The following is a 54,302-nucleotide window of genomic DNA, read 5'->3' on the forward strand; positions in this document are numbered from 1 at the left end:
TCTCTCGCATGCCGGCCAGCCAATGCGCCTGGAACCGTTCGCCATAATTCTTGATCACCACATTCGCCTTGTCGACGGCGCTGTCGGGATTGACGTCGATCAGCGACAGCAGTGTCTCGCCGAGCCTTGCGAGGTTCCATTGGCCGATGCCCGGCTGGTTGGCATAGGCATAACGCCCGTGCTGGTCGATCGACGAGAAGACGGTCGCCGGGTCATAGGTATCCATGAAGGCGCAGGGGCCGAAATCGATGGTCTCGCCGGAGACGGTCATATTGTCGGTATTCATCACGCCATGGATAAATCCGACATGCAGCCAGCGGGCGATCAACGCCGCCTGGCGCTCGGAGACCGCATCGAAAAGCGCGAGATAGGGGTTCTCGGCCTCTTTCAGCGCCGGATAATGCCGGTCGATCACATAGTCGGCCAGCGCCCGCACGCCGTCGGTGTCGCCCCTGGCCGCGAAATACTGGAAGGTGCCGACACGGATATGGCTGGCTGCGACGCGGGTGAAGACCGCCCCCGGCAGCACCTCTTCGCGATAGACCGGCTCGCCTGTCGTCACCGCCGCCAGCGCCCGCGTGGCGGGTATGTCGAGCGCAAACATCGCCTCGCTGATGATATATTCCCTGAGCACCGGCCCGATTGCCGCCCGGCCGTCGCCGCGACGCGAAAAAGGCGTCGGGCCCGCACCCTTCAGCTGGATGTCGTAGCGCTTGCCGTTGCGGTCGATCACCTCGCCGAGAAGGATCGCCCGCCCGTCGCCGAGCTGCGGCGAGAAGCCGCCGAACTGATGCCCGGCATAGGCCATGGCCAGCGGTTCGGCCCCTTCGGGCAGGAGATTGCCGGAAAAGATCGCCGCACCGTCGCGGCGCAGGGCCTCGACGTCAAGCCCGAGCTCGGCGGCGAGCGGCTCGTTCAGCTTGATCAGCCAGGGCTCCGCCACCGGCGTCGGCGCCTGCGGCGCAAAGAAGTGCTGAGGCAAGCCGACATAGCTGTTGTCGAACGGAAAGGCCGCACCGGGCCGGTTTGTCTGCAGGGCGGAGGTCATCACTCATAGGTAGGGCTGGGATGCATGCCGCGCAAGCCGGGAGATGAAGACCTTCACGAAGAGCGGACGAATGCAAGGAATCGTGATCTGCCTTTACCTCTCGTCAAAGCAGCTTTGCCATAAAGGACATAGCGCCGCCATGATCGCCGGCGTATAGCAAATCGTCTCCCCTTGGCCTTGCGCCATGTCATCTCCGCGGCCCAGCTGCTTCGTGTGCTCCGCCGCGCCACCGCGAGTGATTCCGGACGATGTCGGATCAGATTTACCAGGCGCCGATGGTTCGGCGCGCCGCGCCCAATTTCCGGGTGATCGCGATGATTGTCGCGAGTGCGATGCTGATGGAAAATATCGATGCGACCGTGCTGGCGACGGCGCTGCCCACCATGGCGCGCGATTTCGCCGTCAGCGCGCCGGCCATGTCGATCGCACTCACCTCCTATCTCCTGAGCCTGGCGATCTTCATTCCGGCAAGCGGCCGGATGGCCGACAGTTTCGGCTCGCGCACCGTCTTCCGCGCCGCCATCGCCGTCTTCGTCGCCGGCTCCATCCTTTGTGCGCTCGCGCCGACGCTGTCCTTCCTGGTGCTGGCGCGGCTGCTGCAGGGCATGGGTGGCGCGATGATGATGCCGGTCGGGCGCCTGGTGCTGATGCGCAGCGTCGACCGCAAGGATATGGTCAGCGCCATGTCATGGCTGCTGGTGCCGGCGCTGATCGGCCCGATCATCGGTCCGCCGCTCGGCGGCTTCATCGTCACCTATCTCGACTGGCGCTGGATCTTCTATATCAACGTGCCGGTCGGCATCATCGGCATGATCTTCGTCTCGATCTACATTGACGAGGTGAAGGGCAAGGCCAGCGGTCCCTTCGATACGATCGGCTTCATCCTCTCCGGAATCTCGCTCGGCTCGCTGCTCTTCGGCTTCGAAATGTCGAGCCATGAAGGCGAGGGCGCCTTCTCGATCTTCCTGATCGCCCTTGGCCTCATCTTCGGCATCGCCTATCTCAAGCATGCCCGCAAACACCCGTCGCCGATCATGGATTTCTCGCTGATGAAGGTGCCGAGCTTCGGCACGTCAGTCATCGCCGGTTCGTTGACGCGCATCACGCAAGGGGCGCAGCCCTTCCTGCTGCCGCTGCTTTTCCAGATCGGCTTCGGCCTGTCTGCCGCCGCGGCCGGCCAGATCGTCATCGCCACCGCGATCGGCGCGCTCGCCATGAAGCCGATGGCGAAGTTCGTCTTCAGCCGGCTGGGCTTCCGCCGCAGCCTCGTCCTCAACGGCATCTTCGGCACGATTGGCTATGGCCTCTGCGCCGCCTTCCGGCCGGACTGGCCGATGCCGCTGATCTTCGTCGTCCTGGTGCTCAGCGCCTTCTTCCTGTCGTTCCAGTTCACCGCCTATAACACCATTGCCTATGACGAGATCGACAAGGAGCGGATGAGCTCGGCCACCAGCTTCTACACCACCTTCCAGCAGCTGATGCTGTCGCTCGGCATCTGCATCGGCGCCTTGGCGCTGCACGGCTCCATGGCCCTGTCAGGCGCCGAAACGCCTGCTCTCGGCGATTTTTCGGCCGCATTCGTCGTCGTCACGATCATCTCGATCACCGCGACCTTCTGGAACCTGCGCTTCTCCCCGACCGCCGGCGAGGAGATCAGCGGCTACAAGGCCAAACCGTCGAAAGGCGCCGCCAAAGGCTGACGCCGGCTTTCCCTTCGTCAGAAGCCGACCGGCGCCCGCAGCCGCCTGCGTCGCGAGGACCGGCCCTCGCGCCAGTCCGCCTCAAGCCCATAGGTCACCTGGCCGTCGAAGCCGCCGAAGGCGAGATCGCTATCGCGCAGCGCCACCTCCACGGCCGCCTCAGGCTCGGGGCGCCTGTGCCGTCCCGTGATCGCAAGCCACAGATCGTGCCAGCCGTGCTCCCGTGTCACCACTCCCATCATCGTCCATCCAATCGTCATTCTCTCCTCCCTCTCAGGTCGTCACGCCGCCTGCGGCAGGCATGCCTCGCAGATCGCTGCAACATGGCGGTGGTCGGTGCCGCAGCAGCCGCCGAGCACGCGCACCGCGGGCATGCGGCCGAGCAGTTTGCGGTAGCGGCGGCCGAGATCTGCGGGATCGCCGGCATCCAGCGTCTCGCTATTGTCCAGCTGCTCGTGGCTCATGGTCGAGGCATTGGCGCGGATGCCGGAAATGCGCTTCACCCAGGCGCTTTCGGGATCGAGCGCGGCTTCGAAATGCGTCGGATGCGCGCAGTTGATCATGTAATAGGCCGGCGCCCCGCCGGTGGCCGCATCCGTCGTCTCGATGGCGTCCTGAATGCTGCGGCCCGTCACCAGCCGGCCATCCGTCTCCAGCGTGAAGGAGATGGCCGAGGGCATGCCGAGCGCCTGTGCCGCCCGCGCCACGCCGATCGCCTCGTCGATATTGGTCAGCGTAAAAGCGCTGACCATATCGGCCTCCGTGCCGGCGAAAGCCGCGATCTGGAAGGCGTGGTAGTCCTCCGCCTCGGCCGCATCCATGATGCCCGCCTTATAACCGTCACCGCGCGGGCCGATCGCGCCGCTGATGACGATCTGCTGCTCCGGCCGCTCATAGGCGCTGCGCAAGCCGACGAGCAGGTCGACGGCCTCCTCGTTGACCGCCTTCAAGGCTTCGCTGGTATAGCCGAGCTTCTGCCCCCAGTCCGGATTGGCCCGCCATGTGGCAGTGTCGAGCACGAAGCCTGTGCCGTGGCGCCGTGCGATATCGAGGTAGCGGCGATAGTAATTCCGCATGCGCTGCCGCCCCTCTTCGGAAGAAAGCAATATGAAGGCGGCAAAATGCGGAAGTTCGATCCCTTCGTGAAAGATCAACGTCGTTTCCATGCCGCCATCGGTAATGAAGGTGCCGCCTTTGAGTTGCGGCAAACCGTTTCTGTACTTTGCCATTGTGAAGTCTCTCCCTCGCAGCGCCAGAAACGGCTGCTGTCGATCAATGATGTTCTGACGCTTATTCGGCTGCCAAACTAGGCGACTTGAGGTATACTCCAGGCGGTTTTGGTTTTTGCCGATGGATATCAATTGCTTGCTTCACTCGATGCTGCCGGGGCGATGGCAGATCTGAATATGCGGCGCTGAAAACCGTACCGCCGGTACAGGAGCCAGGGCAGGAGGGGACATGCGAAAGGGCGAGGAAACGCGGACCCGCATCCTCGATGTGGCCGAAGCGGCGGTCTTGCAGAAGGGTTTCGGCGGCACCTCCATCGAGGAGCTGATCGCCGAGACCGGCATCACCAAGAGCGGCTTCTTCTATCATTTCCGGGACAAGAACGAGCTCGCCAAGGCGCTGCTCAACCGCTACATCGAAAATGACGAGCGCATCTACGATGAGATCTTCAGCCGCGCGCGCGATCTGGTCGACGATCCGCTGCAATCCTTCCTGCTCGGTCTGAAGCTGCTGTCCGAACTGCTCTCCGACCTGCCGAACGGCCATCCCGGCTGCCTCGTGGCGACCGTCTGCTACTACGAGCGGTTGTTCGACCGCGAGATACAGGAGACCAATCGGAATGCGGTGCTTGCATGGCGGCGCCGTTTCGGCCGCATGCTGCGGGAGATCATGGCCATCTATCCGCCGCGCGAACCCGTCAATGTCGACCAGCTCGCCGACATGGTGTCCTCCGTCCTGGAAGGCGGCATCGTCCTGTCGAAGACGCTGAAGGAGCCGAACACGCTGGCCGAACAGGTGCTGATGCTGCGCACCTTCGTGAAGATGCTCTTTCTGCCGGTGGTGGAAATGCCGAGGGCGTCGGGCGGTTCAACTTTTCTTGGAAGCGCAGAACCGCACTGACTTTTTGAGGCCCCTCAGTCCTTGCCTTCCAGCGCCGCTGCCAATTCGGCGAGCTTGCGCACGGTATTGAGATTGCGCGAGGTTGCGGGCTTCAGCGCCGACAGTTTCAGCTTCGAGCGGCCGGATCCATTGGGATAATGCACATAGATTTCCCGGCCGGCGAGCTTGGCCTCCTCGCCATCGGGCGCCACCATCTTTTCCAGCGCATCACCGGGTGCCTTTTCGGGCAGGAAGTGGACGAGCAGGAAGTTCGGCTTGGCCTCGGGAAAGGGGGCGTCGGCAGCGATCTTGTCGAGTTCTTTGCGGCTGCGCACCATCACCCCTGGCCGCTTGCCCATCTTTTTGCCGAGCGCTTCGTCGAGCCGCTCCTCCACCGTCTTTTCCGCCTCGTCCGAGCGGAAAAGCACGTTGCCGCTCTGGATGTAGGTCTTCACCTCGGTAAAGCCGAGGCCTTCGCAGACTGCCTTCAGCTCGGCCATCGGCAGAGAGCTGGTGCCGCCGACATTGACGGCGCGGAGTAGGGCGACATAGACGGGCATTTCTCTCTCCCTGGCCTCTGTGACGCCCCACCCAACCCTTACATCTTCCCCGCAACCTTGATCGCAAACGCATACTCGAAGGCGATCTCTTCCAGCCGCTGGAAGCGGCCCGAAGCGCCGCCATGGCCGGCGTCCATATTCGTCTTGAGCAGGATCGGCGCGTCGCCGGTCGTCTTATCGCGCAGCTTCGCCACCCATTTGGCCGGCTCCCAATAGGTGACGCGCGGGTCCGTCAGGCCGCCGAGCGCCAGAACCGGCGGGTAGGCTTTCGCACCGACATTGTCATAGGGCGAGTAGGAGGCGATCTGCTCGTATTCTTCCTTGCTGTCGATCGGGTTGCCCCATTCCGGCCACTCGGGCGGGGTGAGCGGCAGCGTATCGTCCAGCATGGTGTTGAGCACGTCGACGAAGGGAACGGCGGCAATGATGCCGGCGAACTTCTCCGGCGCCATATTGGCAACCGCGCCCATCAGCATGCCGCCGGCCGATCCGCCCTCGGCGATGATCTTCGCGTAAGAGGTGAACTTCTGTTGATTCAGATAATCGGCCGCGGCGACGAAGTCCTTGAAGGTATTCGTCTTCTTGTCCATCTTGCCGTCTTCGTACCAGGCAAACCCCTTGTCCTTGCCGCCGCGGATATGGGCGATGGCATAGACGAAGCCGCGGTCGGCGAGCGACAGGCAATTGGTGTTGAAGCCGGCCGGAATGGTGATGCCGTAGGCGCCGTAGCCGTAGAGAAGGCAGGGTGCCGTGCCGTCGAGGGGGGTATCCCGGCGATAGAGCAGGGTGACCGGCACCTTCTCGCCATCCCAGGCCGGGGCGAAGACGCGGCGGGTGATGTAGTCGTCGGGATTGTGGCCGGACGGCACCTCCTGCGTCTTCAACAGCGTGCGTTCGCGCGTCACCATGTTGTAGTCGTAGAGCTGCGACGGTGTCGTCATCGAGGAATAGGAGAAGCGGATGATATCCGTGTCGTATTCGGCTGCACCCTGCAGCCCCAGCGAATAGGCTTCCTCGGCAAAGGCGATCGCATGCTCCTCGCCGGTCGCCCGGTCGCGGATCATGATCTGCGGCAGCCCGTCCTTGCGCTCCAGCCAGAGGAGATGGCGGGCATAGGCCATGTGGCTGATGATGAGCGTGCCGGGCTTGTGCGGCACCACTTCGCGCCAGTTTTCCTTGCCCGGCTTAGCAACCGGCGCTTCCATGATCTTGAAATCCTTGGCGCCGCCGTCATTGGTCAGGATGTAGAAGACGTCGCCGCCCTCGGTCAGCGAATATTCGATGCCTTCCTCGCGCGCCGCCACCAGCTTCGGCTCGGCGGTCAGGTCCTTGGTCGACAGCAGCCGGTATTCGCTGGTCTCGTGGTCGTGAATGTCGACATAGATGAAATCGTCGAGCAGCGAGCCGCCGACGCCCATGAAGAAGCCGGCATCCGGCTCTTCATAGACCAGCCGGTCTTCCGACTGCGGCTGGCCGAGAATGTGGTGGAATACCTTCGACGGCCGGTGGTTCTCGTCCAGCGCCGAATAGAAGAAGCTCTTGCCGTCGGGCGCCCAGACGCCGCCGCCGCCGGTATTCTCGATCCGGTCGGCAAGGTCCTCGCCGGTTGCGAGATCGCGGACCTGCAGCGTGAAGAATTCCGAGCCCTTGTCGTCATAGCCCCAGATGCCGCGGCTGTGGTCGCTCGTATGGTCGAGACCGGCGAGGCGGAAATAGGCCTTGCCGGCGGCCTCCTTGTCGCCGTCGAGCAGCACGGTGCGGATCGTCTCGTCGGCGACATTGCCGTCGCGGGCGATGCGGAAATAGCGCGGCTGTTCGCCGCCGGTGACATAAAAGGTGCCGTAGGCATAGGCGCCGTCCTTCATCGGCACCGAGCTGTCGTCCTCCTTGATGCGGCCGCGCATTTCGGAAAACAGCACCTTCTGCAGCGGCTTGGTGTCTTCCATCGCTGCGTTCATATAGGCGTTTTCGGCTTCCAGATGCCGGCGGATCTCGGGGTCGAGGATCGACGGATCCTTGAACATCGCCTGCCAGTTGTCGGCGCGCAGCCAGGCATAATCGTCCGTGCGGGTAATGCCGTGGCGCATATCGGAGATCGGCTTCTTCGGTGCGGCAGGCGGTGTCGGCAGACTTTTGAAAACGGACAAGGAATGGCTCCGGTGGGAATGTCGGGTTGGCAAGAGATAGAGGCGCACCGGCCCCGGATCAAGCGGCAAGGATGCGCCAAGGGTCGAGGTGCCCTTCCACAGGCAAGGAGGGCGCTCTGCCCGCCTTGCCTTGATGTCACCACAATATTTAAGAAAGTCCGCTCTCGTTGCGCGAAATTTGCACGTGCCAAGCCTCCGGCAAGCCGTCGGTGGCAGGGTGAAGAATGGACAACAGTAAGGGATTTTCTCCACAATGCCGAAACGTCTGCTCCTGTTTGTATCCCTCGCAAGCCTTGCTGCCCCCGCCTTCGCCGTCGATCCCGCCATCAAGAAGCAGCTGGAAAAACTCGATCCCTCGACCCGGCTGGAACAGAGCTGCGACACCGAGGCGATGAGCCGCATCAACAAGGACAGCACCGGCTTCAAGCCCGACAAGGTCATCGCCTATACGTTCAAGGACCCGATCCCCGGCGACAATTCGCTGCAGGCGCCGGGCGCGGTCTTCCGCAGCAAGGGCGACTGGTATCATCTCTCCTACAATTGCATCACCGGTCCGCAGCATATCAACGTGCGCGAGCTCAACTACGAGATCGGCGAGAAGGTGCCGCGCGAGAAGTGGGACAAGTATTATCTTTACGATTGATGCGGCTCCGTCCGCCCAAACGGGTGCGGTGACATCCGGCCACATGGCGCCGGGCAAACCCAACCGTTAGAACTGCCGGATCGAATCGTAGAAATCCACAATATGAACCGCATCCTGCTCGCTTCGGCGTTCCTACTGGCCAACATGTCCGCGGCATTGGCGGATGAAGTGCCGCCAACGCTGCCTGCCGCCGTTGGACCGGCCTCGGCCGTAATCAGCCCGGCCCCGAAGGCGCCGGCGCCAAAGCTCGTCGAGCCGCATCTGCATATCGCCCGCTCCAATCTTGCCGGCCACGCCCGCATTGCGCTGACCTTTGATGCCTGCATGGGCCAGGCGGACGAGCGCATCCTGTCGACGCTGGTGCGGGAACGCATCCCGGCGACGATCTTCGTCACCGCCCGCTGGCTGAAGCGCAATCCCGCTGCCGTCGCCGTGTTCCTGCAGAATCCCGATCTCTTCGAACTCGAAAACCATGGCGAGAACCATATTCCGGCCGTCGACACGCCGACGCTGATCTATGGCATCGCTTCCGCCGGATCACCGCAGGCGGTGCGGCAGGAAGTTGAAGGCGGCGCTGCCGCCATGGTCGCGGCCGGCATTCCGGCGCCGCACTGGTTCCGCGGCTCGACCGCCAAATACGATCTTTCCGCCATCGGCGAGATCCGCGCCATGGGTTATCGCATTGCCGGTTATTCGGTGAACGGCGACGGCGGCTCGCTGCTGGGAGCCGCGATCACCGAAAGGCGCATCGCTTCGGCCAGGGATGGCGATGTCGTCATCTCCCACGTCAACCAGCCGACCCATGCGGCCGGCGAGGGGGTGGCCAAGGCGTTGGTCGATCTGAAGGCCAAGGGGACCGAGTTCGTCCGCCTCGAGGACGTCGAGGACACTGGCGACGACAAGACGACGGAGTGATTTTGCGGCTGAAGGTATGCCAGGGGGGCGCCCACGCCACGACAGTCAATATGAGACCTTACCTCAGCTCCTTGCCCACCCGCACCACATCCTCTCCAAAACGGCGCAAACCCGGTCCGTCCCTGTCGAGCGCGAAATCCTCGAACCAGTCGCGCTGCATGCCGGCCAGCATGGCGCCGATCATCTGCGCGGCGAGATAGGAAAAGGTGATGCCGTTGCCGCCGTAGCCATAGGCGGCGAACACATGCGGCGTCTCCGGCACCGGGCCGATCAGCGGCAGGCCGTCGACCGTCTCACCGAAGGTGCCGCTCCAGGCGTGTTCCACCCGCGTATCCGCCTTCGGCCACAGCCGCTTCATCTTCTCCCGGATCGCCGTGATCTTGGCCGGCAGCTTGCGGTCGCGCGTCTGCGCGTCGATCGTCTCGTCATCCTCGCCGCCGGCGACGATGCGATTGTCCGCGGTCGTCCGCATGTAGAGATAGGGGTGGCTGTCCTCCCAGATCAGCGCCCTGTCGCGCCAGAAATGTGCCGGGTCCTGCGGCACGGTGGCGAGCGCCCAGCTCGAACTCGACCGATGCAGCTTCGGCATGTCGAGGCCCGGCATCGAATAGCCGGTCGCCAGCACGACATGCCGCGTCTCGATCAGATGGCCTCCATCCGTCTCCATCGTGACGTGATCGCCTTCGCTGTGAAGTGCCGTCACGGAAGCGTTGACCAGCCGCGCGCCGCGCCGTATCGCCATCTCCAGCAGCGCCCAGGTGAGAAGCAACGGATCGCATTCCGCCGAGCCCGGCGAATAGATCGCGCCATCCCGGTCGAGTTCGAATTGGGTGAAGAGATCGGGATGTTCGAGATAGACGCCGGGCAGGCCGGCCCGGCGGCGAAGCTGGCGCTCCTCCAGGAGATTGCGTGCGCCTTCCTGATTGGCGGCGAGATAGAGCGTGTTGCGCGGCCGGAAGCCGCAGGCAATCCCATTGGTGGCGATCAGCTTGGAAAGGCCGGCCACCGCGGCACCGCTGCGGCGGTAGATGCCGGCCGCGCGCTCGAAGCCATAATAATCCTCGAGCTCGGTGAGCGTGCTGTCGATTTCCCATTGCAGCATCGCCGTGCTCGCCGCGGTGCTGCCGAAACCGGGCTGCTCCCGGTCGATGACAACAACGGAAAAACCGCGCGCCGTCAGATGTTCGGCAACCAATGCGCCGGTGATGCCGCCGCCGATCACCGCGACGTCGGTGGAAAAGCTCTGCGCGATCGGCCGCCATTCCGGTCGTATGCCGCTTTTCCCCCAGAGAGAACGGCCGCTGACCATCTGGTCGTGATCGGATTCGGCAAGATCGAGATCAGCTGCCACGAACGTCCCCCCGGTTGATCATTTCGGCAATTGCGGCTGCGGTTTTTCCTCGATCAGCAGTTCGTCGATAACAGTCATGACGATCAGCGACAGCGGCAGCGCCAGCATGGCGCCGACGGCACCCCACATCCATGTCCAGAACAGGATGGCGAGAAAAACGACGAAGGGATTGATTTCCAACCGCCGCCCCATCACTGCGGGAAAGATCAGGTTCTCCATGAGGAGATGCACCGTGAAGAAGGCCGCGGCCGGCATCAGGCCGATGAGAAAGCCATCATGGGTGAGGATGCCGGCGACCGCGACGGCAAGCGTCATCAGCGTGATGCCAAGGTAAGGGATGAAGCTCGAGAGGAAGGCGAAGAAGCCCCAGAGCACCGGGGCAGACAGCCCGCCGGCATAGGCGATAACGGTCATGACGACGCCGAGCCCGACATAGATCAGCGAGGCCGTCGCGAAATAGAAGCCGAGCACCTGCTCGACAGCGTTGATGACGCGGATGGCTGCCAGCCGTTGCGTGCGGGTGCGGAAGGTCATGATGATCGTTTTGCGTAGGTTGACCCGACCAGCGAGGAAGAACAGCAGCGCCGCAAAGAATATCATCCCCTGCACCAGCGCCGGCGTCAGGCTGCTCGTCACCACATGCAGCACGTTGCCAGTGTTTTCGAGCAGTGCACCGATCGACATCGACCCGCTTTCGAATGTCGCTGGCGTAATATGCAGCCATCTGATGCGCTCGAGATAAGGCATGACGCGGTTGATGGTTCGCTCGGCGAAGGCCGGGCCTTCATTGGCAAACGTCATCAGCGGGTCGGCGAGCGAGTTGATAAGCAGGAAGATCACCAGCGCCACGCCGCTCGACAGCATGAAGGCGTTGGCAAGCCGCGGCACGCCCATCTTGCTGAGCTTTTCCGCCGCCATGCCGAGGATCATGCCGACGACGACGGCGAGCGTGATCGGAATGAGGATGAGCGACATCAGGTAGACGGCGGCAAGGAAGAGAATGCCGAAGATGCCGATGATCGCCCAGGCCATGGTGACATCGAGCCCGTCCTTTTCCAGACGGTGCAGCGGCGGCGGCGGCAGCTCTTCCGCGGCTTCCTTCAGCGACTGTGCCCAGGCGCTGGTGTGGCGTTCGCCGATTGCGATCTTCTTTGCTTGTTTGCGGATGCCATTGGCGATGCCCATGCGGTGAGGTCCCCGAAGCCCCATTGCTTCCTCACGGAAACGCGCTGACAGGGTTCCGGTTCCGTGACGGGACTGACCATCCGATACGCTGCATGCCGCATGTCTTTGCGTCGACGGCATTGCTCCATGGCGCAAGCCTCTTCAACCGTTATGGCTGACCCGACGCGACCTGGAAATTATGCCGAAAGCGTCAGGCCGATGCCCCAGGGATCCTTGAGGAATACGCCGCCGTCGCGCTTCTCGCTCTTGATCTCCAGTGCATCGAGCTTGGAGACTGCCGCATCCAGCGTCGCCTTGTCATTGAAGCGGACCTTGTAGTCCGAAAGCCCGGTCATGTTGCCGGCGCGCGCCGTGGCGCCGCGGCTGTTCCAGATATTGGCGGCGAGATGGTGATGGTAGCCGCCGGTCGCAAAGAAGCTCGCGCCGGGATAACGCGCCATCAGCTTGAGGCCGAGAACGTCGTGGTAGAAGGCGTCGGCCTGCGGGATGTCGCCGACCTGCAGATGCAGGTGGCCGATCGCCGTCCCCGCAGCCATGCCGTCCCAGCGCTCATCTGGCGCACTGTTGTAGAGCGCCTGGAGGTCGAGGCGCAGCGTCGCCATCTCCACCATGCCATCCTGGTGGAACTTCCATTGTTCGTGCGGCCGGTCGGCATAGATCTCGATGCCATTGCCTTCGGGATCGGACAGATAGATCGCCTCGCTGACGAGATGATCCGAGGCGCCGTCGAGCACGACATTATTGTGTGCCGCATGGCGCAGCCAGCGTGCGAGTTCGACCCGGTTCGGCACCAGGAAGGCGGTGTGGAAAAGGCCGGCGGCATTGCGGGGCGCGATCGCAGCATCTTTTGCCGTGGTCAGCGTCAGCAACGGCAGATCGCCGACACCCAGCACTTCGCCGCTCGCCGTCTTCTCGATCACCTTCAGGCCGAGCATCGATTGATAGAAGCCGGACACCAGGCCGAGGTCGGTCACGACGAGATGCGACTGATCGATATAGGCAGGCCGCGTCAGCGCATAGGAAGTTTCGCTCGTCATGGATGACTCTCCTGGAGAATTGGCCCGTGAAAGGGAAGGCGTACCGGCTGTGGCGGCAAACACGCCGCCCGTGGCAAGCTCAAGGAAGTTTCGCCGGTTCATTCGTCTTTATCTCCCTGGCTGCCGTACTTGACCCCTATATGGCGCATTCCGATTGTTCACAGAAGACCCGTTTTTGACGATGAAGCGTTGAGCAGATGTTGACGATGGCTTGCGCCCACTTGATTGCGATCAATGCGCTCATATCTTCTTTAGAGGAAGCTTATATATCTCAGTCATGGAGGGAAGCCATGTACAGGAAGATCATCGTAGCGATCGCGCTCGGCGGTATCGAAAAGGGAGAAAAGATCCTCCGCAAGGCCGCGTCCTTGCTCGATGACGGCGGCGAGATCATCGCGCTTAACGTCATCGAAGATGTGCCGAGCTATGTCGCGATCGAACTGCCGGCCAATATGGTCGAGGACGCCATGCAGGACAGCCGCGACAAGCTGCAAGCGCTGCTCGCGACCACCGGCGTCACGGCAACCGTCGAGATCCGCAACGGTCCACCTGCCAAAGCCATCATCTCGACCGCCGAAAGCCACGGCGCCGATCTCATCATCGTCGCCTCGCACGTTCCGGACTTTTCCAACTACTTCATCGGCGCCACTGCCGATCGGGTCGTGCGCCATGCCAAATGCTCGGTGCTGGTCGACCGGCAGAAGATTTGATCCTGGGCCACTGCCTGTTCGGCGTGTCGTGCGTCGGCCGCAGTCCTTGTCCGCGTACCATCAAAGGCAGCGCAGACTGCCTGCCTGGCTGTCACGAAGATTTACCGCCGGTGCGCTTTGCCGCAGTTGCGCCTCCACCCGTTCGATGCGACGATTGCAACCGGGGTATGAAACGGATTGGCGTGCATGGCCGAGTTCAACGGCATTCGCTGGGCTTACGACAGATATGAACTGATCGCCGACGGTATCGTCCACGGCGTCGGTCTCGTGCTGGCGCTGATCGGCGCCACCGTCCTGATTTTCTACGCCACGGTCTGGAGCTCCTACGGCGCGCTCGCCGCCGCCTGGATCTATGGCGTCGGGCTGGTGCTGACGCTGGCCATTTCCTTTTCCTACAACGCCTGGCCGGTCTCGCGTACGAAATGGTACCTGCGCCGCTTCGACCATTCGGCGATCTTCCTGCTGATCGCCGCCACCTACACGCCCTTCCTCGAACGCGGCGCCGACGATCCACTGCTCCTCTTCATGCTGGTCGCGATCTGGCTGTTCGCCGCTATCGGCATTATCCTGAAATGCGTCTTTCCCGGGCGCTACGACCGCCTCGCCATCCTGCTTTATCTCGCCATGGGCTGGAGCGGCGTGCTGGTGGCCGGACCTGTCGCCGCGCGCATTCCCTCGGCCTCGATGCTGCTGATCGTCATCGGCGGCGTCATCTATTCGCTCGGCGTCATCTTCCATGTCTGGGAGAAGCTGCGCTTCCAGAACGCCATCTGGCACGGTTTCGTCGTCACCGCTGCGGCGGTGCATTATTCGGCCGTCTTCACCTGTTTCAGCCTGCCGGCGCCGGGTGTCTGAACGACGGCCGTTTACATCTGTCGGGGTCGGGCGTATGCCGCCTTGGCAGACAATGTGAACCTGAGCATCATGACAGACGCTGTCCTCCTCCGCGACGCCACCGAAGCCGATCTTTCCGCCATCCGCGATATCTACAATCACGCCGTCGAGCACACGACGGCAATCTGGAACGACACGCTGGTCGATCTTGAAAATCGGCTGGAATGGTTCAAGGCGCGCAAGGCGCGCGGCTTTCCCGTCATCGTTGCCGAGATGGCGGGCAAGGTCGCGGGTTACGCCTCCTATGGTGACTGGCGGGCCTTCGACGGTTACCGCCACACGGTGGAGCATTCCGTCTATGTCGACAAGGATTGCCGCGGTGCCGGCATCGGCGAGCGCCTGATGCGGGAACTGATCGCACGTGCCGCGGCCGCCAATATCCATGTGATGATCGCCGGCATCGAGGCTGAGAACACCGCCTCGATCAGGCTGCACGAAAAGCTCGGTTTCCGCATCGCCGGCAGATTTTCCGAGGTCGGCACCAAGTTCGGCCGCTGGCTGGACCTTACCTGCATGGAGCTTCGCTTGCCTCTGGAGTCGTCCGGCAACCCATTGTGAAGGGCGCTTGCCATCTTTTTATTGTAGTCTGAGCTGTGTAAGAAAGTGGAAGAAGCCTGCTTCGCCGGAGGCGGCTTCAGAATGTCACGGAGGTGAACAGTTCAATGGCAATGCACAGATCGTCGCTCGGTCTCCTTGCCCTCATTCTACTGGCATTTCCGCCGGTTGCAGCACGCGCCGCCGATTGCGGCAGCCTGGCATCGCCAAAGCTCGACTGGCAGGAATGCACCAAGAAGAACCTGATGCTGCAGGGCAGTGATCTCGAAGGCGCCAATCTCTTCGGCACCGATTTCTCGCTGACCGATCTCGCCGGCGCCAACGTCAAATCCGCCAATCTCGAGAAGGCGACCTTGGTGCGCGCCTCGCTCGAGGGCGCCCATGCCGAAGGCGCCAACTTCGCCAAGATCGAGGCCTATCGCGCCAGCTTCGCCAATATCATCGCCGAAGGCGCTTCCTTTGCCGGCGCCGAGTTGCAGCGGGCCAATTTCGCCGGCGCCCGGCTTGCCGGCGCAAGCTTCGAAAAGGCCGAACTCGGCCGCGCCGATTTCGACAAGGCCGTGCTGACGGGGACGAAATTCTCTTTCGCCAATCTCTCCCGCGCCGATCTCTCCGGCGCGGCCCTCGAAGGCCCGGCGATGTTCGAACGCGCCTTCATGTTCTTGACCCGCATCGAAGGTCTCGACCTCTCGGCCGCAACCGGGCTCGAACAGGCGCAGATCGACCTTGCCTGCGGCGATGCCTCGACCAAGCTGCCGGCCGGCCTCTCCGCCCCGACAAGCTGGCCCTGTCCCGCCGACCACGAGTGATGGGTCCTTACCGCTCTACGCCGCGTCCGTGATGTAGAGGTAGAATTCCATCATGCCGCCATCGGGGCTGCCTGTTTTGGCGAATGTTTCCCGCCTCCGGTGCACCCGCTCCGCAACGCGCCGCGAGGGAGTGTTGTCGGGCCTGACGATGGAGACGATGCGCGCAAGACTAAAGGTATCAAGCGCGTGGTCCCGGCATGCGGTGGCTGCCTCGACCGCATAGCCCTTGCCCCAATGGTCGCGCCACAGATGATAGCCGATCTCAGGTTCCAGCCCCGCAGACGTTTCCTGCATCGTTATGCCGCAATCTCCGAGCAACGCGCCGCTCTGCCGGTCCGTCACCGCCCAGAGGCCGAAACCGTGACTGGCATAACTGTCGAAGGCGAGCCTCTGAAACCAGAGCGCGGTTTCGTCGAAACTCTTGATGCCGGGGTAATAACGCATGGATTCGGCATCGCTGAAAATGCGGTGGAGAAACGGCAGGTCGGCAGGCGTGATCTCCCGCAGCACCAGCCGATCGGTCTTCAGGATATCTCCCGCCATTGGCTTCTCCTGGGACTGCCGGTCCGTCGATAGCGTGAACGACACAGAAGATCAGCGGCTCATTGCATCCGGACGAGCCGCTTGCCGATGGCGCGGCTCAGCACTTACTTTCCGGGTTCGAACACCATGGAATGGCCGTTGATGCAGTAGCGCAGGCCGGTCGGCGGCGGGCCGTCGGGAAAGACGTGGCCGAGATGGGCCTCGCAGGCGCCGCAGCGGATTTCGGTGCGCACCATGCCAAAGGTCGTGTCGCGATGTTCGGTCACCGCATCGGGCGAGACTGCCTCGAAATAGCTTGGCCAGCCGCAGCCGGCATCGAATTTGGTGTCGGAGCGGAAAAGCGGGGCATTGCAGCCGACGCAGCGGTAAAGCCCTGTCTCGAAGGAATCCCAATAGGGGCCGGTGAAGGCGCGTTCGGTGCCGTGCTGGCGCGTGATGCGGTATTGCTCAGGCGTGAGCTGCTCTTTCCATTCGGCATCGGTCTTGTGGATCTTGGCGGTGGTTGCAGTTTCGGACATGCCATGCTCCTTTCGCCGAGGGGCGGTTCCGTTTCGCGCAAAATGTGGTGCGCCGTCACCGATTCATCAAGTCTTGGGCACCATCCTGCCCAATTCGCCGTGTACCGCTTTTGGGGGAGGACGCTTGCTCTTACATCCGTTAGGGGTTTTCTGTTAGGGTTAATGTTACGTGCATTGGGGAATCACTGGTGTTTGAAGCAGCAATCGTCCTGCTCTACGGCCTCGTCGCCGTGGCCGCCATGGCGGTCACGCTTTTGGAAGGCTGGGCCAACCATGACGGCTTGACGCTCCATCGTCTCGCCGGCCTCTTCGCCTGCCTGCTCTGGCCGCTGACGCTTCTGGTCTTCGTCCTGCACGGCTGCGTCTCCCGGCTGCTGACGCGTCTTTCCCGGCCGACGGCCTGATCGACGGCCCGGCCGACGGCCTGATCGACGGCCCGGTCTGCGGTCTGAACCGCTTCGAACACACCTGCAGCTTTGCCTGCGGCCGAAATCGCTTGAGGCGCCCTCCCGTTTCGCCTAAGTCATGAAGACAGGCCGGTTTTCGCTGGCATTTCGTTTCTTTTGCGGTTGGGGAGGAGACATGGCCGATGTCACGGCTCTGACATTTCTGGCCCTGTGTCTCCCGCTCGCCGGCGCTCTTGCCGCCCCCTTCGTCATCCGCATGCTCGGTGCCAACGGGGCCTGGCTTCTGGCGATCGCGCCCCTGCTCGCCTTCCTGCATTTCCTGCGTTTCGTCCCGCAGATCGCGCGCGGCCAGGTCGTCACCGGCGGGTATGCCTGGGTACCGAGCTATCATCTCTCCTTCTCCTGGTTCCTCGACGGCCTGTCGCTGGCTTTCGCGCTGCTGATCACCGGCATCGGCACCCTGATCGTGCTTTACGCCGGCGGCTATCTCAAGGGACACAAGGATCAGGGCCGCTTCTTCTCCTTCATCTTTCTCTTCATGGGCGCGATGCTCGGCCTCGTCGTTTCCGACAGTTTCCTGATGCTCTTCATCTTCTGGGAACTGACATCGATCACCTCCTTCCTGCTGATCGGTTTCGATCACGAGCGGGAAGCGGCTCGCCGCGCCGCCCTGCAGGCGCTTGTTGTGACCGGCGGGGGAGGGCTCTGCCTGTTGGCCGGCCTGCTGCTGCTCTGGAACATCACAGGCGTCACGCAGATGTCTGAGCTCACAGGCTTCGGCGATGTCGTGCGCGAAAGTCCGCTCTATCTCGCCGCCCTCATCCTGGTCCTGGGCGGTGCCTTCACCAAGTCGGCGCAGTTTCCCTTTCATTTCTGGCTGCCGAACGCCATGGAGGCGCCGACGCCGGTTTCGGCCTACCTGCATTCGGCCACCATGGTGAAAGCCGGCGTCTATCTCTTGATGCGGCTCAATCCCGTCATGGGGGCGACGGCTGCCTGGGAAATCCTTCTGCCCTTCTTCGGCGGGCTGACGCTGGTGGTCGGCACCACGCTCGCCATCCGCCAGACAGACCTGAAGCTCAAGCTTGCCTATACCACCGTCTCATCGCTCGGGCTGCTGGTCATGCTGATCGGCTTCGGCTCGGAACATGCGGTGGAGGCGGCGGCCCTCTATCTGGTGGCGCATTCGCTGTTCAAGGGCGCGCTCTTCATGGTCGCCGGCATCATCGATCACGAGACCGGCACACGCGATATCACCAGGCTCCGCGGCCTGATGCGGGCGATGCCGCTGACTTGGATCATTGCGCTCGCGGCGGCTTTCTCCATGGCCGGCCTGCCGCCCTTCTTCGGCTTCCTCGCCAAGGAGGAGATCTATACCGCCCTTATCGGCGGCGACATCCGCGCGCTGACCTTCACCGCCATAACCGTCTTCGGCAATGCGCTGATGTTCGCGATCGCCTTCGCCGTGGCGCTGAAGCCCTTCCTCGGCCAGCCGGTGGAGACGCCGAAACATCCGCACGAAGCGCCCGTCCTGCTCTGGCTCGGCCCGGCCGTTCTCGCCATCCTCGGCCTGCTCGCGGCGGTCTTTTCGACTTTCACCCATGCCGTTCTGTCCTCGCCGATATCAGCCGCCATCCGCCAGACCCCTGTGGAAATCGACATTTCGCTGACGCCGCATCTCGGCCTGCCTTTGGCACTCTCCGCTCTGACCGTGCTCGTCGGCATCGGCGTCTACTGGCAGCTCGCGCCCGCCCGCTCGGCGATGGCCGTCCTCCTGCGTGCGGCCGGGCGCGGGCCGGATCACGGTTTCGACCTCGCCATATCCGGCCTTGTCCGCTTCGCCGCCCGCGCCATGCGTGTGCTCCAGCCGGGGCGGCTCGAGATCTATGTCACCTGCACTTTCCTCTGCGTTGCCGCCATCCTCATCGTCCCGCTTGTCGTCTATGGCGAACTGCCGCGTCTTCCCGCCTGGCCGGCCGATGTCAGGCTGCATGAATGGGCGGTCTTCCTGATCGCCGCCTTCGGCCTTGCCGCCGTGCTCGTCGCCCGCGACCGGCTGACGGCGATCGTCTCGCTCGGCATCCAGGGTTTCGCCGTCGCCATCATCTTCCTGCTGTTTGGTGCGCCGGATCTCGCCTTCACCCAGTTCATGGTCGAAACGCTGTCGGTGGTCATCCTCGCCCTCGTCATGACCAGGCTTCGCCTCTCGCCCGCCGACCGGCGCCCGCTCGGCCGCAGGCTCTTCGACGGTGCGCTTGCGCTCGTCTGCGGCCTCGGCTTCGCGCTTCTGCTGATGCGGGCGACCGAGGCGCCGTTCAACGACGCGCTGACGGTCTTCTTCAACGCCTATTCGAAATCGATTGCCCACGGCGCCAATGTCGTCAACGTCATCATCGTCGATTTCCGCGGCACCGACACGCTCGGCGAAATCGCCGTCGTCGCCGTCACCGGCCTCGCCATATTGGCGCTGATCCGTATCCGCGCCGGCAGTGAGCGCAAGCTTGCCGCCAATGATCCCGGGGTGGAGGGCTGATCCGATGAACACCCTGATCTTCCGCACCGTCGCCCCGTTCCTCACCGCGCTGATGCTGCTGTTTTCCGTCTTCGTGCTGCTGCGCGGCCACAACGAGCCGGGCGGCGGCTTCATCGGCGGGCTGATCGCCGCCTCGGGACTGGCGATCTACGGCATTGCCAGCGGCGTTGCCGCCGTTCGCCGGGCGCTGTTCTTCCATCCGCTGTCGATTGCCGGCTTCGGCCTGCTGCTGTCGACCCTTGCCGGCCTTCTCTCCATCCTCTTTGCCGTTCCCTTCATGACCGGCCTCTGGATCTATCCGAACCTCTTCGGTCTCGAAGTGCCGCTGTCGAGCGTCATGCTCTTCGATGTCGGCGTCTATCTCGTCGTGCTCGGCGCCATCACCTCGATCGCGCTGGCATTGGAAGAAAAGGAGGTGGGATGATGGAGCCGCTTCTTTCGATCCTCGTCGGCCTGTTCTTCGCCGCCGCCATCTATCTCTTGTTGTCGAAATTCTCGATCCGCATCGTGCTCGGCATCGCCATCCTCGGCAATGCCGTCAACCTGCTGCTCTTCACCGGTGGCCGGCTGACGCGCGGGGTGCCGCCGATCATTCCGGCGGGTCTCGAAACCTTGCCCGTAGGTGCGGCCAACCCGCTGCCGCAGGCCCTCATCCTGACGGCGATCGTCATCTCCTTCTCCTTCCTCGCCTTCCTGCTGGTGCTGACCTATCGCGCCTATCAGGACCTCGGCACCGACGACACCAACGACATGCGCGCCGCCGAGCCCGACGACCGGCCGCTGCCGCCATTGGGGTATTGAGGCGGATGCTGGTGCGGATGCTTGCCCCATGGCAAACCCTTTCTCGCGGTAGTGGAGGCGTCACCTGATGGCCGCCCCAACCACCGTCGATCTCTCCGATGCCCTGATCGCCGCCCCGGTGCCGCTCGCCCATTGGCTCGCCATCCTGCCGGTCGCCCATTGCATCACGCTCGGTGCGGTTCTGCTGATGCTCCGTGGCTATCCACGTGTGCAGGCCTGGCTTGCCATATCAGGGCTTGCGGGCCTGGCGCTGATCGATGCGGCGCTGCTCGCCAAGGTCGCAGCCGAAGGGCCGCTGACCATGGTCATGGGGCGCTGGCTGCCGCCCTTCGGCATCGCCTTCACCGTCGATCTCTTCGGTGCGCTGATGACCTTCACAGCAGCTCTTGCGGCGCTCGCCGGCGGCATCTATGCGCTGGCCGATATCGGTCAGAGCGGCCGGCGGTACGGGTTCTTCCCGCTGCTCATGCTGCTGATGGGCGGCGTCACCGGCGCCTTTCTCACAGGCGATATCTTCAATCTCTATGTCTGGTTCGAGGTGCTGCTGATCTCTTCCTTCGGGCTGATCATCCTCGGCTCCGAACGTGAACAGATCGACGGCGCGCTGAAATATGCGGTGCTCAATCTCATCGCCACGACGCTGTTCCTGATCGGCGTCGGCATTCTCTATGCTGCCTTCGGCACGCTCAACATGGCCGATATCGCCGCAAGAGCGAGGGATTTGCGCGGCACCGCACCGCTGATGACGCTGGCGAGCCTCTTCCTGCTCGCCTTCGGTATGAAGGCGGCCGCCTTCCCGGTGAATTTCTGGCTGCCCGCCGCCTATCATACGCCGCGCATCGTGGTCTCCGCGCTGTTTGCCGGCCTGCTCACCAAGGTCGGCATCTACGCGCTGATACGGGTGATCGTCATGCTGCTGCCGGTGGAACGCGCGGAACTGAGTCCGCTGATCGCGCTCACCGCTGCCGCTACCATTGTCGTCGGCGCTCTCGGCGCTCTTGCCGAAAACGATATCCGCAGGCTGTTCGGCTATGTCGTCATATCGGGCATCGGCAACATGCTCGCCGGCGTCGCTCTCGGCGGCGTCAGCGGCCTTGGCGGCATCAGCGGCGCGGTCTTCTATGCGCTCCATTCCATGGTGCTGATGACCGCACTTTATCTTGCCGCCGGCGAGATCGCCCGGCGCGGCGGCGGCTTTTCACTGTCAGCCCTCGGCGGGCTCTACCGGCAAAGCGGCGGCTTCACCGCGCTCTCCCTGGTGCTCTTCCTGGCTGCCTGCGGCTTGCCGCCCTTTTCCGGCTTCTGGCCGAAAGTCATGCTCGTCAAGGCCTCGCTCGATAGCGGCGCCTGGTGGCTGGCGGCGGCGATTCTCGTCGGCGGTTTTTTGACGACGATCGCCTTCGGCCGCCTCTTCCTGCTCGTCTATTGGCGCCCGGCGGCGATGGTGCTCGCTCCGTCGAGAGCGAACTGGCGCACCGGCCTGCCGCTCGCCGCGCTGACGGCGCTGGTCATCGGCTTCGGCATCCTGCCGGAGCGGCTGCTGGCGCTGTCGCAATCGGCGGCCGCCGGCCTTGTCGAACCAGGGGCCTATCTTCATTCGGTCTTCCCGGGAGGCGCGCGGTGATCGCCTTCCTCTTCAACCTGCTGCTGGCCATTGCCTGGGTCGCCGTCACCGGCAGCGCCTCGCTGCACAATCTCGTCTTCGGCTTCCTGCTTGGGGCCCTGGCGCTGGTCGTCATCCGCGACTCTTTCGGCGGCAAGGGGGGGCATATCCCTCGCATCGGCCCGCTGCTCTCGCTCGCCGCTTTGTTCCTGAAGGAATTGTCGCTGTCGGCCTGGAAGGTCACGGTCACCGTGCTCTCGCCCGATATGAAGCTGAAGCCCGGCATCTTCGCCTTCCCTTTGACGGTGACGAGCGATTTCGAGATCACCTTGCTCGCAAACCTCATCACCCTGACGCCCGGCACGCTTTCGGTCGACGTCTCCACAGATCGCCGCACGCTCTATGTCCACGCGCTCGATTGTTCCGATGCGGAGGCGAGCAAGCGTGACATCGCCAACGGTTTTGAACGCAAGATCATGGAGGCCTTCCGGTGATCACACCTGCCGCCATCGTCGCGGTCGCATCCTCGGCCGCACTCATCATCCTCGGCCTGGCGCTGATTCTGACGGTCTGGCGCGTCGTCGCCGGGCCGACATTGCCGGATCGTATCCTGGCGCTCGACATGCTGACCGGCATCGCCATCGGTTTCATCAGCGTCATCGCGGTCAAAACCGGCTTTTCGCTCTATATCGATATCGCCATCTCGCTCGGTCTCGTTGGCTTCCTGGCGACGGTCGCCTTCGCCCGATTCGTGCTGTCGCGCGGCAACATCAAATCGCCGCCTTCCGCAGCTGCAGCAAAGGGTGGCGGGAATAAGCGCCGGGCAGGGGGCAAGACGCGATGATGGATTATCTCGTGGCTGCGATCACCGCTGCGTTGCTGATTGCCGGTGCGTTCTTTGCGCTGGCGGCGGCGATCGGCCTGATCAGATTGCCCGATCTCTACATGCGCATGCACTCGGCCTCGAAGGCCGGTACGGTCGGCTCAGGCCTGCTGCTGCTTGCCGCCGGCCTCTATTCGCAAGATCTGGCGATTCTCGCCCGCGCCATTGCCGGCTTCGTCTTCTTCCTGCTGACGGCGCCGGTGTCTGCCCATCTGCTTGCCAGAGCTGCCCATCATTCGGGATATGATCTGGCTGCACTCTCGGTTCGTGACGATATGCCGGATCGCTGAGCCTGTGCTGTTTGGCGACTTTACCAGATTTATGCAAAACTTATGCACAGGAAGCTGTGAGTAAAGCTTGCCGGAAAGCCCTTCAATTCTTCATCTGTCATTTTTTCTCAAGAAAAACGACAAATAATAATTGGCCTTTTGGCCAAACGATGGTATTTGAAAATGCAAGTAGAGTTCTGATTGTGAATTGCAATCGTACTGCTTCCAAGTCCCTCAGTTTTGATTTTTAATGTCTAAACTGAGGCCGTCGCGTGGAGCATGACGTAGTGGTTTCCAGTCAGGCAGTATAAGAATAGGTATCGGTCTTCGGAATCTAGGGGTGGATTTCGCGTTTTTCGAAACAGAAGGTCGCTTCCTGTACTTTTGCTGTTCGCTTCTACGAGGCGGGTCTTTGACGTGTCAGTCAAAGACCGTTTGAGCATGCTAACAGGAGAAAGAATATGACGGATATAGCGACCGGCAATGCGCCGGAGCTGCTTGTGGAACTGACGGCCGACATCGTCGCGGCTTATGTCAGCAACCATGTTGTACCGGTCAGCGACTTGGCCAATCTGATTTCCGACGTGCATTCGGCACTGAGCAACACGTCCGTTCCGCAGCCTGCTGCGGCGATCGTCGAAAAGCAGAAGCCTGCAGTTTCTGTCCGCAAGTCCGTACAGGACGAGCAGATCACGTGTTTGGAATGCGGCGGCAACTTCAAGTCCCTCAAGCGTCACCTGATGACGCATCACAGCCTCTCGCCGGAAGAATACCGCGAGAAGTGGGACCTGCCGACCGATTACCCGATGGTAGCGCCCGCCTATGCCGAAGCGCGTTCGCGCCTGGCAAAGGAAATGGGCCTGGGTCAGCGCCGCAAGCGCGGCCGCGGCTGAGCTTTTTCGAAAGCGTCGACGACAAGAGCCGGGCCTAGTGCCCGGCTTTTCAATTTGTGGAACTTCGCTCTCGACACGGCGTCATGCCATTGCTGTCCGGTTCGCGCAGGCGCGGCATCACCTTCGCCCCGTTTACGGGGGCCGAAGGATGGGTCGAGACCCTGTGGCTCGAACCCGGTAGGTTAGAGTGAGGGGCCGGTCTCATGTTTTTGTGTGCCGTTTCAAGGCGAGGAAAATAATCTTTCCAGTATTTCGAGCCTGCGCAAATGATTCGTGCGGATGTCCAGAGAGCGTGCGCGATCCCGTCTTATGCTTTGCCGGCGGACTTAGAATGTATTCCTATACTATGAGAAAGTGTGAATATACTGGATTCACCAGAGCGGGCGCTTGCGAATCCACCGCCTGTTTGCTTCAAAGCCGATCGGCCATGATCGCGTTCAAGCCGCGACGCGGACTTTCGCCTCTTCGCGGATCCGGTTCACCATCGAGCGCAGTCCGTTCGAGCGCTGCGATGATAGGTTCTCCACCAGCCCGATCTTCGAGAAAATCTCGAAGGCATCGAGCCCGGCAATTTCGGATGCCGGCTTGCCGGAATAGGTGGCCAGCACGATGGCGACGAGACCGCGCACGATATGGGCGTCGGAATCACCCTCGAAACTCATGACCGGGTTGTCGGGATCGCCTGTCGTATGCGTCACCAGCCAGACCTGGCTGGCGCAGCCCATCACCTTGTTCTCGGAGGTGCGCTTCTCCTCGGCCAGGTCGGGCAGCGCCTTGCCGAGTTCGATGACATAGCGGTAGCGGTCTTCCCAATCGTCCAGGAAAGCGAAGTCGTCGATGATCTGGTCGAGGGATGCCATGGAGAAGCCTTTCACTGTTAAAGCAGTTCCAGCAAAAGTGCGCAGCGGTTTTGCGTCCGGAATGCGTGAGGAAATGCTCTAGATGTGCATATAGGTGAAAGACCGGCAGTTTTGAACCACTAAAGCAATTCCAGGAAAAGTGTGAAGCGGTTTTCCCAGGCAAAGCGCGAAGCGGTTTTGCCGGGAATTGCGCAGACCGGAGCAATTCCAGGAAAAGTGTGAAGCGGTTTTCCCAGGCAAAGCGCGAAGCGGTTTGGCCAGGAATTGCGCAAACAATAGAAAAAACGCCGTGAGGGATGGGCATCCTCACGACGCAGCAACATGCTGAATTAAACAGGGCAGGCACGTCAGGCATGGGGCATCTCCGCGTCATGCGGACCACCGATGCAAGCTGTAAAACCGAAAGGCACTGCGGGCGGGTGCCCGCGAAATTTCGTCAGATCGCCGGCTTTGGCGTCGGCAGCGGAATCGCGCCCGTTACCACCGTCTCGGCTGCGGCATCATCCTCGACGGGCGGGCGGTAAGGCATCGGCTGGTTGAGCGCGGCCTTTGCCTCGCGCACCTTTTCCTGGATGGTGGGTGCTGCCAGCGAAGGCATGTTGAGTGCGACCGGCGTCTGCGGTTCGCCAAGCTTAGCGGTCGCCGGCGCCTCGTCCTTGAACTGGCTGTCGAGAAGTTCATAGGCGACGCGGGCGCCCTCGCGGGCCCGGTAACCGAGTGCGGTGAGGGTTTCGCCGCCCTTGGCGCAGACCTCGGGTTTTTCCGAGCACATGCCGGTGAGATAGTCATAGGCGCCGCTGGCCGCGGTGAAGGCGTCAGAAAGCTGCAATTGCGGGCCGCTGGCGAACTTGTCGGAACTCTCCGTGCTGAAGACGGAGAGAAGCACGAGCACAAGGCCAAACCAGAAGGATCCTTTGATCAGAAACCACATTGTCGTTGCCCATCCTGTTTCCCGTCCGGTTCTTGTCGCCGAATCAGGCCGGTTGTCCGGTGTGTTTTCACCCTACCGCCAAGTTGCGAATGCCGCTTTTCGAAACTCACGCGCATTTGCGGCAAATTTAGTTCAAATTTTAGCGAACGGCATTTGAGGGACATTTTAGTCGAATGCGAGCGATCGGCGTTAAGCATCAGGGCAGGACCTCCTTGCAATTGCAGGGCTTTTGCCGGCTCGCCTTGCCACAGGAGTTAACGCAATGCTGAAATATGAGGAAAATCCGTCGCTTACCTGCTATTAACCACAAAAGGCAAAGACGCTTCCAGATGCCTCAAAACGGGAAATTCGGTCGTTTCAGGCTGTGAACTGCGCTTTTGCCTTATCCTTTCTTTAAGTCGCCAAGGCCTATTGTCCGGATCGATAGACAGCCTTTTGGGCGGGTATTGCGTGCGTGTATTGAGTAACATTGGCGGCTGGGTGACGGCCCTCGTAGACCGGGCAGCGACAAGCTGGCTCTCCCGGACCGGGGGCGGTGAAGCCGTGCGTCAACGCGAGCTCGCGATCCTGCGCCGCCTCGTGCTGTTCTCGTCGGTCGCTCTTGTCGCCGCGCCCATCGGTCTTTCGGCGGTCACCAGTCCGGCTGTCGCGCTGCCGGCCGGTGTCGCCATGGTCTGCGCCGCCTTTCTCTTTTCCGCCGTCGGCAGCATCGCGCTCGCCCGTCAGGGTTCGTCCGCCGGTATCGCCACGCAGTCGGCCGAGGATTTCTTCCTTGCCGCCACTCCCGGCCTCGTCTTCTTCCTCGACCCGCACGGCAGTGTGGCGACCGTCGGCGGCCGCGACCGGCGCGATTTCCTCGCCTGGATGCGCGATCCCAAGGGCAGGGGCTTTCTGGAGCAGGTGCATGTCTCCGACCGCATTCTTTTCCTGCAGGCGCTCGATGACATGCGCCGGGGCGAGGATGCGGCAAGCGTCGATCTGCGCCTCGATCGGCCCTCGGTCTCGCGCGATCAGCGCCAGTTCGCTTATCTCAGAATGGACATGACGGCCCGGCGCGATGCCGACGGCGAACTTGCCGCCATCATTGCCCAGCTGCGCGATGTCTCCGTCGAGCAGCAGCTGCGTGACGAAGCCCAGAACCGCGCGGCCGATGCCGAATCGGCAAACGACGCCAAATCGCGCTTCCTCGCCGCCGTCAGCCATGAGCTGCGCACGCCGCTGAACGCCATTCTCGGTTTTTCCGATATCCTGATCGGCGAATATTTCGGCAAGTTCGAAAACGACCGCCAGCGCGAATATGTCGGTCTGGTCCGCGAATCCGGCGCGCATCTGCTGTCCGTCGTCAACACCATGCTCGACATGAGCAAGATCGAAGCCGGTCGCTATGAGCTGATCCTCGAAGCCTTCGATATTTCGAGCTCCGTCAAATCTTGCGAATCGATGCTGGCATTGCAGGCCAAGACCAAAGGCCTCACGCTGACCAGCCGTATCCAGCGCGGCCTCGGCGAGATCGTCGCCGATCAGCGCGCCATCCAGCAGATCCTCATCAATCTCGTCGGCAATGCCATAAAGTTCACCGAGGCCGGCGGCGTCGTCTCGGTCGATGCGGCGGCGCGCGACGGCATCCTCAAGCTGACGGTCAGCGATACCGGCATCGGCATCCCGGCCGACAAGCTGGCCTCGCTCGGCCAGCCCTTCGTCCAGATCCAGAACGACTATACCCGCCGGTTCGAAGGCTCCGGCCTCGGCCTTTCCCTGGTCAAGGGACTGGTGGCGCTGCATGGCGGACATTTCGCCATCGCCAGCCAGCCGGGCGAAGGCACGATTATCACCATCGAGATCGCGGTGGACGGCTCGGGCGCCAAACACGCCGAAGACGCCGGCCATGGTGCGACTGTCGAGTTTCCGCCGCGGCTGAAGGGCGCGGTCAATACAGGTGCAGAACTGGAAGAGGGGCGCTTCGATGGCCGCGCGCAAGCGAAAATCGCCTAAGGGAAAAAGGGGACGGCAGCAGCCGGGCCTACTGATGTCAGGCGCCGCCGCCCTCGGCGGGCTCAGCCTGCAGGGCGCATCCGCGCTCGGCGGCGTGATCGGCCGCAATCCGTCGGTCGCCGGCGGCACGATCACCTTCGTCGTTATCTTCTCCTTCGTCGCCGCCAATGCGCTCTGGTATCAGCCGGGTCTGCATCCGCACCCGATCTTCCGCACCCGCGATCCCCAATCTCCAGCCGTGCTCGGCGCCCGCCGCCTGGCCGAGGATCAACAGGGCGACGTCACCACCTTCCGGATCGAACGGCCGGAGGATGCCGCCACCACCAACGCGACGCCAGCGCCGGCGGCACCCGGTCAGCAGCCGAGCCAGCTCGTCATGGAGATCCAGCAGCAGCTGGTGCGCCGCGGCCTCTATAACGGCACCCCCGACGGCATCATCGGTCCGCGCACCAGTGCGGCCATCCTCTTCTTCGAGGAGACCGTCGGCATGGCCCAGACCGGCGATCCGACGCCGGAGGTGCTGGCGGCGCTGAAGACCGATGCATCAGGCCCTTCGACCGTGCCCGCCGAAAAGCCGGCCGAGGATGTGAGCTCGAAGGCGGCGGCGGAAGACCCGGTGGCAGCCGCGATCCGCAGCGCCGAAAAGACGGTCAAAACGTCTCCATCGGCCGCAAAGCAGGTTCCCTCTGGCGGACTCACCAATGTCGATCTGGTGCTGAAGATCCAAAAGGGCCTTTCCAACATGGCCTATGCCAATGTCGGCGTCGACGGCGTCGCCGGCGAGCAGACCCGCGCAGCCATCCGGCATTTCCAGAAGCACTACAACCTGCCCGAAAACGGCGAGCCGACCGAGGCGGTGCTGAAGAAGCTCAAGGAAATTGGCGCGATCTAGCGGCTCCGCAGTTACCGAGCGGGCCTTCTCTCTACAACCTAAGTCTAAGGTGCGGCCGCTGTTTGCAACTTGTTAACCATGTTGCCTGAAGCTTTTCTGATTGAGGCGGGGGAGCGTCGGCATGCATGCGCTGAAGGCGATAGACGATCTGGCCGGAGAACCGGCGGTCGAAGCGGAAGGCCCTGATCCCGAGGCGTTGCGCCATATCCTGCTGCGCCTTGCCGAAGAGGCTTCCACCCTTGGCATCGATCTCGTCGATATCGCCGGCGCCATACAGGATATGGCGGGAATGTCGGCTCGGCATGCCTCCGCCTTCGATGATGTCACCCGTACCGCGCTTTCGATCGCCGAGACCAACCGCTCGGTCGCCGTATCGTTGCGCGAAACCGACCGCACGGCGGCAGAGGCTCGTCACATGTTGAAGGAATCGGCCGACCGTCTGACGGGCTCGGTCGCCGAGATCGGCCACATGGTTCAGTCCTCGAACGAGATCGGCACTGAGATCGCCGGCTTCTCCAAGTCGCTTGCCGATGTCGACAACATCGCCGAGGAGATCAGTACCATCGCCCGCCAGACCAACCTGCTGGCGCTGAACGCCGCGATCGAGGCGGCGCGCGCCGGCGATGCCGGCAAGGGTTTTGCGGTCGTTGCCGCCGAGGTCCGGGCGCTGTCGCTGCAGACATCGAAGGCGACCGGCTCCATCCAGCAGACGCTCGACGAACTGCGTGTGAAGATCGACCGGCTGTCGGCCGTCGGCAGCGATGCGCGCGACAGTGCGGCCGGTGTGCGCGACAAGTCGGAGGCGATGCGCGGGGCCTTCGAAAGCATGGAACATGTCATCACCCGCATCCTCGACAGTTCGACTGTCATGGCCAACACCACTGAGGCTGTCGATCTGCAATGCGCCGGCTTCGTCGGGAAACTCGGCGAGATGTCGGCCGAGGTCGCCGGTTCGAATGTCAGGTTGCAGCAGGCGGCAAAACGCGTCGACAGCGTCGTCGGCCTCTCGGAAACCCTGATCCAGCTGACGGCGAGCGCCGGCGTCAAGACCGCCGACAGCCGTTGGATCGAGGAGGCGCAGTCGGTGGCGAGGCAGATTTCCGCCGCCTTCGAACGCGCCGTTGCCGAGGGACAGATCGGGCTCGATGCTCTGTTCGACCGGCGTTATCGGCCGATACCGGGCTCGGATCCGGCCCAGGTGATGGCCGCCTTCACGGAACTCACCGATCGCCTGCTGCCACCGATCCAGGAACCCGCGGCAGCTTCGGACGAGCGTATCGCCTTCTGCGCGGCAATCGACGAGAACGGCTATCTGCCGACCCACAACCGCAAATTCTCGCAGCCGCAGCGCCCCGGCGACGTCGTCTGGAACACCGCCAATTGCCGCAATCGCCGTATTTTTGCCGATCGCGTCGGCCTTGCCGCCGGCCGCAGCACCGCGCCCTTCCTCGTCCAGACCTATCGGCGTGACATGGGCGGCGGCAATTTCGTGATGATGAAGGATATCTCCGCTCCGATCACCGTCCGCGGACGGCATTGGGGTGGATTGCGGCTCGCAGTCAAAGTCTGACCCTCGTCAAACCCTGACTCCATGGGTCAAACACTGACCCTGCATTGCCGCCGCCGGCGCGCCGGTCTATACCGCGCCGATGAGATTACGCGCCGACATCTTCGTTTCCGCCCTCCTGCGTCGCGTCTTCGCTAGCGGCGATTTTGCCGCCGTCGAGAAAAAGGGGGCGGAGGAGGCGGGTGCGATCTTCATCCGCCAGCATTTTCGCGACGGCCTGGAAACGCTCTATGCGCCGGCGCCGCAGACCGCCTTCGACGAAGGCCAGGCCGGCGACCGGCTGTTCGAGATCCGCCTGTTGCGAGCCGAGCCGGAAGCGGTGCGCGCCATGCTGGAGCGTGAACGCAGGTTCGATCCCGATCTCTGGATCGTCGAGCTGGAGGCGGAGGAATTGGGAGACGTGATCCCGCTTGCCAAGGACGGCTGACAGCCGCCCCCTCGTCGGCTCAGCGATACCGCCGTCCCATGACGCGCATGTCGCGTTGCGGCGGCGTCTGGCGGATGAAGCGGTGGTTCGGCGTTTCCTGAGGGGGCGTCACATTCGGCGCCTCCGGCTTATAGGTGTAGCGATCGGCGCGCCGCCAGGCGTCCACACGGTCGTGGCATTCTTCCGGATCAAGTGCATCGAGCACCATCCAGCCGCGTGTGACGTTGTGCTGCTGTTCGGCAAGATGCGGATAGAGCCTTTCGAGCACGAAGACGGCATCAAGAAAACCCATGCCGAGGCTGGTCAGCGTCGTGGCGAGCTGTTGGCCGGAAAGATCAAGCATGATGCGCTCGGCAAGCCAGCGGCTGGCGGACAGCGCATCGGCAAGGGCTGTTGCGAAATGCGCCGCCTCGCGGGAGCGGGCGAAGCGCACCAGCAACGCCTCCTGAATGTCGGTGAGCGTGCGCAGGCCGAGCCTGTCCTCGTCGGCACGGCCGAGATGACCGGCAAGCCCGAGAAGGCGCTCGCGCAACGCCTCTTCGTTGGCCACCCGCTGTTCCTCCAGCGCATCCGCCTCATTGGTTTCGGTGGGCGTCGGCGAAAGCGGGACTGCCGGCGATTCCGTGATCGGCGCCGAGGCGGCGGCCGATCGCGGCTGGGTCTGGCGCAGCGCCACCAGCGCATCGATGACCTTCGGCGAGAGTGAATCGCGGCTGACGATCGCCTTGACATGCGCAGCACCCTGCATGCGCGCGATGGTGATCAGCGTATCGTCGGCAATTGCCTTTGAGGCGGCAAGAAAAGGGGCGGCGATCTCGATCGGCTGATTGCCGATGAACAGCGCCACGGCGGCCGGCATGTTCTCGCATTGGGACAGGGCTGCGACCGCCTGGCGCTTGGCCTCGTCGGAGGAGGCTTGGAACAGCGGCATGAAAAGCTCGGCAAATTGGCGCAGTTCGGACCGTGTCGGATGCGACAGGTTCTCAAAACTGCTGACAGTCGCCATCAATACCACGTCCTTTTTCCTGACGGCCAAGGGGCCTTCTAGGTCTCGAAACCGGTCACGCACAACAATACCCCGAAAACGCAGAATAAGGGGACCACAGGCCGATATGCGCTGGCGGAACGCATGTCGGGCCATACGGTTATGAATAAATCCTACACCGGTACGGTTAATGCATGCTGAAGATTTTATTAAAATGTAACAGAAATATACACGCAACGCGTGTCGCGGCACGGTTGGCCGGCAATATCAGAACGCGCGGTTTGAAAGGGCGTTGGGCCGCCTGCGTATCGCCGCTGTGATTGCGGAAAAGTTCAGGCGATCCTGTGATCGCGCAGCGCGTGCAGCAGCTTTTCGCGGCTGTCGTAACCGGCTTGATAGAGGTCGAGTGCGGTGGATGCCGCAAACTGCGCCTCGACGCTTCTGATGTCGATGCGCCGTTCCGCGCACCAGTCGTCGAGCGCACTGCGCAGCACGTCGAGATCATCAGGCGAGAAAGAAGAATTCACCAGCAAAGACACCGCTTGCACTCCGCATTCCGGCAAGAGCGTGGATGATCCGCGATCGATCGGGGCCCGGAAACGTATGATCGATGAGAGCAACAATACGCGCATCTCAGTCGCTCGCAATTAAATATTTTCATGAAGCATTTTTGCAACACCGCCTTTTTCCGCGCGTGTAAGCTTGCCGCCTCAATGCCAACTATATGAATTGTTTCTAATTTTACGCGTCGATCTCCAACCCGGTCTTTCCGTGGGCGGCGTGAAACCAAATCAACTCTTCGCGCGTTACAGAGGAAGTGAGGTGAACTGTGTTTGGCATCCGCCGAATATTAGTAAACTGTTAACTGTCATCTGTCTCAATTCGGATAGGAACGACGCGATTTGAGTGTTTGGATCGTTGAAACTCCGCATCACGGTATTTCAATCAGGTGCCGTGGGAAAGGCGCGAATGCCCTCGGTCCGGTCATCCCGGTTCCGCAGGACGCGCCGGCCCGCACATTGGCGGGCAGGGTGAAATCCATCGCAAGTTCATCCGTCTCGGGCAGTGCATGGAGACGAGAATGGCAATAGTAGTCGCATTGGCGGATCGGCGGCCGCGGGCGCCGCGTCGTCCGGACAAAGAGCCCCGCGAAGCCAAGATCCTCTGGTTCACCGGCGTTCGCTACGAGCGCTTGGCCGAGAGCCCGAAACATCGTCCGGCGCCCGCGCCGCGCGTCAACAAGAAGTAACCGCTTGTTCAACCTCAGCGAGCGGTGAATTGCTCGCAGCCGGCTTCCGTGAGAAAGTTGCGCGCGGCCTCATTAAAGCTCGCCTGCGGCGCCAGCGTCCGCAGCACGGCATAGCCGTCCGTCCGTGCCATTTCCACCAGGATCGCCTGCTGCAATTCCTGCGGCAGGTTCTTGCGCAGGTCCGTCAACTGGATCGGACCGCCGGCCAGCACATCGAGCGCCCCGCCGACCGACGTCCTGTCGTTCATGCTGAAGACCTCATTGGAGGCGCTGTCATAGATCGCGATCGACCAGAAGGGCACATTGCCCTTGGCGGTGAAATGCACCGGCCCATCTTCGATGTCGAAGGAGCAGACAGCGGTGCGCACGAAGGGGTCGCCATTGGCAAGGCCGGCCTCGTCATACCGGTCGGCGAGCAGATAGAAATTGTTGAGATCGCCCTCCGCCTCCACGCGGGTCGCCGCATCCCTGCCGGTGAAATGCGGCAGTGACAGGATGATGACGAGATGCAGCAGCGCTGCGCCGAAAAGACCGGTGAGGATAGCGAAGAATATCCTAAGCATTGCCGCATCCGGTCTTGGTGAGCTTCGGCATGGCGAGGTCGATCACGCCGGAGCTGCCGGCGGTCGGGGTGTCGAACAGCGTCAGCACCAGCCGGAAGGTGCCGGCTTCCGGCAAGGCCAGCCAGTTGCCCGGCTGCGCGACGGCGGAGATCTCGATCGAGAAGCTGCTGTCCGGCTGGCGAAGCACCGTCCAGGAATTCAGCGCCGAGGGATGTCCGGTCTTCACCGCCGCCGGATTGCCGCCATTGTCGGCGGTAAAGAGGGTCCAGAGCCGGGCAGGCGGCGTCTGCCCGCTGATGCGGTAGCGGCAGTTGGCATTCAGCCGGCCGCCCTCGTCGTCGACGCTCGCCGTAAAGGTCAGGCCCTCGGCGCTGCCATAGAGCAGCTTGCCGGCGCGCGCCCGGTGCGACTTGGCGTAAGGGTCGGCTTCGACCGTCTGCAGCGCCGGAAACGCCTCCCAGGCGCCGAGCTTGATCGCCCCGAAACCCTGCGTCGCATCCAGCGCATAAAGCGAAATCATGATCCCGCCGCCGAAGGCGACGATCAGCGTGATCGCGATAAAGAGGGGGAATCGAAACACGTCAAGACCTTGGAAACCATATCGGATGAAAGGGTTACCACTGATTCTGGCGGGGTGGAATGCCGCGCCGCGACATAGGCGCCGATTGATCCCCGGTTGGTGGTGGCAGCCGGATGAGGGGCAGGCACCGAAGATCTGCCGGGTCGAGGATTTCTGAATCTGCGCGTGATGCCGCCAACTACTCCGCGCTCGCCACCTTCGCAGGCGCGAGCGGAGCGGCATTCTTCAGCTTCTCGCCGAGCTTCTTGAGGATGTCGGTCGATTGAACCGAGAGCATGCGCGGCCGGATGAGCTGCGGCAAACCGTCCTGCGGCTTGGCGGCGGCGGTTTTGGCGAGGTCCTTTTCCGAGGGCAGGGGGTTTTCGATGCCGGGAATGGCGCGCAGCGTCACACCCTGATGGGCATAGTCCATAGCGCGCTTGAAGGTCATCGCCGGCAGCGAGCCACCGGTCATCTCGTTGGTCGATGTATAGTCGTCATTGCCGAACCAGACGGCGCAGGTGTAGTTGCCGGTGTAGCCCACGAACCAGGCGTCGCGATAGGCCTGCGTCGTACCGGTCTTGCCGGCGGTCACAATGCCGTTGTCGAGGGCTGCCTTGCGCGCCGTGCCGACATAGGGAACGCGCGACAGCATCTGGTTCATATAGGCGTCGGCCTGTTCGGAGAGCACACGTTTCGGCGCCGGCTCGTCGCGGTCGAAATCATAGAGCACGTCGCCGTCGTAATCGAGGATCTGGGTGATGCCGTGGCGGCGCGACTGGTAGCCGCCGGCCGGGAAGGTGGCATAGGCCGTCGCCTGGTCGAGCACCGTCACCTCGGAGGTGCCGATCGGGATGGTGACGTCGTCGCGGATCGGCGTTTCGACGCCGAGGTTCTTCGCCATCGCCCGGATCGGCTGAATGCCGAGTTTTTCCTTGGCGAGCCGCACCGGCACGGTGTTGATCGACTGGGCGATCGCGGTCTCGAGCGTGATGCGGCCGGCATAGCGGTTGGCATAATTATGCGGGCTCCAATTGCCCCAGGAGATCGGCGCGTCGACGATCGTCGTCTGCGGCGTCATCCCGCTCTCCATCGCCACCGAATAGGTGTAGACCTTGAAGGAGGAGCCCGGCTGGCGCAGTGCCCTGGTGGCGCGGTTGAACTGGCTCTCGCCATAATCCCGGCCGCCGACCATGGCGCGCACGGCGCCGCCGTTTTCGATCATCACCATGGCACCCTGCTTGGCGTGATAGGCCTCGCCATATTCGCGCAGCGACGTTTCGACCGAATCCTCGGCCGCCTGCTGGATGCCCATGTCGATCGTCGTGCGCACGATCAGCGAATGCTGGTGGAAACGCGGTGAAAGCCGCTGCACCTCGTCGAAAGCCCAGTCGAGGAAGAAGTCAGGCGATTCCACTTCGTTGCGGTCGACGACGGTCGCCGGATTGCGCCGGGCGGCGATCACCTGGCCTTCGGTCATCAGTCCGCTCTGCACCAGATTGGTCAGCACTTCGTTGGCGCGAGCACGCGCTGCCGGCAGGTTGACATGCGGCGCATATTTCGCCGGCGCCTTGAACAGGCCGGCAAGCATGGCGGATTCGGCAAGGTTCACATCGGTGATGTTTTTGCCGAAATAGAACTGTGCCGCCGCCGCGGCGCCAAACGTACCGCCGCCCATATAGGCCCGGTCGAGATAGGTGGAGAGGATTTCCTTCTTGGAAAGGTTCGCCTCGAGCCACAGCGCCAGGAAGGCCTCGGTGACCTTGCGGTCGATCGAGCGTTCGTTGGACAGGAACAGGTTCTTGGCGAGCTGCTGGGTCAGCGTCGAGCCGCCCTGGACGACCTCGCCGGCGCGCGCATTCTCGCTCATGGCCCGGAAGAGGCCGATGAAATCGATGCCGAAATGGTCGAAGAAGCGCCGGTCCTCGGTGGCGATCACCGATTTGATCAGCGAATCCGGCAGCTCGTCGATCGGCACGGAATTCTGGTGGATGACGCCGCGGTGGCCGATGACGTTGCCGTAGCGGTCGGTGAAGGTGACAGCGAAATCGCCGCGATTGCGCCAGTCCTCCTTGGTCGCCTCGAAGGCGGGCTGGGCGAGCAGCAGCATCAGCACCGAGCCGGCCGCCCCGAGCGTCAGCCCTTCGCCGGCAAGTTCGAAGACCATGCGCTTCCAGCCGCGCACGCGGAAGCGGCGGAAGAAGATGGTGATGTCTTCCCAGATCTCGGCGGCGCGGAAGCCGGCGTTCCAGACGGTCGAATCGATCCAGGAATCGATGCGCAACAGAATGTGACGGCTCTTCCTAGGCCGCTTGTCCGCCGCCCCGTTCGCCACTTTTCCGGGCTCGTTGTCTGGCCCGTTTTCTGGGTTGTCCGGATCCTGCACGTCCTGTATTCCCGCCTGATCGTGCTTCGGTCATCTCCGACGAAAGCGCAAGGCCCGCATATGGCCGCAAAGCTCTCCGATACCAGGAGAGAATTCTCCGAGTACCAGGAGTATATTGAAGAATTGATTGATTTTGCGGCTGATAACAAGAGAGATGCATGAGGGTCACGCGAATTTGCGGGCCGCTGTTGCAAGAAACGAACGATGAACGATCTGCCCTTCTGGAAGAGCAAGACGCTGGCCGAAATGACCGTCGCCGAGTGGGAAAGCCTCTGCGATGGCTGCGGCCTCTGTTGTCTCAACAAGATCGAGGAATGGGACAGCGGCGATATCTATTTCACCTCGGTGAGCTGCAAGCTGCTCGACGGCGAAAGCTGTCGCTGCTCCAGCTATGAGAACCGCTGGGACTTCGTGCCGGATTGTGTGCAGCTGACCAAGGAGAACGTGCCCGATATCGCCTGGCTGCCGCCCACCTGCGGCTACCGGCTGGTCAATGAAGGCCATGACCTCTACTGGTGGCACCCGCTCGTCTCCGGTGACCCGGAAACCGTTCATGCCGCCGGCATTTCCGCGCGAGGCCGCACGATCAGCGAAAACGAGATCGATATCGACGATCTCGAGGACTACGTCGTCGACTGGCCGCTGACCGTGGGTGAGGTAAAGGACGATGAGGAAGCCTGAGGCGGCCGGCGCTCCCGGCTTTCTGTTGCGGGGCGAGTGACGCATTCGCACTGCCGCCTCCCGCGCGACATATAAAATTGGCGCCGGCCGCTGCTTGATTATTGAAAAGTGAGACCCCACTTGCGGTGCGACCCGCTGGTCCGGGCCCCTCTGGCGAGAGCTTCGGCACTCTTGCGATGTCGGACCTCTTCTCCGACAACCAGTGCCGACAGGGGACTATCCTTGGATCTCTCTTTTTTGTTCGTCGAGTGGCTGGGAACGCCGCTCTGGATGTGGTCGAGCTTTTTCGCCCTCGTCATCGCCATTCTGTCGTTCGACCTCGGTATTCTTCATAAGCAGAACAAGGAAATCGGCGTCGGCGAAAGCGTCAGGCTTTCCGCCCTCTATATCGCGCTCGGCCTCGCCTTCGGTGGTTGGGTATGGTGGTATCTCGGATCCGAGGCGGGCCTTGCCTATCTGACCGGCTTCGTCGTCGAAAAGACGTTGGCCCTCGACAATGTCTTCGTCATTGCCCTGATCTTCTCCTTCTTTGCCGTGCCGCGCATCTACCAGCACCGGGTGCTCTTCTGGGGCATTCTGGGCGTCATCCTGTTGCGCGCCATCATGATCGGCGTCGGCGCCACGCTGGTCGCCGAATTCGCCTGGCTTCTCTATATCTTTGCCGCGTTCCTGATCGTCACCGGCATCAAGATGCTGTTCGTCAAGGAGGCCGAGCCTGATGTCTCGAAGAACGTCCTCGTCCGCTTCATGCGCAGCCGCTTTAACGTCACCGACGAACATCACGGCGAGCGGTTCTTCGTCAGAAAGGCAAACCCCAAAACGGGAAGGATGACCTGGTTCATCACTCCGCTCTTCATGGCGCTCGTGATGGTCGAAGTGGCAGACGTCATCTTCGCCGTGGATTCGGTGCCTGCGATCTTCGCGATCACCACCGATCCGTTCATCGTCTACACCTCGAACATCTTCGCGATTCTCGGCCTTCGCGCCCTCTATTTCGCGCTGGCGGCGATGATTCATCGCTTCCGCTATCTGAAGCCCGCGCTTGCCATCGTGCTGATCTTCATCGGCTCGAAGATCTTCCTCGCCGATCTGCTGGGCCTGGAAAAATTCCCGGCCGCGCTCTCGCTCAGCATCACTTTCACGATCATCGCCGCCGGCGTGGTCTGGAGCCTTCTCAAGACGCGGGATCCGCAGCAGCCCGCCTGAGCGGGCTCTGCACACGCAAACGCTAACAAAGGAAGGAACCGGATATGATTTCGAATTTCATCGGCTGGATTTTTGCCCTCCTCGTCGTCGGTCCGCTGCAGGCTGAGATACAGGAGCAGGCTGAGCGCGCCCGGCTTCCCGTGGAGATCGTCCGCCAGTCCCGGGCCTGCCTGACATCCCAGGGGCCGCAGCTCATCGAGCGCGCCGCCGGCGACTACGGCTGGGCGGCGGCCACAGTCGTCAGCATAGCGATCGGCTATACTGCGCCGGCAGAACTTCTCGACGGCAGCGACCCACAATGCGCAGCCCTTGCCAGCGCCCTGAAGGGAGCCGGCGAGGGTGCGTGACCGCGACCAGCTGAAAATGGACCGTGTGATTGATCACGACGGAAATAGACGACCGCGCGGTGTGGCCACCGCGCGGCTTCGGGAGATGCTGGAACTCGCCCGGGCGAAAGGCGGACTCTCCATCGGCGAGGCTCTGGAGGCGATGGGCCCGACCAGCATCGCCTTCACCATCCTGTTCCTGGCAATCCCGGCTCTAACCCCGATCCCCGGGCCGTTCGGAATGGTTTTCGGCACCGCGCTTGCGCTGGTCTCCCTCCAGATCGTCGCGGGTGGCCGGAAGGTCTGGTTGCCCGCTATCATCAGGGATCGCCGGGTTTCGTCCGTGGCGCTTGATCTTATCGTGGGTCACGCGGTCCCGGTGATCGCCCGGGTGGAAAAGCTCGTGCGCGCCGGCCGGCTGCAGGCCCTCACCGGCCGAACGGTACAGGCGCTTCTCGGCATTCCTGTCTTTCTGCTCGCCGTCGTGATCGCGCTGCCGATCCCCTTCGGCAATATTCTGCCGGTGTTGTCGCTGGTGGTGCTCGCCGTTGCCCTGATGGAGCGGGATGGTCTCGTCACCCTGATCGGACTGCTGCTCACATCGGCGACGATCGTCGCGACCGCCGCCTTGCTTTATTTTATCAAGGCGATGATCTTCACGGCCTCCTAGGCTGAATGGACAGGTACCGCGCCGAGGAAACGCCGCAACTCGGTCTCGACATAGGCAGCCACCGGCCCTTCGGCGCCAAAACCCCACCAGAGCAGCGAACCCTGCCATTGCGACAGCATCAGCCGGGCGATCGTCTCCGGCGCCTTCGCCGATCCGAAACATTGCGCGATATCAGCCATCAGCGCTGTTCCCCAGGCAGCACCCCGGGCGCGCAGCACCGGATCGCGGAAATCCTCGCGAAGCACCAGCAGTCCTTCGCCATAGGCGGCGGCATCGTCCCCGTAGTCCTGCGACAGGCCGACGAGCAACGCGACGGCGCCGTCCGGGGTTTTCGGCACGGTCCCGGCAAGTCGCGCCGTTTCCGCGTCAAGCCTGTCCCAGGCATAAAGCAATGCTGCGCGCAGCATCGCCGCCTTCGTTGCGAAACGCTGCACCAGCGTCGAGCCGGAAAGGCCGCTTGCTTTCGCCACCGCCGCAAAGGTCGTCGCATCCGGCCCCTGTGCCTGGATCAGCGCAAGCACCATGGCGAGAAGCTGTTCATCGGAAACTGTGCGGCGGCGCGGCATGAAATTCCTCTCGCATTCATGTTGAATGTAAACGATCATTCGTTTATATACAACCAACCCCGGAAACCCGGGGCGCTTTCCATTTCGGCGTGAGAGCCGTTTTAGCGTGGAGGATGGAGAAGTGACAGCGAACTTGCGGGAGAAAGTGGCGTTGGTGGCGGGAGCTACGCGCGGCGCCGGCCGGGGCATTGCGATGGAGCTCGGCGCCGCCGGCGCCACCGTCTATGTCACCGGGCGTACGACACGCGCGCAGCAATCCGAATATATGAGACCGGAGACGATCGAGGAGACGGCCGAGCTGGTGACCGCTGCCGGCGGCAAGGGCATTGCCGTGCAGGTGGACCACCTCGTCAATCAACAGGTCGAGGCGCTGGTCGCCCGCATTCGCGAGGAAGCCGGCCGGCTCGATATTCTCGTCAACGACATCTGGGGCTGCGAGAAGCTGTTCGAATGGGACAAATCAGTCTGGGAGCATTCGCTGGACAAGGGCCTGCACATGCTGCGGCTCGGCATCGAAACACATCTGATTACCGCCCACTACGCGCTGCCGCTGATGATCGAGCGGCCGGGTGGACTGCTGGTGGAAGTAACCGACGGAACGGCCGAATACAATGACACGCATTACCGGCTTTCGCCCTTCTACGATCTCGTCAAGACAGGCGTCACCCGCATGGCCTGGGCGCATGCGCAGGATCTGGCGAAACACGGCGCCACCGCCGTGTCGATCACACCCGGCTGGCTGCGCTCCGAAATGATGCTGGATGCCTACGGTGTGCGCGAGGAGAACTGGCGCGATGCGACGAAGATACAGCCGCATTTCGCCATTTCCGAAACCCCGCGTTTCCTCGGCCGCGCCGTTGCGGCGATTGCCGCCGATCCCGACCGCGGCCGCTGGAACGGCCAGTCGCTATCGAGTGGCGGCGTGGCGAAGACCTACGGCTTCGACGACATCGACGGTTCGCGGCCGGATTGCTGGCGCTACCTGGTGGAAGTGCAGGAGCCGGGCAGGCCGGCGGATGTGACGGGTTATCGCTAAAGCGAAACTGCGCGGGGTTTTGCGTCTGCAAAAGCCCGACCGATTCCAGGGAAACCGTCAACCGGTTTCCCTGGATTTTCGTAAAAACAAAAGGTCAGAGCGGTCTGCGCTTCAAAAGCGGAACCGCTCAGAGCCCGCCGGTTATCTTGCTGCGGCGAGCCGGGCTGCGTCGCGAAACGACACCAGCCGCTTCGCCTGTTCGTCCCACAGCACCAGTTTGACGCAGCGCAGGCTGTCCATGAGCGTGATGCGGCCGATATCGGCAAGCTCAGGATGGTCTCGCAGCACCTCCGGCAGCCGGTAGTAGGGCACCCGGCTCGACAGATGATGCACGTGGTGGATGCCGATATTGCCGGTGATCCAGCGCAGCACCGGCGGCAGGTCGTAATGCGAGGCACCGTGCAGGGCCGCATGCTGGAACTGCCAGTCCGGCTTCTTCGACCAATGTGTTTCCTCGAACTGGTGCTGGACGTAGAACAGCCAGACGCCGGCAGCGCCGGCCAGCAGCACGATCGGCAGATGCACCAGCAGAAAGGGGACGATCCCGACTGCCCAGATCAGCAGTGCGGCGGCCGCTGCGATGGCAAGATTGGTCGCCATGGTCGAGATCCAGGGCAGGGCGCCGGAGCGCATCATGCCGAAAGGCAGGCGCTGCTTGATGAGAAACAGCCATGCCGGTCCAATGCCGAACATCACGATCGGGTGCCGGTAGAGCCGGTAGCCGATCCGGCCCCAGCGCGACAGCGCGTTGTATTCGGCAATCGTCAGCGTCTCGATGTCGCCAACGCCGCGCTCGTCCAGGTTCCCGGCCGAGGCGTGGTGTTCTGCGTGCGCCCGACGCCAATAGTCGTAAGGCGTCAACGTCAGGATGCCGATCGTGCGTCCAACCCAGTCGTCGACGCCGCGACGGGCGAAAAACGAGCCGTGGCCGCAATCATGCTGGATCATGAACAGCCGGAGCAGGAAAGCGGCGGCGGGAACGACGAGGATGAGACCTGGCCAGAAGCTGTAATGAACCGCCGCCCATGCGGCGGCCCAGAACAGCGCGAAGGGGACGACCGTGACGGCAAGCTCGAAGGCGCTGCGTCCGGCCCGTGGCTGGCGATATTGGGCAAGGATCTTCAACCAGCCCTTCTCGGTGAAAAGGGCGGTTTGATCTTCGGATCGCTTCGGGTTTTCGTCAGGCTCGCCCGAAGGGGCAACCCGGATTTCCTCGCACTCGCTGCGGCGCGCAGATTCGATCACAGAATAGCGCCGTGAAAGGCAGCGACAGTCGAAAAGCCGAGTGCAATCACCACGGCTGAGCGAATGAGGAATAGCGGATAGTCGAAGCGGTACATGGTATGAAGAGGGGTCATTTTGTGTGGCACCTTCCGTTTTCTTTAAAACACGTTCATGCGTGATCCCGTCACGCCAGAGCGCGGCGTGCCCGAAAGGGCACGCTGTGACTTTGAATCTGCGCATAATCCTTCCGCAAATCGATCTTGATTTGCGCTGTTATGCGCCATCGATGATGAGAGCCCCGTCCAGGGCTCGAGACGAGCCCCTATTTTTTTGGAGCACTGCCCTGCGGGGCGGCTTTGGTCGCCGTCTTCATCTGGTTGGCGAATGTGCTTTCCACTTTCGCAGCTTGCTTGTCCTTTTTTGGCTTCCGGACCTCGCGATTGCTTCTTACCTGTCCTTTTGCCATGGATGAGTCTCCCTTTGGATCGACATTAAAAACCGCGGCCTGCGTGGTATTCGCCCCGCTTGTCGGTCGCGACTGGAGATCGCGGGATCGTCATGAGGGGCAACCCGACAACACCGGGCCGCAGGGATGGAATGAAAATGATGCCTGCTGAAACCGCATCGCAGTCTGGAGGCGGATGACCGGAGAGGTCACCGAAAGCCAAACCCGACGTTGAGACGGGACGTCACCATGCTTTCGCGATCGGGAAAATGGCGGGGCCGGAAAACCGGTCACCGCAAATGCCGCATCGGCCAAATCAGCGAGCCCTCTTCATAGAATAAAATTGAGGTGCCATTAAGGCCATCGCCGCAGGAAAGCCATATTTCCACAGGGCTTATTCATTTAATGGAAACAGCCGGATCAGCTTCGTTCTTTCCATCTCGGCCAGGCCTGATGCCGACATGATGCCGCGAGCCAAACAGAGTTCGATATCCCGCCCGATATCGAGTGGCACCCGCATGCCACCGGCCTTGAGAAGGCGGTCGGTCATCGACAGAAGCAGATCCACTTTCGCCTGGCAGCCGTCGATCTCAAGGAGCGCCACCCGGCGCTCCTTGTCGATGTCTGCAAGATCCTTGTCCTGCTGCCGTTGCTGGTAAGCTCCGAATTGCACCCATCCGAAATAGGCGGCCGCTGCGACTGAGATACAAAGCAAGAGGGTTTTCCGCACAATAATCCTTCGGAGCCGGGCGGCTGGCTAGCCGGCGGCACGTCTTTCGCGGGGCAATCCCTGTATCGCATATCGGTTACAGACAGGAGTTACCACTTTCGGCGGGGCCTTCGGCTTGCCGAAATGGTGTTCGAGCGCCCGTGAGAGCATGGCCGGCGAGGTGACGCCCTCTTGGAACAGCCTGATCAGCAGGATGGCCGCGACGTTGAAAACCCGTTCGTCATCGATCAGGATTCTGGCGTCGTAGCCGGCGTCGTCGAGCACGCCCTGAAGCATGTCGAGATCGGACGAGGTCAGATGCGGCTTTTCTGAGGTGGAAGACATCGGTCCTCCTTTCGTCGGGGCGAGGGTATAAAAACCCTCAGTCGGCAGCGCCCGTGCGATGGCTGCCGAAGGCGGGACCATGCGCCTTTCGCTGAGGCAACGCAACGGGAATCTTGCTGCGGATATCGCACCGGTTGATGGGCAGCCCGCACCGGTCAGGGTGCGGGCCGAGATGGTTATTCCGCCGCCTGATAGCTGGGTCTCCGGGCGGCCGATGTCCGCGGACCGGCGGCTGCAAGCAGGGTGATGGCGATGGCAAGCAACGCCACGAAGGCGATGCCGGCGACATAAGGGTCCCAGCCGAAATGCGGCGCGGCGCCGAAGACCGCCGAGGCGGCCGCAAGCACGATGCCGCCGCCGATCTGGAAGGAGGCAAAGAGCAGTCCCGAGGCGAGTCCAGCCTTGTCGTCCTCCACATCGGAAAGGGCCGCGACCTGCACCGAGGGGTAGGTCAGGGCGTAACCGAGGCCGAGCGGGATCTGCGAGAACAGAACGAGCAGGATCGGGTCGACATGTCCGAGCGCGGTCACCCAGAAGATGTAGCTGAAGGCTTGCAGGCCGACACCCACCGCCATCAGCCCGGTGGCGCCGCGATTTTGCGCGAGTGTGGCAAAACGTGGCGCCAGGAACATCACGAAGACGCCGCCAAGCGCAAAGCAGAAGCCGGTGGTGAAGGCCGACCAGCCTATGGCGTTCTGATAGTAGAGCGTCGCCAGGAACTGGAAGCCGACATAGGCGCCCTGGAAGAGGGCGGCAATCGCATTGGCATGCCGAAGCTTGGCCCGACGGAACATGCCGAGCGGCACCATCGGATCGGCATGGCGCGCTTCGACCGCGAGGAAGAGCAGGATCAGCACCAGCGACGCGATGAGCGAGCAACAGGTCGGGAAGGCCTGCCAGCCCGCTGCCGCAGCGTTGGTGATCCCGAAGACGAAGAGCAAGAGCCCGGGTGTGATGGTCAGCGCGCCGGCCCAGTCGAAGGCCGGCCGCGGTCCGGTTCTTTTCGGGTCGGCCGGCAGCACCAGCGGCGCAAGAAGGAGCGTCAGGATGGCGACCGGCGCGCCCATGACGAGCGTCGCCCGCCAGCTGAAGATCGTCGCAGCACCGCCGATCACCATGCCGAGCACGAAGCCGGCGGCGCCGGTGGAGGAGAAGACGCCGAGCGCTTTTGCCCGCGCCGTTCCCTCGCCGAAGACGGAGAGCAGCAGCGCCAGGGCGGCCGGCGCGGTGAAGGCGGCGGCAATGCCCTTGATCAACCGGGCGGCGATCAGTGTCGGGCCGCTGTCGACGAAGCCGCCGGCGATGCTGGCGGTGGCAAAAATTGCCAGCGACCAGAGGAAGACGCGGCGATGGCCGAAGACGTCGGCGACCCGGCCGCCGAGCAGCAGGAAGCCGCCATAGCCGAGCACATAGGCGCTGACGGCCCATTGCAGCGAGGTCGCCTCCATGCCGAGTTCGGCCTGGATGGCAGGCAGCGCGACGCCGATGGTGGAGACATCCATGGCGTCGAGAAAATTGGCGGCGCAGAGCAGCAGCAATGCCAGCCCTGCCCCGTTTCGCGATTTGGAAAGAGTCATCGAAATCGTTCCTTATTTGCTGCCGCCTCATCGGGGGAGGTTGCCGGGCGGCAGGGAACGAGAAAATGTACAGCTTCCTTTCCTATTGCAAATTGATAGTAGCCATGCCAGGTATTACTGGTGATGATGAATGATGCCACTCTTCGCAAGATCGACCTCAATCTGCTGCTGGCCTTTTCGGTGCTGATGCAGGAGCGCAATGTCAGCCGCGCCGCAGAGCGGCTGCTGCTTGGCCAGCCCGGTCTTTCGGCCGCTTTGCGGCGCCTGCGCGAGGCACTGGATGACGAATTGTTCGTGCGCGTCGGCCGCGGCCTGCAGCCGACGCCACGGGCCCTTTCCATCGCCCCGGCGATCGAGGATGCGCTGTCGGGCATCGAGCGTGCCATCCGCCCGCAGGCCGAATTCGATCCGGCCAGCTGGCAGGGCGAGTTCCGCATCGGCATGTGCGACAATCTCGAATCGGCCTTCTTCGGCCCGCTTGCCGCCCGTCTTCTCCAGCTCTCACCCGGCGCCCGGCTGATCGGCATCGCTTCCGACAAGCGCGATGCCGCGCGCCGGCTGGACGAGGGCGTCTTCGACTTCAGCGTCTCGGTGCACGAAGAGCCGGCCTCCTGGCACATCCGCGCGCCGCTGTTCGATCAGGCCTCGATCTGCATCTACGATGAAGCCCAGCTCCGGCTGAAGGCGCCGTTGAGCCTCAAGGATTTCGCCAATGTCGCCCATGTCACCGTTTCGTTCGAAGGCAATGCCGCGACCAGCATCGATAGCGCGCTGAGCCGCACTGGCCACGTCAGGCAGGTGGTGGCGACGGTGCCGCGTTTTTCCGCCTTGCCGACGGCGCTCAGGGCCATGCCGGCCATCGCCACGGTGCCGGAATCGATCGGTCGCTGCATGGCGCAATTGCATGGGCTGACGATCTGCCAGCCGCCGCTTTCCCTGCCGGCCGATCCCGTGACCATGCTCTATCGCCGCGTCGACCAGGCGGACGGCCGGGCGCGCTGGTTCCGCGGCCTGTTCCTTGACGTCGCCAGCGAGGCGCTCGAAGCCTCCGGCTGCCGCGTATCGATATCGAGAGCTGCGGCTTGACTCAGGGGTGATTGCATCGAGATTGTCGCCCCGGCCGCCGTCTATTCAATGACCGATTTGAACCACGTACAGAAGGCTGAAATTGATTTTTGGGGAGAAGCCCTGCAGATCAGAAAATAGCTCTCCTGTGCGAGAATCGCGATGTCCGAGAGCACGATCAGGTCGCCATTCTCGATTTCGCGGCGGCATAACTCGACCGGGCAAAGTGCCACGCCATGACCGGCAATGGCGGCGGTTGCGAGCAAATTGAAGTCTTGAAACACCGGCCCCTTTAGCGTTGGCGTCAACGGCACGCCCGCCTTGTCGAGCCACTGCGCCCAATGCGCTGTGGTCTCGTCGTGGAGCAGGTCTGCCGTTGCGATCTGTGTCGCGTGGTCGATGCTGCCCTTTCTTTCAAGATAGCGCGGACTGGCGACAGGTTGAGTGGCGCGGGAGAAAAGCTGGTGGCAAACGACGCCTTCGAAGGTGTCGGCGCCAAGCGTAATCAGTACATCGCAGCCGGTTTCACGCAGACGCTGTTCGGCCATGGCGTAGACCACCTTTATTGTGACATCCGAATGCCTCGCCAGGAAATCGCTGAGCGATGGTATCAGCCATCGCGTCGCGATGGACGGGATGCAGCCGACGGTGATCTCGGATCTCGTCCTGAGCTTCAATAATTCCGCTTCTGCGGAAATTCTTTCAAGACTACTCGATAGGGTTTCGGCAAAGCTTTTGGCCTCGGGTGCGAGCCGCACGCCGCGTTTTTCACGCAGAAACAAGGCACGTCCGAACCATTCCTCCAAATGACGGATCTGATGGCTGATCGCGGCATGCGTGACGCGCAATTCGTCGCCGGCGCGTGAGAAACTTGAAAGACGCGCTGCCGCTTCGAAGGCTCTCAATGCGCCGAATGGAAGTGTCATCTGTAAGTTTTCCTCAGCTATCCGATAGAAATCATCATTTGTCCGAATATGGAGATCACCAGTATGACTGCAGGAAGCGGATCTGAACAGTATCGCTGACGTGTCAAATTTTCTTACACCAGGAGAGCGGAATGTATGTGCGCAGCCTGAAGGATGTCGAAGCAACCGACTATTTTGTGGAATGGGGCAATGGGACGAGCCACCGTTTGCTGACGGAAAAGGACGGGATGGGGTTTACCGTTTGTCATACGATCGTGCGCGCCAACACCGTTTCGCTTCTCGAATACCGCCAGCATCTCGAAGCCTGCTATTGCATCGCCGGCGAGGGCGAGGTGGAGGATATGGACGGCACCGTCTTTCCGATCCGTCAAGGCGATATCTATGTGCTCGACAAGCATGACAAGCATCTGCTGCGCGGCGGCCGTGACCAGGATATGATCCTCGTCAGCGTCTTCAATCCGCCGCTCGAGGGATCCGAGCGCCATAATTTGAACGACCCCTCGGGATCGGCTTATTGAGATCAGCCTATAAGGGAAAATGCGCGGTTTTCTGACGGTCAGTCGGCTTGTTACAGCTCGCCTTTATGAAAATAGGCTTCGAGCCGGTAGCCGTCCGGGTCGATGATGAAGGCGGCGTAATAGAATTGTCCGTAATCCGGCCGGATCCCCGGTTCGCCATTATCCGTGCCGCCGGAGGCGACGGCCGCCGCGTGAAAGGCATCGACCGCAGCCTCGTTCGGGGCGACGAAGCAGAAATGCAGCCCGGATCGCAGATCGGCAACAACGGGGTGTTCGACCTGCATCACCCAGAGGCCGACCCTTTCCGGGCCGTAGCCGATCATCGTGTCGGAATTGGACAGCCGCTCATATCCGAGCGGCGCCAGCGCCGCGTCGTAGAAACGGCGGGCTCTTTCGATGTCTTTTACGCCGATGGAGACGTGATCGAACATGGACGCAAACTCCCTGACTTCCCTTGGTCTCCGAAGGACGGCTCATCCCTCAAGATGGCACGACGCCAACATCTTTCAACCGCGGTCCGAAGTCAACGAAAGGGCGTCGTTCAAAAAGGCTGGCGATCCGCTCGAGCGCCTTGGCGAAGAAATCGGCGCGCCGAATTGCCGCTGTTCAGCGCAAGCCCTGCGACGCTGTCACGTGATTTGGGGGAAGGGCGGAGTAGGGGCCGGATCCTAACGCCACGGATGAGCCGGCGGGGTGTCACGAGCGATCTGCGCAGCGTCGGATAGCCTGAGCCATTCCTTCCGGTATCCGATGTTGAGAAGATTGAAGGACAGCATGTCTCTCCCAGCCTGCGAACGGCTCGCGCCGTTCACGGCATGGTCCGCGTGCGTCGGAACGCTCGCGTGATAGACGGTCCACGAACGGGCGGGTTCGATCCGGCGGTCGCGTCCGATGTCCATGGCGTAGTGGCCGGCCGCGCCGCCCTTGTTGTTGCCGACAGCAAAGGCGTTCGGTCTTCCTTCGTCTTCATGACTGTTCACGATGTCAACCTTCCGTCATTCGGGCCGTGGCCAAACGTTGTCTCGATCAGTGTTGCGCCGCTGCCGGGCGATAGGTTTAGCGGTTCCAGGCTGTCTTCCGTCGTCACCCGCTCGTGACGTTCGTCGTCACTGCGGATGCGGTATTGCAGCACATTGCCTCTCGGAGGCAGCGTGGCGGTAATGCGGTATGTATCGGGGAGTTTGGAGGGAACGATGAAGAACCCGTCCTTCAACCGGACGGTCTGCCCCACCTTGAAGATATGTGTTGCTGCCTCGCGTCGGACGGGGCGTCCGTTGCGTTGCGGGTTGCGCGTAGCGGTCATGATTGCTGGTGATCCTGTTCGAGTGCGATTTCGAGATCTGACGGATGGATAGGCATCATCTGCAGCGTCGAACTCTGTGCGGCGATCGCCGGCAGGTGGATGAAAGCGCCGACGCGTCGCCAGGCAAGCCTGGAAACGCCATCGATCAATTCCTCGTCATAATCGACGCGATATTCCCCGGCTGGCTGTGTCCCGTCGAAACCTGGCAGGCGGAAAGGAGATGAAAAGCGGACGACGGTTTGTGTGGTGCGGCTTGTCACGGCTAAGGCCTCCGCAGGAATACGCCGATGCGTTTCCTGTATCGTTGAGATCCGAACCGGACGAACTCGGCGCTGCCGGTACATCCGCGGTCAGCGCCAAGCTCATTCCGGATCGAATACGCGAAATGCACGCCGGAACGACGTCATTATTCGCTATCGAGAATTCGGTGGTGTATGGCGGGTCGTAGGTCTCTGACACCGCGAAGCCAAGTCGGCCAAATCGACGAGACTTATCGTTACGCCTGGATTGCGTTTAAATCAAGATAAATTCGGATTTATCTATAAAAAACGCCAAATTAACTCCGCGGTCACGTAAATAAAATGGAGCGTAATGGCTCAAGAAATTCTATTCAATTCATAATTATTACAAAACATCCCGCCGAAATGATTTCCTGAATTTTTCAGCGTGAATAATATTTCTTGGCACTCCTATCAATCGAGTGCCACGGGTGCTATTTATGTGTTGCAGCCGCCATATGCGCCGGCAGCAGAAAGACCTCTATGAAATTCCGTTCACTTCACGACCGCGTCGTCATTCGACGTGCGGAAGGCGATGTCAAATCCAAGGGCGGGATCATCATTCCAGACGCCGCCAAGGAAAAGCCGCAGGAAGGCGACGTGGTCGCAGTCGGCCCGGGCCTGCGCGACAATAGCGGCACTCTCAACCCGCTCGACGTCAAGGTCGGTGATCGCATTCTGTTCGGAAAATGGTCGGGGGCAGAGGTCACGATCGAGGGCGAGATCCTTCTGATCATGAAGGAGACCGACATCATGGGCATCGTCGAAAAGATCGGAGTGGCCTCTCAAAAGGCCGCCTGATCGATCGCATTCCGATCCGTATCTCAAGACCGAACTGGACCAATATCATGTCTGCCAAGGAAATCAGATTCTCCACCGATGCGCGCGATCGCCTGTTGCGCGGCGTCGAATTGCTCAACAACGCCGTCAAGGTCACGCTTGGCCCCAAGGGCCGCAACGTCGTCATCGACAAGGCCTATGGCGCACCGCGCATCACCAAGGACGGCGTCACCGTCGCCAAGGAAGTCGAGCTCGCCGACAAGTTCGAGAACATGGGCGCGCAAATGGTGCGCGAGGTGGCGTCGAAGACCAATGATCTTGCCGGCGACGGCACGACGACGGCGACGGTGCTTGCGGCCTCCATCTTTCGTGAAGGCGCAAAGCTCGTCGCTGCCGGCATGAATCCCATGGATCTCAGGCGCGGCATCGATCTCGGCGTCGTTGCGGTGGTCAAGGAGATCCAGGCGCGGGCGAGGAAGGTCAAATCGTCAGGCGAGATCGCCCAGGTCGGCACCATTGCCGCCAATGGCGACGTCAGCGTCGGCGAGATGATCGCCAAGGCGATGGACAAGGTCGGCAATGAGGGCGTCATCACCGTTGAGGAGGCGCGCACCGCCGAGACCGAACTCGACGTCGTCGAGGGCATGCAGTTCGACCGCGGGTACCTCTCACCCTATTTCGTTACCAATGCCGAGAAGATGCGCGTGGAACTGGAGGACCCCTATATCCTCCTTCACGAGAAGAAACTCGGCAGCCTTCAGGCGATGCTGCCAATCCTGGAAGCCGTCGTGCAGACCGGCAAACCGCTTCTGCTCATCTCCGAGGATGTCGAAGGCGAGGCGTTGGCGACGCTGGTCGTCAACAAGCTGCGCGGCGGCCTGAAGGTCGCGGCCGTCAAGGCGCCGGGCTTCGGCGACCGCCGCAAGGCCATGCTGGAAGATATTGCCGTGCTGACATCAGGCCAGATGATTTCCGAGGATCTCGGCATCAAGCTCGAAAACGTCACGCTCGATATGCTCGGCCGCGCCAAGCGCGTGCTGATCGAGAAGGAGAGCACCACGATCATCGACGGTTCCGGCGAGAAAGCGGCCATCCAGGCGCGCATCCAGCAGATCAAGGCGCAGATCGAGGAGACCACCTCCGACTACGACAAGGAAAAGCTGCAGGAACGCCTGGCGAAACTGGCCGGCGGCGTCGCAGTCATCCGTGTCGGCGGTGCGACCGAGACGGAGGTCAAGGAAAAGAAGGACCGCATCGACGACGCGCTGAACGCGACCCGTGCGGCGGTCGAAGAGGGCATCGTGCCGGGCGGCGGCGTGGCACTGTTGCGCGCGAAGTCGGCGCTGACGGGTTTGACCGGCGACAACGCCGACGTGACGGCCGGCATCTCGATCGTGCTCAGGGCGCTTGAAGCCCCGATCCGGCAGATCGCCGACAATGCCGGGTTCGAAGGCTCCATCGTCGTCGGAAAACTCGCCGGCAGCAATGATCACAATCAGGGCTTCGACGCACAGACGGAGACCTATGTTGATATGATCGAGGCCGGCATCGTCGATCCGGCCAAGGTCGTACGCACCGCTCTGCAGGACGCCGGCTCGATTGCGGCGCTTCTGATCACCGCCGAGGTGATGATCGCCGACATTCCCGCAAGAGACTCTGCCCCTTCAGCCGGAAATGGCGGCATGGGCGATATGGGATACTGAGGCCAGCCTGAACCGGTCCGGCGTCGCCGGACGGCGCAACCCGAACAATAGACAGGGAGAATTCCAATGTCCGTGCAGAGCAGCAGCAAGACATCGATTACCCAGCGTTTCGACAATTACCAGCCATCCAAGACGCTTCTCGTCTGGGCCTGCGTCGTCACGGCGATCGCCACGATGATCATCGGCTTCAGCTGGGGAGGCTGGGTCACAGGCGGCACGTCAAGCAAAGCGGCCGCCGCCGCCGGCGATACCGCACGCGGAGAATTGGCGTCGGCCATTTGCGTCGAGCGGTTCAAGGCGGCGCCGGATGCGAGCGCTAAACTGATCGAGTTCAAAGCGCTTAACGACGGCTACAAGCAGCGTCAGTTTGTCGAAGCGGGCGGCTGGGCAACCATGCCTGGGCAGACCTCGTCCGACAGCCGAAGTGTTCAAGGCTGCGCCACTGCGCTTGCCGTCTGACGCCGTTTTTCTAGAGCGCTCCGATATATCTGCGGAGCGCTCCCACTGTTGAAGCAGGAAATGACCCATGATCCGCTTTGAAAAAAAGAGCGACCCGCAGCCAGCCGCAGACGACGCCGGCGGCGAAAGCCTCAAGAAAGTCCCTGAGGCATCAGCCGACGGGCAGAAAAAAGCCGCCAACGACAGCACACGTCGCCGCGCGCCGCGGGCGGCGGAAGATGACGACCGGCTTATCTGAGCATAGCGTCACACCGCGGTTGACGGCCTAACGATAATCCAGCCAGACCCCGCCGGCGTCGGCGGACCGCACGCAGTTTTCCACCCAGCGCACCCCTTCCAGCCCGGCATCGACATCGGGAAAGACAAGATCCTCAATGCCCGCCGGCGCGAGGCCGCGCGCTCTGTTGATGGCAAAGCCGAAGCGACGGTAGAGGTTCGCCCAGGCTTCGAAAAGGCCTTCCGGATGGCCGCCGCCGATGCGGTCGTCGATCCTGGCCTCGGGATAGAGATAGTCCATGCCGCGCTCGAGAATGCGGGCGGGTTCCCCCTGGATTTCGTAGGAGAGCTGGTTCGGCCGCTCATCCCACCATTCGATGCTGGCCTTCGAGCCGACGATGCGGATCTTCTGGCCGTGCATGGAGCCGGCATTGACGGCGCTCGACCAGATGGTGGCGATCGCGCCATTGTCGTATTCCATCAGGGTCACCGCATTGTCCTCCAGCGGCGCGCGGCTTTTGACGAAGCTCTGGCGGGTGCAGAGGAGGCGGCTGATCTTGAGGTGCGGCAGAATGACCTTGGCAATGTAGAGCGGATGGGTTCCGACGTCGCCGAGGACATAGCTGGGGCCCGCGAATTTCGGATCGACACGCCAGCGCGTCGACGGGTTCTGCTCCTCCACCGCAGCACTGTGGAAGCCGTGGGCAAATTGCAGGTTGACGATGCGGATCTCACCGAGATCGCCATTCCTGACCATGGCGCGCGCCTGCTCGATCATCTGATGGCCGGCATAGCCATAGGTCACGCCGACGATCCGACCGCGCGCTTTTGACAGCGCCTTCAACTCCTCGGCTTCGGCGATGGTAAAGCAGAGCGGCTTTTCGCAGATCACATGCAGATCATGTTCGAGAGCTGCCTTGCAGATCGCGAAATGGGTATTGTTGGGAGTTGCGATCGACACCGCTTCGATACCGTCGGCGCGTGCGGCTTCGGCGGCAAACATCGTCGCATAGTCCGGGTAGCTGCGGGCTGCGTCGAGCCCGAGATCTAGACCGAAGGCGCGCCCGCGCTCGGGATCGATATCGAAGGCACCCGCCGCAAGGGCAAAGACGTCGTCGCGATGCGCCGCCGAGCGATGAATATAGCCGATCTGGCTGCCTTTGCCGCCGCCGACCATGCCCCAGCGGATCGGCTTTCGCCTGTCATTCGTCATAGTGTTTTCCCTAAAAACCAACGGACCTGAGGTAATCGCGGCTTTGCTTCACATCGTCGAGGCTGCCGGCGACATTCCTCGGATCGCGCTCCTGCTCGACGGTGATGAAGCCGTGATAACCGATCTCCTCGAGCGTCCGCTTGACGGCGGGGTAGTCGATGACGCCGCGGCCGATCGGGCACATCACGCCCTGTCCGCAGGCCTCGAAGAAGCGGATCCTTTCACCGAGCACGCGGTCGAAGACGGCCTGGTCGATATCCTTGAAATGGACGTAGTCGAGCCGGTCGGCATAGCGGCGCAGCGTCTCCACCGGGTCCATGCCGGCATAATAAGTATGGCCGGTGTCGAGGCAGAAGCCGGCGACTGCCTGCGGAATGTCGGCCGCCACCCGCTCGATCTCGTCGGCGAATTCGATATAGCCGCCCGCATGCGGATGGATGACGGCGCGAACGCCGTATTTGCGCTGAGCAAGTTCGGCGATCGCCGTGATATTGGCGATCATCCCGGCCCAGGCCTTGTCGTCGAGGCGCGGCGC

The 54,302-nt window shown here is 62.3% G+C and carries 63 protein-coding genes (2 of these 63 only partly in view); 33 read left to right on the forward strand and 30 right to left on the reverse strand.

The window, feature by feature from the left end; all coding sequences use genetic code 11:
* Positions 1-1,048, reverse strand: the 5' portion of a protein-coding gene (locus tag FHT75_RS09030; RefSeq protein WP_063476642.1) for a protein adenylyltransferase SelO. Its footprint begins 455 nt before the window's first position; the window shows 1,048 of its 1,503 coding nt (coding positions 1-1,048); its start codon is at positions 1,046-1,048; its stop codon lies off the left edge, out of view.
* 248 nt (positions 1,049-1,296) lie between these two features.
* On the opposite strand from FHT75_RS09030, the gene FHT75_RS09035 reads away from it, so the two are divergent.
* Complete coding sequence (locus FHT75_RS09035; RefSeq protein ID WP_025570158.1) at positions 1,297-2,748, forward strand: MFS transporter; 1,452 nt, start codon at positions 1,297-1,299, stop codon at positions 2,746-2,748.
* 17 nt (positions 2,749-2,765) lie between these two features.
* On the opposite strand, the gene FHT75_RS09040 is transcribed toward FHT75_RS09035, so the two are convergent.
* Together FHT75_RS09040 and FHT75_RS09045 are read right to left on the reverse strand one after the other, a co-directional pair.
* Positions 2,766-3,008, reverse strand: coding sequence for a hypothetical protein (locus tag FHT75_RS09040; RefSeq protein WP_028756890.1), 243 nt, complete (start codon positions 3,006-3,008; stop codon positions 2,766-2,768).
* A gap of 21 nt (positions 3,009-3,029) precedes the next feature.
* Positions 3,030-3,977 (reverse strand): homocysteine S-methyltransferase family protein, encoded by a 948-nt coding sequence (locus FHT75_RS09045; RefSeq protein WP_063476643.1) that lies wholly within the window; start codon positions 3,975-3,977, stop codon positions 3,030-3,032.
* 229 nt (positions 3,978-4,206) lie between these two features.
* Here FHT75_RS09045 and FHT75_RS09050 point away from each other — a divergent pair, with 229 nt between their 5' ends.
* The gene (locus FHT75_RS09050; protein ID WP_025570163.1) at positions 4,207-4,875 is read left to right on the forward strand and encodes a TetR/AcrR family transcriptional regulator; all 669 of its coding nucleotides are present in this window, start codon (positions 4,207-4,209) and stop codon (positions 4,873-4,875) included.
* Positions 4,876-4,889: 14 nt separating this feature from the next.
* Here FHT75_RS09050 and FHT75_RS09055 read toward each other — a convergent pair whose 3' ends face one another.
* Both FHT75_RS09055 and FHT75_RS09060 read right to left on the reverse strand, forming a co-directional pair.
* Positions 4,890-5,414, reverse strand: a complete 525-nt coding sequence (locus tag FHT75_RS09055) for a DUF1697 domain-containing protein (protein ID WP_047614278.1) — start codon at positions 5,412-5,414, stop codon at positions 4,890-4,892.
* Between the two features lie 38 nt (positions 5,415-5,452).
* Entirely contained in the window at positions 5,453-7,561 is a 2,109-nt protein-coding gene (locus tag FHT75_RS09060) for a S9 family peptidase (protein WP_183844661.1), read from the reverse strand.
* A 253-nt stretch (positions 7,562-7,814) separates the two neighbouring features.
* Between FHT75_RS09060 and FHT75_RS09065 the strand changes: the two genes are divergently transcribed.
* Together FHT75_RS09065 and FHT75_RS09070 are read left to right on the forward strand one after the other, a co-directional pair.
* A complete protein-coding gene (locus FHT75_RS09065) occupies positions 7,815-8,204 on the forward strand; it encodes a DUF930 domain-containing protein (RefSeq protein WP_025570167.1) in 390 nt (129 codons plus the stop codon).
* Positions 8,205-8,306: 102 nt separating this feature from the next.
* Positions 8,307-9,119 (forward strand): polysaccharide deacetylase family protein, encoded by an 813-nt coding sequence (locus tag FHT75_RS09070; RefSeq protein ID WP_063476645.1) that lies wholly within the window; start codon positions 8,307-8,309, stop codon positions 9,117-9,119.
* Between the two features lie 58 nt (positions 9,120-9,177).
* Here FHT75_RS09070 and FHT75_RS09075 read toward each other — a convergent pair whose 3' ends face one another.
* From FHT75_RS09075 to FHT75_RS09085, 3 genes are all read right to left on the reverse strand, one after another.
* Positions 9,178-10,470 (reverse strand): NAD(P)/FAD-dependent oxidoreductase, encoded by a 1,293-nt coding sequence (locus tag FHT75_RS09075; protein ID WP_063476646.1) that lies wholly within the window; start codon positions 10,468-10,470, stop codon positions 9,178-9,180.
* A gap of 18 nt (positions 10,471-10,488) precedes the next feature.
* Entirely contained in the window at positions 10,489-11,655 is a 1,167-nt protein-coding gene (locus FHT75_RS09080; protein WP_029868211.1) for an AI-2E family transporter, read from the reverse strand.
* Positions 11,656-11,831: 176 nt separating this feature from the next.
* Entirely contained in the window at positions 11,832-12,692 is an 861-nt protein-coding gene (locus FHT75_RS09085; RefSeq protein WP_063476647.1) for a VOC family protein, read from the reverse strand.
* A gap of 290 nt (positions 12,693-12,982) precedes the next feature.
* Here FHT75_RS09085 and FHT75_RS09090 point away from each other — a divergent pair, with 290 nt between their 5' ends.
* The 4 genes from FHT75_RS09090 to FHT75_RS09105 all read left to right on the forward strand — a co-directional run bounded on the left by FHT75_RS09090 (position 12,983) and on the right by FHT75_RS09105 (position 15,660).
* Positions 12,983-13,402, forward strand: coding sequence for a universal stress protein (locus FHT75_RS09090; protein ID WP_028756897.1), 420 nt, complete (start codon positions 12,983-12,985; stop codon positions 13,400-13,402).
* Between the two features lie 186 nt (positions 13,403-13,588).
* Positions 13,589-14,257, forward strand: a complete 669-nt coding sequence (trhA, locus tag FHT75_RS09095) for a PAQR family membrane homeostasis protein TrhA (RefSeq protein ID WP_028756898.1) — start codon at positions 13,589-13,591, stop codon at positions 14,255-14,257.
* Positions 14,258-14,326: 69 nt separating this feature from the next.
* Positions 14,327-14,854 carry a GNAT family N-acetyltransferase gene (locus tag FHT75_RS09100; RefSeq protein WP_025570645.1) on the forward strand — a complete coding sequence of 176 codons (528 nt, stop codon included), beginning with the start codon at positions 14,327-14,329 and terminating at the stop codon, positions 14,852-14,854.
* A 104-nt stretch (positions 14,855-14,958) separates the two neighbouring features.
* Positions 14,959-15,660, forward strand: a complete 702-nt coding sequence (locus tag FHT75_RS09105; RefSeq protein WP_028756900.1) for a pentapeptide repeat-containing protein — start codon at positions 14,959-14,961, stop codon at positions 15,658-15,660.
* Between the two features lie 15 nt (positions 15,661-15,675).
* Here the strand turns inward: FHT75_RS09105 and FHT75_RS09110 are convergent, their stop codons facing one another.
* Complete coding sequence (locus FHT75_RS09110) at positions 15,676-16,203, reverse strand: GNAT family N-acetyltransferase (RefSeq protein ID WP_028756901.1); 528 nt, start codon at positions 16,201-16,203, stop codon at positions 15,676-15,678.
* A 104-nt stretch (positions 16,204-16,307) separates the two neighbouring features.
* The gene (gene msrB, locus FHT75_RS09115; RefSeq protein WP_025570650.1) at positions 16,308-16,721 is read right to left on the reverse strand and encodes a peptide-methionine (R)-S-oxide reductase MsrB; all 414 of its coding nucleotides are present in this window, start codon (positions 16,719-16,721) and stop codon (positions 16,308-16,310) included.
* A gap of 188 nt (positions 16,722-16,909) precedes the next feature.
* Between msrB and FHT75_RS09120 the strand changes: the two genes are divergently transcribed.
* From FHT75_RS09120 to FHT75_RS09160, 9 genes are all read left to right on the forward strand, one after another.
* Positions 16,910-17,125, forward strand: coding sequence for a hypothetical protein (locus FHT75_RS09120; protein WP_063476648.1), 216 nt, complete (start codon positions 16,910-16,912; stop codon positions 17,123-17,125).
* Between the two features lie 178 nt (positions 17,126-17,303).
* Complete coding sequence (locus tag FHT75_RS09125) at positions 17,304-19,661, forward strand: putative monovalent cation/H+ antiporter subunit A (protein WP_183844660.1); 2,358 nt, start codon at positions 17,304-17,306, stop codon at positions 19,659-19,661.
* Between the two features lie 4 nt (positions 19,662-19,665).
* On the forward strand, positions 19,666-20,085 hold the full coding sequence (locus FHT75_RS09130; protein ID WP_028757652.1) for a Na(+)/H(+) antiporter subunit B: 420 nt from the start codon (positions 19,666-19,668) through the stop codon (positions 20,083-20,085).
* On the forward strand, positions 20,082-20,462 hold the full coding sequence (locus FHT75_RS09135; protein WP_373289070.1) for a Na+/H+ antiporter subunit C: 381 nt from the start codon (positions 20,082-20,084) through the stop codon (positions 20,460-20,462). Before FHT75_RS09130 ends, FHT75_RS09135 begins: the two co-directional genes overlap by 4 nt.
* 67 nt (positions 20,463-20,529) lie before the next feature.
* Positions 20,530-22,086 carry a Na+/H+ antiporter subunit D gene (locus FHT75_RS09140; protein ID WP_183844659.1) on the forward strand — a complete coding sequence of 519 codons (1,557 nt, stop codon included), beginning with the start codon at positions 20,530-20,532 and terminating at the stop codon, positions 22,084-22,086.
* Positions 22,083-22,559 carry a Na+/H+ antiporter subunit E gene (locus FHT75_RS09145; protein WP_048338353.1) on the forward strand — a complete coding sequence of 159 codons (477 nt, stop codon included), beginning with the start codon at positions 22,083-22,085 and terminating at the stop codon, positions 22,557-22,559. The genes FHT75_RS09140 and FHT75_RS09145 overlap by 4 nt, the downstream gene beginning before the upstream one ends.
* Entirely contained in the window at positions 22,556-22,909 is a 354-nt protein-coding gene (locus FHT75_RS09150) for a cation:proton antiporter (protein WP_183844658.1), read from the forward strand. Before FHT75_RS09145 ends, FHT75_RS09150 begins: the two co-directional genes overlap by 4 nt.
* On the forward strand, positions 22,906-23,238 hold the full coding sequence (mnhG, locus tag FHT75_RS09155) for a monovalent cation/H(+) antiporter subunit G (RefSeq protein ID WP_097630690.1): 333 nt from the start codon (positions 22,906-22,908) through the stop codon (positions 23,236-23,238). The genes FHT75_RS09150 and mnhG overlap by 4 nt, the downstream gene beginning before the upstream one ends.
* Positions 23,239-23,678: 440 nt before the next feature.
* A complete protein-coding gene (locus FHT75_RS09160; protein WP_003557810.1) occupies positions 23,679-24,110 on the forward strand; it encodes a MucR family transcriptional regulator in 432 nt (143 codons plus the stop codon).
* A gap of 437 nt (positions 24,111-24,547) precedes the next feature.
* Here FHT75_RS09160 and FHT75_RS09165 read toward each other — a convergent pair whose 3' ends face one another.
* Together FHT75_RS09165 and FHT75_RS09170 are read right to left on the reverse strand one after the other, a co-directional pair.
* A complete protein-coding gene (locus FHT75_RS09165; RefSeq protein ID WP_028757571.1) occupies positions 24,548-24,970 on the reverse strand; it encodes a SufE family protein in 423 nt (140 codons plus the stop codon).
* A gap of 436 nt (positions 24,971-25,406) precedes the next feature.
* Entirely contained in the window at positions 25,407-25,901 is a 495-nt protein-coding gene (locus tag FHT75_RS09170; protein ID WP_028757572.1) for a DUF5330 domain-containing protein, read from the reverse strand.
* 450 nt (positions 25,902-26,351) lie between these two features.
* On the opposite strand from FHT75_RS09170, the gene FHT75_RS09175 reads away from it, so the two are divergent.
* From FHT75_RS09175 to FHT75_RS09190, 4 genes are all read left to right on the forward strand, one after another.
* On the forward strand, positions 26,352-27,893 hold the full coding sequence (locus tag FHT75_RS09175) for a sensor histidine kinase (RefSeq protein ID WP_048338354.1): 1,542 nt from the start codon (positions 26,352-26,354) through the stop codon (positions 27,891-27,893).
* On the forward strand, positions 27,865-28,785 hold the full coding sequence (locus tag FHT75_RS09180; RefSeq protein WP_097630692.1) for a peptidoglycan-binding protein: 921 nt from the start codon (positions 27,865-27,867) through the stop codon (positions 28,783-28,785). Before FHT75_RS09175 ends, FHT75_RS09180 begins: the two co-directional genes overlap by 29 nt.
* A gap of 121 nt (positions 28,786-28,906) precedes the next feature.
* The gene (locus tag FHT75_RS09185; RefSeq protein WP_097630693.1) at positions 28,907-30,355 is read left to right on the forward strand and encodes a methyl-accepting chemotaxis protein; all 1,449 of its coding nucleotides are present in this window, start codon (positions 28,907-28,909) and stop codon (positions 30,353-30,355) included.
* Positions 30,356-30,434: 79 nt separating this feature from the next.
* A complete protein-coding gene (locus tag FHT75_RS09190) occupies positions 30,435-30,779 on the forward strand; it encodes a DUF1491 family protein (protein WP_063476659.1) in 345 nt (114 codons plus the stop codon).
* A gap of 19 nt (positions 30,780-30,798) precedes the next feature.
* Here FHT75_RS09190 and FHT75_RS09195 read toward each other — a convergent pair whose 3' ends face one another.
* Both FHT75_RS09195 and FHT75_RS09200 read right to left on the reverse strand, forming a co-directional pair.
* The gene (locus FHT75_RS09195; protein ID WP_063476708.1) at positions 30,799-31,848 is read right to left on the reverse strand and encodes a DUF2336 domain-containing protein; all 1,050 of its coding nucleotides are present in this window, start codon (positions 31,846-31,848) and stop codon (positions 30,799-30,801) included.
* Positions 31,849-32,096: 248 nt separating this feature from the next.
* Positions 32,097-32,303 carry a hypothetical protein gene (locus FHT75_RS09200; RefSeq protein ID WP_063476709.1) on the reverse strand — a complete coding sequence of 69 codons (207 nt, stop codon included), beginning with the start codon at positions 32,301-32,303 and terminating at the stop codon, positions 32,097-32,099.
* A gap of 542 nt (positions 32,304-32,845) precedes the next feature.
* Here FHT75_RS09200 and FHT75_RS09205 point away from each other — a divergent pair.
* Positions 32,846-33,013 carry a hypothetical protein gene (locus FHT75_RS09205; protein ID WP_003546657.1) on the forward strand — a complete coding sequence of 56 codons (168 nt, stop codon included), beginning with the start codon at positions 32,846-32,848 and terminating at the stop codon, positions 33,011-33,013.
* Positions 33,014-33,027: 14 nt separating this feature from the next.
* Here the strand turns inward: FHT75_RS09205 and FHT75_RS09210 are convergent, their stop codons facing one another.
* The 3 genes from FHT75_RS09210 to FHT75_RS09220 all read right to left on the reverse strand — a co-directional run bounded on the left by FHT75_RS09210 (position 33,028) and on the right by FHT75_RS09220 (position 36,521).
* Positions 33,028-33,576 (reverse strand): DUF1254 domain-containing protein, encoded by a 549-nt coding sequence (locus tag FHT75_RS09210; RefSeq protein WP_183844657.1) that lies wholly within the window; start codon positions 33,574-33,576, stop codon positions 33,028-33,030.
* Entirely contained in the window at positions 33,569-34,156 is a 588-nt protein-coding gene (locus FHT75_RS09215) for a DUF1214 domain-containing protein (RefSeq protein WP_047614316.1), read from the reverse strand. Before FHT75_RS09215 ends, FHT75_RS09210 begins: the two co-directional genes overlap by 8 nt.
* A gap of 178 nt (positions 34,157-34,334) precedes the next feature.
* Positions 34,335-36,521 carry a transglycosylase domain-containing protein gene (locus FHT75_RS09220; protein WP_063476661.1) on the reverse strand — a complete coding sequence of 729 codons (2,187 nt, stop codon included), beginning with the start codon at positions 36,519-36,521 and terminating at the stop codon, positions 34,335-34,337.
* Positions 36,522-36,725: 204 nt separating this feature from the next.
* Between FHT75_RS09220 and FHT75_RS09225 the strand changes: the two genes are divergently transcribed.
* The 4 genes from FHT75_RS09225 (at position 36,726) to FHT75_RS09240 (ending at position 39,404) form a co-directional block, all read left to right on the forward strand.
* A complete protein-coding gene (locus FHT75_RS09225) occupies positions 36,726-37,202 on the forward strand; it encodes a YcgN family cysteine cluster protein (protein ID WP_048338360.1) in 477 nt (158 codons plus the stop codon).
* 222 nt (positions 37,203-37,424) lie between these two features.
* Positions 37,425-38,408 (forward strand): TerC family protein, encoded by a 984-nt coding sequence (locus tag FHT75_RS09230; protein ID WP_097623215.1) that lies wholly within the window; start codon positions 37,425-37,427, stop codon positions 38,406-38,408.
* A gap of 44 nt (positions 38,409-38,452) precedes the next feature.
* Entirely contained in the window at positions 38,453-38,755 is a 303-nt protein-coding gene (locus tag FHT75_RS09235) for a hypothetical protein (RefSeq protein ID WP_097623214.1), read from the forward strand.
* A gap of 25 nt (positions 38,756-38,780) precedes the next feature.
* Positions 38,781-39,404: an exopolysaccharide biosynthesis protein gene (locus FHT75_RS09240; protein ID WP_063476710.1), complete on the forward strand. Its 624-nt coding sequence runs from the start codon at positions 38,781-38,783 to the stop codon at positions 39,402-39,404.
* Here FHT75_RS09240 and FHT75_RS09245 read toward each other — a convergent pair.
* Positions 39,401-39,970: a helix-turn-helix domain-containing protein gene (locus FHT75_RS09245; protein ID WP_183844656.1), complete on the reverse strand. Its 570-nt coding sequence runs from the start codon at positions 39,968-39,970 to the stop codon at positions 39,401-39,403. The two genes, FHT75_RS09240 and FHT75_RS09245, sit on opposite strands and share 4 nt — an antisense overlap.
* Positions 39,971-40,091: 121 nt before the next feature.
* Between FHT75_RS09245 and FHT75_RS09250 the strand changes: the two genes are divergently transcribed.
* The gene (locus FHT75_RS09250; protein ID WP_063476663.1) at positions 40,092-41,006 is read left to right on the forward strand and encodes an SDR family oxidoreductase; all 915 of its coding nucleotides are present in this window, start codon (positions 40,092-40,094) and stop codon (positions 41,004-41,006) included.
* A gap of 141 nt (positions 41,007-41,147) precedes the next feature.
* Here FHT75_RS09250 and FHT75_RS09255 read toward each other — a convergent pair whose 3' ends face one another.
* From FHT75_RS09255 to FHT75_RS09275, 5 genes are all read right to left on the reverse strand, one after another.
* The gene (locus FHT75_RS09255) at positions 41,148-42,251 is read right to left on the reverse strand and encodes a fatty acid desaturase (RefSeq protein ID WP_047614325.1); all 1,104 of its coding nucleotides are present in this window, start codon (positions 42,249-42,251) and stop codon (positions 41,148-41,150) included.
* A gap of 301 nt (positions 42,252-42,552) precedes the next feature.
* Positions 42,553-42,696 (reverse strand): hypothetical protein, encoded by a 144-nt coding sequence (locus FHT75_RS09260; protein ID WP_164735919.1) that lies wholly within the window; start codon positions 42,694-42,696, stop codon positions 42,553-42,555.
* Positions 42,697-43,069: 373 nt separating this feature from the next.
* Entirely contained in the window at positions 43,070-43,405 is a 336-nt protein-coding gene (locus FHT75_RS09265) for a hypothetical protein (RefSeq protein WP_047614326.1), read from the reverse strand.
* A 27-nt stretch (positions 43,406-43,432) separates the two neighbouring features.
* On the reverse strand, positions 43,433-43,810 hold the full coding sequence (locus FHT75_RS09270; protein WP_174824448.1) for a hypothetical protein: 378 nt from the start codon (positions 43,808-43,810) through the stop codon (positions 43,433-43,435).
* Between the two features lie 95 nt (positions 43,811-43,905).
* Positions 43,906-45,306 carry an MFS transporter gene (locus FHT75_RS09275; protein ID WP_063476665.1) on the reverse strand — a complete coding sequence of 467 codons (1,401 nt, stop codon included), beginning with the start codon at positions 45,304-45,306 and terminating at the stop codon, positions 43,906-43,908.
* A gap of 123 nt (positions 45,307-45,429) precedes the next feature.
* Here FHT75_RS09275 and FHT75_RS09280 point away from each other — a divergent pair, with 123 nt between their 5' ends.
* Positions 45,430-46,392: a LysR family transcriptional regulator gene (locus FHT75_RS09280; protein ID WP_063476666.1), complete on the forward strand. Its 963-nt coding sequence runs from the start codon at positions 45,430-45,432 to the stop codon at positions 46,390-46,392.
* 41 nt (positions 46,393-46,433) lie between these two features.
* On the opposite strand, the gene FHT75_RS09285 is transcribed toward FHT75_RS09280, so the two are convergent.
* A complete protein-coding gene (locus FHT75_RS09285; RefSeq protein WP_063476667.1) occupies positions 46,434-47,297 on the reverse strand; it encodes a LysR substrate-binding domain-containing protein in 864 nt (287 codons plus the stop codon).
* Positions 47,298-47,428: 131 nt separating this feature from the next.
* Between FHT75_RS09285 and FHT75_RS09290 the strand changes: the two genes are divergently transcribed.
* Positions 47,429-47,815, forward strand: coding sequence for an ectoine synthase (locus FHT75_RS09290; RefSeq protein WP_048338366.1), 387 nt, complete (start codon positions 47,429-47,431; stop codon positions 47,813-47,815).
* Positions 47,816-47,865: 50 nt separating this feature from the next.
* Here FHT75_RS09290 and FHT75_RS09295 read toward each other — a convergent pair whose 3' ends face one another.
* From FHT75_RS09295 to FHT75_RS35795, 4 genes are all read right to left on the reverse strand, one after another.
* Positions 47,866-48,246 (reverse strand): VOC family protein, encoded by a 381-nt coding sequence (locus tag FHT75_RS09295; RefSeq protein WP_047614333.1) that lies wholly within the window; start codon positions 48,244-48,246, stop codon positions 47,866-47,868.
* Between the two features lie 237 nt (positions 48,247-48,483).
* Positions 48,484-48,795 carry a hypothetical protein gene (locus FHT75_RS09300; RefSeq protein ID WP_127430383.1) on the reverse strand — a complete coding sequence of 104 codons (312 nt, stop codon included), beginning with the start codon at positions 48,793-48,795 and terminating at the stop codon, positions 48,484-48,486.
* A complete protein-coding gene (locus tag FHT75_RS09305; protein WP_127430382.1) occupies positions 48,792-49,118 on the reverse strand; it encodes a hypothetical protein in 327 nt (108 codons plus the stop codon). Before FHT75_RS09305 ends, FHT75_RS09300 begins: the two co-directional genes overlap by 4 nt.
* Positions 49,115-49,378, reverse strand: a complete 264-nt coding sequence (locus FHT75_RS35795; RefSeq protein ID WP_127430381.1) for a hypothetical protein — start codon at positions 49,376-49,378, stop codon at positions 49,115-49,117. The genes FHT75_RS09305 and FHT75_RS35795 overlap by 4 nt, the downstream gene beginning before the upstream one ends.
* A 501-nt stretch (positions 49,379-49,879) precedes the next feature.
* On the opposite strand from FHT75_RS35795, the gene groES reads away from it, so the two are divergent.
* The 4 genes from groES to FHT75_RS09330 all read left to right on the forward strand — a co-directional run bounded on the left by groES (position 49,880) and on the right by FHT75_RS09330 (position 52,576).
* Positions 49,880-50,197, forward strand: coding sequence for a co-chaperone GroES (gene groES / locus FHT75_RS09315; RefSeq protein ID WP_127430380.1), 318 nt, complete (start codon positions 49,880-49,882; stop codon positions 50,195-50,197).
* A gap of 47 nt (positions 50,198-50,244) precedes the next feature.
* Positions 50,245-51,879, forward strand: coding sequence for a chaperonin GroEL (gene groL, locus FHT75_RS09320; protein WP_063476668.1), 1,635 nt, complete (start codon positions 50,245-50,247; stop codon positions 51,877-51,879).
* A 66-nt stretch (positions 51,880-51,945) separates the two neighbouring features.
* Complete coding sequence (locus FHT75_RS09325; RefSeq protein WP_047614341.1) at positions 51,946-52,338, forward strand: hypothetical protein; 393 nt, start codon at positions 51,946-51,948, stop codon at positions 52,336-52,338.
* 67 nt (positions 52,339-52,405) lie between these two features.
* On the forward strand, positions 52,406-52,576 hold the full coding sequence (locus FHT75_RS09330; protein ID WP_176707420.1) for a hypothetical protein: 171 nt from the start codon (positions 52,406-52,408) through the stop codon (positions 52,574-52,576).
* A 27-nt stretch (positions 52,577-52,603) separates the two neighbouring features.
* Here the strand turns inward: FHT75_RS09330 and FHT75_RS09335 are convergent, their stop codons facing one another.
* Both FHT75_RS09335 and FHT75_RS09340 read right to left on the reverse strand, forming a co-directional pair.
* On the reverse strand, positions 52,604-53,767 hold the full coding sequence (locus FHT75_RS09335; RefSeq protein ID WP_063476669.1) for a Gfo/Idh/MocA family protein: 1,164 nt from the start codon (positions 53,765-53,767) through the stop codon (positions 52,604-52,606).
* A gap of 10 nt (positions 53,768-53,777) precedes the next feature.
* A protein-coding gene (locus FHT75_RS09340; protein WP_063476670.1) for a TIM barrel protein crosses the window boundary here: on the reverse strand, positions 53,778-54,302 show its 3' portion. Its footprint extends 399 nt past the window's final position; 525 of the gene's 924 nt are visible here — the last part of the coding sequence; its start codon lies off the right edge, out of view; the stop codon is at positions 53,778-53,780.

Origin of the sequence: Rhizobium sp. BK112 (genome assembly GCF_014193215.1) — a bacterium.
Taxonomy (GTDB): domain Bacteria; phylum Pseudomonadota; class Alphaproteobacteria; order Rhizobiales; family Rhizobiaceae; genus Rhizobium; species Rhizobium anhuiense.

Coding starts and splice junctions, on each gene's coding strand:
- FHT75_RS09035 (WP_025570158.1), top strand. CDS start 1,297: ATGTCGGATCAGATTTACCAGGCGCCGATGGTTCGGCGCGCCGCGCCC.
- FHT75_RS09040 (WP_028756890.1), bottom strand. CDS start 3,008: ATGACGATTGGATGGACGATGATGGGAGTGGTGACACGGGAGCACGGC.
- FHT75_RS09045 (WP_063476643.1), bottom strand. CDS start 3,977: ATGGCAAAGTACAGAAACGGTTTGCCGCAACTCAAAGGCGGCACCTTC.
- FHT75_RS09050 (WP_025570163.1), top strand. CDS start 4,207: ATGCGAAAGGGCGAGGAAACGCGGACCCGCATCCTCGATGTGGCCGAA.
- FHT75_RS09055 (WP_047614278.1), bottom strand. CDS start 5,414: ATGCCCGTCTATGTCGCCCTACTCCGCGCCGTCAATGTCGGCGGCACC.
- FHT75_RS09065 (WP_025570167.1), top strand. CDS start 7,815: ATGCCGAAACGTCTGCTCCTGTTTGTATCCCTCGCAAGCCTTGCTGCC.
- FHT75_RS09070 (WP_063476645.1), top strand. CDS start 8,307: ATGAACCGCATCCTGCTCGCTTCGGCGTTCCTACTGGCCAACATGTCC.
- FHT75_RS09080 (WP_029868211.1), bottom strand. CDS start 11,655: ATGGGCATCGCCAATGGCATCCGCAAACAAGCAAAGAAGATCGCAATC.
- FHT75_RS09085 (WP_063476647.1), bottom strand. CDS start 12,692: ATGACGAGCGAAACTTCCTATGCGCTGACGCGGCCTGCCTATATCGAT.
- FHT75_RS09090 (WP_028756897.1), top strand. CDS start 12,983: ATGTACAGGAAGATCATCGTAGCGATCGCGCTCGGCGGTATCGAAAAG.
- trhA (WP_028756898.1), top strand. CDS start 13,589: ATGGCCGAGTTCAACGGCATTCGCTGGGCTTACGACAGATATGAACTG.
- FHT75_RS09100 (WP_025570645.1), top strand. CDS start 14,327: ATGACAGACGCTGTCCTCCTCCGCGACGCCACCGAAGCCGATCTTTCC.
- FHT75_RS09105 (WP_028756900.1), top strand. CDS start 14,959: ATGGCAATGCACAGATCGTCGCTCGGTCTCCTTGCCCTCATTCTACTG.
- FHT75_RS09110 (WP_028756901.1), bottom strand. CDS start 16,203: ATGGCGGGAGATATCCTGAAGACCGATCGGCTGGTGCTGCGGGAGATC.
- msrB (WP_025570650.1), bottom strand. CDS start 16,721: ATGTCCGAAACTGCAACCACCGCCAAGATCCACAAGACCGATGCCGAA.
- FHT75_RS09125 (WP_183844660.1), top strand. CDS start 17,304: ATGGCCGATGTCACGGCTCTGACATTTCTGGCCCTGTGTCTCCCGCTC.
- FHT75_RS09130 (WP_028757652.1), top strand. CDS start 19,666: ATGAACACCCTGATCTTCCGCACCGTCGCCCCGTTCCTCACCGCGCTG.
- FHT75_RS09135 (WP_373289070.1), top strand. CDS start 20,082: ATGATGGAGCCGCTTCTTTCGATCCTCGTCGGCCTGTTCTTCGCCGCC.
- FHT75_RS09140 (WP_183844659.1), top strand. CDS start 20,530: ATGGCCGCCCCAACCACCGTCGATCTCTCCGATGCCCTGATCGCCGCC.
- mnhG (WP_097630690.1), top strand. CDS start 22,906: ATGATGGATTATCTCGTGGCTGCGATCACCGCTGCGTTGCTGATTGCC.
- FHT75_RS09160 (WP_003557810.1), top strand. CDS start 23,679: ATGACGGATATAGCGACCGGCAATGCGCCGGAGCTGCTTGTGGAACTG.
- FHT75_RS09165 (WP_028757571.1), bottom strand. CDS start 24,970: ATGGCATCCCTCGACCAGATCATCGACGACTTCGCTTTCCTGGACGAT.
- FHT75_RS09170 (WP_028757572.1), bottom strand. CDS start 25,901: ATGTGGTTTCTGATCAAAGGATCCTTCTGGTTTGGCCTTGTGCTCGTG.
- FHT75_RS09180 (WP_097630692.1), top strand. CDS start 27,865: ATGGCCGCGCGCAAGCGAAAATCGCCTAAGGGAAAAAGGGGACGGCAG.
- FHT75_RS09185 (WP_097630693.1), top strand. CDS start 28,907: ATGCATGCGCTGAAGGCGATAGACGATCTGGCCGGAGAACCGGCGGTC.
- FHT75_RS09190 (WP_063476659.1), top strand. CDS start 30,435: ATGAGATTACGCGCCGACATCTTCGTTTCCGCCCTCCTGCGTCGCGTC.
- FHT75_RS09205 (WP_003546657.1), top strand. CDS start 32,846: ATGGCAATAGTAGTCGCATTGGCGGATCGGCGGCCGCGGGCGCCGCGT.
- FHT75_RS09210 (WP_183844657.1), bottom strand. CDS start 33,576: ATGCTTAGGATATTCTTCGCTATCCTCACCGGTCTTTTCGGCGCAGCG.
- FHT75_RS09225 (WP_048338360.1), top strand. CDS start 36,726: ATGAACGATCTGCCCTTCTGGAAGAGCAAGACGCTGGCCGAAATGACC.
- FHT75_RS09235 (WP_097623214.1), top strand. CDS start 38,453: ATGATTTCGAATTTCATCGGCTGGATTTTTGCCCTCCTCGTCGTCGGT.
- FHT75_RS09245 (WP_183844656.1), bottom strand. CDS start 39,970: ATGCCGCGCCGCCGCACAGTTTCCGATGAACAGCTTCTCGCCATGGTG.
- FHT75_RS09260 (WP_164735919.1), bottom strand. CDS start 42,696: ATGGCAAAAGGACAGGTAAGAAGCAATCGCGAGGTCCGGAAGCCAAAA.
- FHT75_RS09270 (WP_174824448.1), bottom strand. CDS start 43,810: ATGGTCCCGCCTTCGGCAGCCATCGCACGGGCGCTGCCGACTGAGGGT.
- FHT75_RS09275 (WP_063476665.1), bottom strand. CDS start 45,306: ATGACTCTTTCCAAATCGCGAAACGGGGCAGGGCTGGCATTGCTGCTG.
- FHT75_RS09280 (WP_063476666.1), top strand. CDS start 45,430: ATGATGAATGATGCCACTCTTCGCAAGATCGACCTCAATCTGCTGCTG.
- FHT75_RS09285 (WP_063476667.1), bottom strand. CDS start 47,297: ATGACACTTCCATTCGGCGCATTGAGAGCCTTCGAAGCGGCAGCGCGT.
- FHT75_RS09290 (WP_048338366.1), top strand. CDS start 47,429: ATGTATGTGCGCAGCCTGAAGGATGTCGAAGCAACCGACTATTTTGTG.
- FHT75_RS09295 (WP_047614333.1), bottom strand. CDS start 48,246: ATGTTCGATCACGTCTCCATCGGCGTAAAAGACATCGAAAGAGCCCGC.
- FHT75_RS09305 (WP_127430382.1), bottom strand. CDS start 49,118: ATGACCGCTACGCGCAACCCGCAACGCAACGGACGCCCCGTCCGACGC.
- groES (WP_127430380.1), top strand. CDS start 49,880: ATGAAATTCCGTTCACTTCACGACCGCGTCGTCATTCGACGTGCGGAA.
- groL (WP_063476668.1), top strand. CDS start 50,245: ATGTCTGCCAAGGAAATCAGATTCTCCACCGATGCGCGCGATCGCCTG.
- FHT75_RS09325 (WP_047614341.1), top strand. CDS start 51,946: ATGTCCGTGCAGAGCAGCAGCAAGACATCGATTACCCAGCGTTTCGAC.
- FHT75_RS09330 (WP_176707420.1), top strand. CDS start 52,406: ATGATCCGCTTTGAAAAAAAGAGCGACCCGCAGCCAGCCGCAGACGAC.
- FHT75_RS09335 (WP_063476669.1), bottom strand. CDS start 53,767: ATGACGAATGACAGGCGAAAGCCGATCCGCTGGGGCATGGTCGGCGGC.